The organism is uncultured Aquimarina sp. (genome assembly GCF_947492115.1).
In the GTDB taxonomy this organism is placed as follows: domain Bacteria; phylum Bacteroidota; class Bacteroidia; order Flavobacteriales; family Flavobacteriaceae; genus Aquimarina.
Genome location: NZ_CANLMM010000001.1, coordinates 403701 through 461371, shown reverse-complemented (window position 1 = coordinate 461371; position 57671 = coordinate 403701). Strand labels below are relative to the sequence as shown.

Below are 57671 nucleotides of genomic sequence, written 5' to 3'. Positions count from 1 at the left end.
TACAAAATTTCATAAAAGATATCAGTAGCAATGGTGGATTTTACTAATATCGAATACTTAAAATCAGGTAATAAATACCAACAAGACACCTATAACGTACTTCGGAATTTGGAAATTTTTAAACAGCTAAAATCTTACGATCCTATTCTAACAGGTACCATTCCTATTGATATTTATACTGATAATAGTGATTTAGATATTATTTGTGAATGTCGTGATCATGAAGAATTTACAAATACAGTATTTACATTATTCTCTGACCAAGAGGATTTTCGAATAGCCACAAATAATCATCGTATTTCTCCATACACGGTAGCCAATTTTAGCTATTCCTCGTTTTCTATTGAAATTTTTGGACAAAATATTCCTACTCAAGAACAAAAGGCATATAAGCATATGATGATAGAGTATGAAATTTTGAAGAAAATGAGCCCTACTTTTAAGGAGAATATTAGAATGCTAAAGAGAAAAGGAATAAAAACAGAACCAGCCTTTGCAGAATTATTGCGGATATCTGGAGATCCTTATGAAGAACTATTAAATTTTAGAATATAAGTTATAAAGAGATATCATGGTACATTACGCATTATTCATCAAAAAACTTTCATATTCGAATGTTCTCAAAAAAGCAAGAACTATAATACTATTATTTCTAGTTTTTACAATGGCTTGGAGCTGTAAAGGTGAGAATACAAATACATTATCTCATACAGATCATAAAACGAATATCTTAAAAGAAGAGCAAGCCATCTTAAATACTTTAAATAATGAAACCAAAGCTGCATTTCGTAGAGACTATAAAGCTTGGCAAGACTACTGGATTCAGGATTCTTCAATAACAAAAGTATATCTTGATTTTACAACAAAAAAATTCTCAGAATCAGTAGGCTGGGAAGAAATTAGTCGATTTGTAAAAACATTTATGGATGAACATCCGGAACCAGAACCTATTCCAAAACTATTAGACAAAATTAATGTTCGACTTTATGGTGATGGTGCTTGGGTCACCTATGAACAGCAAGATTCTCTACGCGGATTGAAACGAGAAACAAGATTAATGGAAAAAGTTGATGGTCACTGGAAAATCGCAGGAATGCAAACTACCATATACGGGTTACCAATATCTAACGAATAACAGTACTTATAGAAAATATAATTTACAAAACATACATCAAATAAAATAATATATGCTTTACACGATCATCGGAGCAGGAATTGGAGGGTTAACCACTGCATTAGCTTTTGAAAGAAATGGTATTGATTTTCAAATTTTTGAGCAAACACCTGAATTATTAGAGGTTGGTGCAGGAATTTGGTTAGCTCCGAATGCCCTACAAGTGTTAGATCACTTGGATGTATTAGAAGAGGTACAGCAAAAAGGAAATACTATTGATCGAATTACTTTAGGAAAAGCTGATTTAACATCGCTTTCAGATAATTATCAAAACAACATAAAAGATATTTTTGGATATACTACGGTTGCAATTCATAGAGCAAAGCTTCAAAAATTATTATTTGATAAGATTCCAGAAAACAAAATACACCTTGGCAAAGGTTTTCATAGTTATGAAGAACTTTCTAATGGTAAAATAAAAGTGTTGTTTGAAGACGGGTCAAGTATAGAAACAGACTATTTAATTGGTGGTGATGGTATACATTCTAAAGTAAGAAAGCAACTTTTCCCTGGTAGCAAAACTAGATATTCTGGACAAACTTGCTGGCGCGGAATTGCAGATATATCGTTGGATGAAGAATTTCATCATCGAGGAATAGAACTTTGGGGAAACCAAATACGTTTTGGAATTTCTAGAATATCAGAAAACAAAGTATATTGGTTTGCCGTAGCAATAGATAAACAAAATGAAAAAGACAAAGCTGATACCAAGAAGAAGCTTCTCTCAATGTTTAATGACTTCCATCCTATCGTAAGCAACTTAATCTCCGCTACTTCACAAAAGAATATAATTCGTAATGATATAAGCGATATAAAACCTTTAGAAATTTGGCATAAAAACAATATCCTTTTGATAGGAGATGCTGGTCATGCGACCACACCAAATATGGGACAAGGAGGTGCTCAGGCTATTGAAGATGCTTATTACCTAAGTGAACTCATCAGTAAAAATACGAATAAGAACATTTTCGAAATATTTGAACAAAAACGAAGAAAAAAAGTAAATCAAATTGTAAAACAATCTTGGAATACTGGGAGAATAGCACATTGGAGATATGGAAAAGGGCTTAGAAATTTCTTTTTAAAGAATGCTCCCAAAAAAATGATCGAAAAACAAATGTTAGAAATGTATCAAATCGATAAAACCGTATCAATTCCCTAATAGGTTTCGTATAAATTAGTAACTAACACTCCTTTATTTGTACCTAATGGAATCGTGAGCAAATTTGTTACTTTTTTTGCTTTAAAATTAAAAGGAGGCGCTAACACATCCACACCACTCTTCTTTTTTAAACGGATACCTTGACCAGATATAATATCTATATTAGGTTCAAAACTTTCGTTTGGAAGGTGTTCTGTAATAATTACGTATCGATATGCAGATAGTTTTGCAAGTGTGCTTTCAATTTCGGCATTAGATATATGTTGAAATACCTGACGAATTATTGCGCAATCTGCTACAGGTAACTCATCCTTTGCGATGTCTAAACAATAAAAAGTTACGTGATCATGTTTAAACTTTTCTTTATTTCGAAGGATTAAACTATCTACAATATCCACAGCAAAATATTCTTTTGCATACTGCACCAGTTCTTTACCAACATTAAAATCTCCACAACCCAAATCACAAACGGTAATTGGACTTTCGAAAGATTCTAAAAACTGAGATAGCTTCTCTACATATGGCTTCTTGATATTTGGATGATGAGATCCCTCGCCAGAATAGAAATCAGAACCGTCCGAACCCCACAAATTCATATCATAAATTTGTTCCATCGCTTCCTTTGTAGGCCAAGGTTTCTTTACTTTCTTAGTGTGATCTCTCTTTATATTCAATAGCTAATAAGTTTTCAGATTCAAACCTACAAAATAAATGATTTAAAAAATTTTAAATTTCAGAAAGTAATTTAATCTGTACTTTTAACAAACAATAAACACGTTTGCATCTTGGATTCATCAGTTTCAAAATTTATTCATAAACTTGGAGATTTTACCAAAGAAGAATCTTTTTTAATAGCACAAGAAGTACTCCATAAAACATATAAAAAGAATGACTTCCTATTAAGAGTTGGAGAAACTTGTTCTTCATTATGTTATATTATTTCTGGTAGTTTCTATCACTTTAAAATGGATACTGATCTCAATGAAAATGCGATAGATTTAGGCGTGGAAAATGATTGGATTCTCAACCATAAAAGTTTTACTTCTAGAAAGCCATCTGAATATGATATCAAAGCCTACGAGGATAGTGAAATCTTGGAACTTACGATAGATTCGATTCATAAACTCATTGGAATTTCCCAATCATTCCTAAAAATGGGCGTCGTACTACAAGAAGCTACAGCACGAATGTCTCTGTTGAATAATAATACTCCTAATCAAAAATATAAATACCTTCTTGAAAATAAGCCTCACATTATCCAAAAATTTCCTCAAAAAATTATAGCTTCTTATCTAAATATTACTCCCGAAACGTTAAGTCGAGTGCGAAAAAGGTTAAAGTAATTTCTTGATTTGGATCAAGTGATCCATGAATGAAACCTAAGATCTTTGATGTTTTAATATAATCTAAAACATATGAAACATCACATGTATAAAAGTACGGGTTCTGCCCTGATTTTAGGAGCCTTATTGATTATAGTAACTATGGTATTGCATCCTTCTGGAGGTACTATAGAATATATCCTTAAAATTTCAAGATCTATTCAAAACACTCATGCATTAGCAATTTTTAGTTTACCCATATTACTATTTGGATTTTATGGACTTACTAACGCGCTTATGGATACATACAGGTTGTCAATTCTAGCTTTAATAGTAATTACTTTTGGACTTATTGCAGCAATGTTTGCAGCGCTTTTTAATGGACTTACACTGCCCTACTTTCTGAACAAATATGCTGATAACCTGGATCAGAATATAGAAACCTTAAATATGATTAAAAACTATGGATTTGCTATTAATATTCCTCTGGATTACATCTTTATTGTAGCATGTTGTTTTGCAATTTTCCTTTATTCCATTGCCAATATTTTAGAGCAAAAACATCCAAAATGGATCAGTTATTTAGGGATTTTTATTATCATTTTCTCTGTCACAGGTGGACTTACAGATTTTGTGTTTACAAGTTTAGTAGGTTTTAGAATATTTACTTTTAGTATAGCTGCTTGGGTATTATCAAATGGAATTTTATTAGTAAAGTATTCTTCGAGAAAATGAAAGTTTTAATATTTGGAGCTTCAGGTGCAGGAAAAACAACATTGGCAGAAAAAATAGCTGAACATACAGATTTTGTTCATTTAGATTCTGATGACTTCTATTGGAAAAAAACAACACCTCCTTTCCAGAAAAAAATACCATTACCAGAAAGAAATGAAAATCTGAAAGCTGCTTTTGATCTTCATGAAAATGTAATTATCAGTGGTTCCTTAGTGAGTTGGGGAAAACAATGGGAATCACTATTTGATCTCGTAGTTTTTATATATCTAAACAATGAAGAACGAATGAACAGATTGATCCAAAGAGAACAAGAAAGATATGGAACGCTGTTGTTACACGATAAAAGCACTAAAGAACATTCAAAAGCATTTTTATCTTGGGCCAATCAATATGAGAATCCTGATTTTGACGGTAGAACGCTCAAAGTCCATCTCCAATGGATAGAGAGATTAAATTGTAAGGTTATAAAAATACGCGGAGAAACTCCATTAAAAGAAAAAATAAAAACGATCACCTCAGAAATTAATAAGGAATATTTTTAAGTACAATAATCTTTTATACAGTTGATGATTACGAAAGAGATTCTCTATATTTTAAAGCTGTAGTATTGGTGATTTTTTTAAAAGAAGCATTAAATGATGAGATACTGTTAAAACCACTTTCATAGGCAATTGCGGCAATTTTAAAATTTTTGTACGCTGGCATACCCAATAATTTCTTTGCTTCCTCTACTCGATATCTAGCGATAAATTGAGAATAATTCTCATTTTTATGTTGATTAATAATCTGTGATAATTGTTTAGATGTTATTCCGATTTTATCACTAAGCTTAGTTAAGGTAATTTCTGGATCCAAATACAATTTCTCTTCCTTCATTAGATATATAAGCTTATCGAGATAGATTGTTGCATTTTGATCAGAAATGGAAGAACCCGTATATTTTTTTGGTTCTATTTTAAATAGAGATACATTTTTTAATCCCCATATCGCTAGGGTGATTATTACTATTGAAAATAAAAATGCTGTACTTAAATAAGGTACCCATCGAAAAAAAACTCCAATTTGTACAAGTGACATTAGCATCGTAAGTAATGTCAAAAAGAACAGCCAAGTATATGTCTTTTTTTCTTTAACAATCAACCGTTCTTTACTTCTTAACAACCAATACAAAGTATAAACTCCATATCCTAAAATATGTAGTAATAATCCAATAAAGATCATTCTGGAAAGCTGAGAACCATCATTAGGAATTAGCCAACAAAATCCTACAAAAAATAACAGCGGAACATAATGTACTTGTGATATTTTATGTTCCCCATTTTTATTCTTTGCACTTAGGTTTTTAACATATAGCCATAAAGAAGGGCCTATAGCTAACAACATACCCAAAAAAACATTTCTAATAATAGGATCGATAGGGAAATAGTTATAAAATAAGGATTTTCCTATCCTTAAACTAAATGCCAAAAGATATATAGCTAAAAAAATATTTGCACTTTTTTGCTGTTCTTTACTGCTGATCATAAAGGCACCAAAAAACAGCGCTATTATTAGGCCAACACTACCTAATAATAATTCGATATGTTTAAAAATCTCAGGATTCATATAAAAGCAAAGAAAATAATTTTCCTATTGCTTTACTACTAATAATACGATAAAGAATTAAATAAATTTAGACTTTTATAGAAACTAATCATTAACACCTATAAACACGGGATTCAAAATATATACCATAGTAACAAAGACATTATAACTCCAGTTATAGCAATCAGTGTTGTCATTACGGTCCACGAACGAAATGTTTGTTTTTCGGTCATTCCAAGATATTGACCCACTAACCAAAAGCCACTATCATTTACATGTGATAACATAGTTGCTCCCGATGCTATAGAAATTACAAATAATGCTATCTGTGCAGCACTAAAATTACCAGCCATAATGATTGGAGAAGTAATTCCAGCTGCAGCGATCATTGCTGTAGTTGCGGAACCTTGCAAAACTCTTATTAATGCTGCTACAATAAAAGCAAATAATAACGGATGAATATATGAGCTCTGTAATGATGAAGCTAACAATTCTCCAGCCTTTGTATCTACCAATATTTGTTTAAATGCGCCTCCAGCACCTGTAAGCAGTATGATAGCACCTGCAGGTTTAAAAGACTTCATAGAAATTTTTAATAAATCATCTCTAGTAACACCTCGTTTAATCCCTAAGAAATACCAAGCAATTAAATTTGCCATAATTAGTGCTGTAAAAGGATGTCCTAATAATGTTATCGTATATAGTATTGCTTTCGGGAACTGACTTTGATCAAACCAATCTCCCAACAAGACTGTTTTTAGTACAATAAATACTATCGGGAACATAATAATTCCAATAATACCAATTGGATTTGGAGGATTATCAATAGTAGTGTTAGTAACCTCTGTATTTGGAATATCTAGTTTAATTTTTTTTGAAAGATATTTACCTAACATGGGACCACTAATAATAGCAGCAGGAATTCCTGTTAAAAATCCAAAAACGATAACCCAACCTAAATTAGCGCCTAATATATCAGCAACTGCTACTGGTCCTGGTGTTGGGGGAATAAAACTATGAGTAATTGCTAAACCAGCTAATAGAGGAATTGCATATAACAATAATGATTTTTTGGTTTTTCTTGCAATTGCATACACAATAGGTATAAGGATAATAAAAGCTACATCAAAAAATACGGGGATTGCAATAATAAATCCCGTAATCATCAAAGCCCATGAAGCATTTTTTTCTCCAGCTAATTTTAGTATATAATTTGCTAATCCTTGTGCGCCACCCGAATGTTCAAGTAAACCTCCAAACAATGCACCTAATCCTACTACGGTAGCCACAAACCCCAGCGTACCTCCCATTCCGTTTTTTATACTATTGAGAACATCTTCTGCTGGTAATCCCGCTAAAATTCCAACAATAATACAAACAATAAGCAAAGCAATAAATGCTTGCATACGAAGTTTTAAGATCATAAAAAGTAAAGCAGCAATTCCAATTCCTACTGCTATTAATAATTGATAGTCCATAGGTTAGCTTTTCCAGTTAGTATGAAAATATTGATCCAGAGGTTTATCAACTCTTTGATAGGTATGCGCCCCAAAATAATCTCGTTGCGCTTGTATAATATTCGCTGATGATTGAGCGGATGTATAGCTATAAAAATAATTAATCGCTGATGACAATACAGGAAGTGGATATCCAGATTTTAAACCAGCACTTACTACTTCAGAAAGAGCGGTTACATTAGATTTTAAAGTTTGAACAATGGACGGAAAAAGCAGTAAAGAAGATTGATCATTTAAAAGAAATAATTCTGAAATCTTTTCCATTAAGGTACTTCGTATAATACATCCATTGGTCCATATTCTGGCTATTTCCGAAAGATTTAATTCCCATTGATACGTAGCAGAAGCTTCCTGCATCAATTCAAAACCAATATGATGATTAATAATACTTGTAGCGATAAAAGCCTTTTCTAAATTATTGATAAAAGTTTTCTCATCTAAGTCGCATTGACTTTTATCTAATTTATAAATTTCTGAGGCTTCTACTCTTTTAGATTTGATTCCAGAAACATTACGAGCCATTACAGATTCTGAGATCGTTGGTAAAGAAACTCCCAGTTCTAAAGCTGCAACTGTGGACCATCCGCCAGTTCCTTTTTGCCCTGCTTTATCCAGAATCTTATCTATTAAAAAATCCTCATTTTCTTTTTTTAATAAAAGATCTGCCGTTATTTCGAGTAAATAGCTCTGCGCACCATTTTGAATCCAATTCTTAAATATATTGGAGATTTCAATAGGAGTTTTAGAAAGATAAAATCTTAATAAATGATAAGTCTCCGCTAAAAGTTGCATTTCGGCATACTCAATACCATTATGCACCATCTTTACAAAATGTCCAGATCCATCTGGTCCTATATACGTACAACAACTGCGATCGCTTTTATCTTTTGCAGCAATAGCTTCTAAAAACTTGCCAGATCTTTCATAGGCCACTTTAGCGCCTCCAGGCATGATAGAAGGTCCTTTTAACGCACCTTCTTCGCCTCCAGATATTCCAGTACCTAAGAAATGAATGTTACTTTGAATCAATTTTTCACTTCTTTCTAAGGTAGCCTTATAATGAGAATTTCCTCCATCTATGATACAGTCACCATTTGATAATAATGGAATTAATGCTTCTATTACTAAATCAATGGGTTTACCAGCATTGACCATTACCATGATCGTTCTAGGTTTTTCTATTGAGTTTACGAATTTTTCTAAATCATCAAAACCTAAAACGGTATCACTTTCGGATTGGTCTTCTACAAACCTCTTTGCTACATCTACTTCGATCCCGTCGACATGTCTATTATAAACAGAGATTCTAAAATTATTAGATAAAAGATTTTTAGCCAGGCTATTACCCATAACTCCCAACCCTATCAATCCTATTTCTGATTTTCTTGTATTCAACTTGGATTTAATTTCATTTATGATTTGATCAACACTTTTATCAATATTAATGGCAATGCCTCCTTTTGGCTTTTCCAGAGTTTCGAACTGCGAAATCAACATTTCTTTCTTGAAAAAGTGATTCTTTCTTGCCCCCAATCTATTCGTAATTAGCTCAAAACTTCCATCTAAAAAAATCCATTTTATATAATTTGGATCTACACCTTGCAAGGTACTTCTATAGGATTCTTTTAGAGCAGAACACGCCAATACGGCTCCTTCCTTTGTATTCCATTCAGAAATTGCATCTGCTAATTTTTGCAGCCAAGGCGCTCTATCTGTATCATTCAACGGGAAACCATCAGACATTTTTCGAATATTCTCCTTGGGATGAAAATCATCTGCATCATAAAACGGAATCCCTAAGTTTTCTGCTAAAGCTTTTCCAACTGTAGTTTTACCACTTCCGGAAACTCCAAATACAATATAGACTATAGCATTCTGCATAAAAGATAATTATTCTATGGTAAATTCTAAAACATTACTTTCATCTGAAGCATCCTTTGCTACCCAAAGTTTGAAATCACCAGGTTCCGTAATCCATGTTTTGTCAGGCCCATAAAAAGCTAGATCATCGGTAGAAAATGTAAAAGATACTTCTTTGGATTCTCCTGAGCCCAATGCTATTTTCTGAAACCTAAGTAGTTCTTTTACAGGTCTTGTGATACTACCTACCATATCACGGAAATATAGTTGTACAGTTTCTTTGGTGATTCTGTTTCCTTCGTTCTTTACGGTTACTTTTACCGTGATTGTATCTCCTATTTTTGGAGTATTATTAGAAATAGAAATATCAGAATAGGTAAAAAGATTATAACTCAATCCATATCCAAAAGGATATTCTGGTAAAAATCCAGCATCCAAATAATGAGAGGTATTTCCTAATGAGCTTTGCCAAGCACCGATAGGAATAGAATCCATTTGTACAAACTCATCGGGTATTACAGGTCTTCCTGTATTTTTATGATTGTAATGAATCGGTATTTGCCCTACTTCTTTTGGCCAGGTAACAGGTAATTTCCCTGAAGGAGAGACTACTCCTGTTATAATATTTTTTAAAGCTGGTCCTCCCATTGTTCCTGGGTGCCATGCCATAAGAATCGCATCTACTTTGTCTTTTACATTTTCTAAGGTTATTGGTCTTCCTGCCATTAATATTAATACAATTGGCTTTCCTGTTTTATGTAGCTCATGTATTAATGCTTCTTGTGCTCCTGGCAGATTGATTTTTGCTCTACTATGTGCTTCCCCAGATAGAATAGCTTCTTCTCCCGCGAAAAACAAGATCACATCAGATGATTTTGCTATAGAAACTGCCTTTTGAAAATTTTTGGTGGATCTATCTCTACTATACGATAATCCATTAGTATACGCTATTGTGTATTGATTATCATTTTCAAAAGCGTTTAAAGGAGTAATAGTATGCTCTTTTTCTCCGTCAAATGTCCATGTCCCCAACTGTTCATGAGGAGCATCCGCCAAAGGACCTATAATTGCAATTTTTTGTTTAGAACTTATGGGTAATACCTGATTATTGTTCTTTAACAATACAGTACTTTCTTCTGCTGCTTTTTGTGCAGATTCTAAATGCTTTTTAGCATATAAAACCGTATCATTTGGATCAAAATATGGATTATCAAACAATCCTAATCTAAATTTAATTCGAAGAATGTTTTTTACAATTACATCTAATTCTTTTTCAGAAAATTTCCCTTCATGTATTAACTCCTTAAGATGATCTTGATAAGCAGTACTGGTCATCTCCATATCTAGCATTGCATTTATTGCTTTTTCTGCTGCTTCTTTCTGATCTTTGGCAAATCCATGATTCACCATTTCTTTAATAGAGTTCCAATCACTTACTACAAAACCGTCGAATCCCCATTGTTCTCTTAAAATATCTTTTAAGACATAAGAATTTGCGGAAGCTGGGATTCCGTTGAGATCATTGAAGCTTGTCATAAAAGTGGCAGAACCAGCATCTACTGCAGATTTAAAAGGTTTTAAATAAACATTATGCAACAAATTATCATTGATATTGGCTGTATTATAGTCTCTTCCTCCTTCTGCAGCTCCATATCCAATAAAATGTTTGGCACAAGCTGCCATACTTGTCAGAGATGATAAATCATCTCCTTGAAACCCTTTTATATAAGCTTTTGCCATTTCACTTGTTAAATATGGATCTTCTCCGGCAGACTCTGCTATTCTACCCCATCTCGGATCTCTTGAAATATCTAACATAGGTGCAAAAGTCCATCTTATGCCATAAGTGCTAGCTTCCATGGCGGCAATTCTTGAACCTTCCTGAACCAGATTAGGATTAAACGAAGCCGCCTGCCCTAGCGGAACGGGGAAAATTGTTTTGAAACCATGAATTACATCTCGTGCAAAAATTAATGGTATCTTACTAGGGCTTTCTTCTACGGCTATTCGTTGTAATTCTTTTGCATCTTCTTTATTCATGATATTCAGAAAAGAACCTATTTGTCCTTTTCGAACGGCATCTTTTAAATCCTTTGGTAATTCTTTAACTCTACTGGATTTCCCTCTTTGCGCAGTTTGACCTATTTTCTCTCCCAGTGACATTTTAGATACAATACTGTCTATTTTAGCCTCAATCGGATCCTCTGTTTCACTATTTCCCTCTGTATTAGATACTTCAGAATTACAAGATGACAGCAAAAAGATCATGCTAAAAATCATCACTCGATAAACATAAATTTTCCTTGAAAAAATGAGCATAATGTACTTGTATTAGTGTAAAGAAATCTAAATCATTTCAGTAAGAATACTGTTAAGATTTGGTTGACGAATTTATAGATACTTTGTGATAAGAAAAAAGCAAAACAAACCAATTGATCCAATGTTAAGAAAGTATATAGAAGTATTATCCGCAATGAAATAGTGTCTTTTTTAATGAATTGATCAAAAAAGTATCGATTCATTATGTTTTTAGTTGTTTACAACTTTTTGATAATAATATCTGTTTAATGTTTTAGTAATAATGACTTAAAATGTTCAAGAACAGATAACAATATGCTCATAATCGGTTAATTATTTTTTAACCATTTCATAGTTTATTTGTAGTAGTAAGTCATTTTTATGAAAAAACGTACTGTAGACCTCGTTGTTATCTCTGACGTTCATCTAGGAACTTTTGGATGTCAGGCAAAAGAATTACTGAACTACCTAAATAGTATTAAACCTAAGGTATTAATTCTTAATGGAGACATTGTAGATATTTGGCAATTTAGAAAACGATACTTCCCGAAACCTCATCTAAAAATTTTAAAGAAAATTATCACCCTAGCTTCTAAAGGCACAGAAGTAGTATACATTACTGGCAACCATGATGAAATGTTGCGAAAATTTAGTGATACTACTATGGGTAACTTTAAATTGGTAGACAAATTAGTATTGGAACTAGATGGTAAGAAAGCTTGGTTTTTTCATGGAGACATTTTTGATGCTTCTATTCAAAATGCAAAATGGTTAGCAAAATTAGGAGGATGGGGATATGATATGCTAATATTATTAAACCAATGTATCAATTGGTTTTTGATACGCCTGGGAAAAGAAAAATTTTCTCTTTCCAAAAAAATAAAAAACAGCGTAAAAAAAGCGGTCAAGTATATCAATGATTTTGAAGAAGTAGCAGCAGAATTGGCTATCCAAAATAAATATTCATATGTAGTTTGTGGGCATATTCATCAACCTCAAATGAGAACCTATAAAGATAAGAACGGATCATGCCTATATTTAAATTCTGGAGATTGGATAGAAAATCTTACCTCACTTGAATACCACGATAAAGAATGGAAACTTGTTCATTACCAACAACTACAATTAGAGACCTATATCGAAGAATCAAATGAAGAGATTGATAATGTAGCAATTGATCTGGAAGGATTACAACCTTCATTTTTCTTGAATTCATTCCTTGAAAAAAAGTACTAACCATAATTATAGAATTTACACAATTTCTTAATTACATACTAAACTTAAAACTTATGAAAACTCTTAAAACCGCACTGCTATATTCAGTGCTAACTCTTTTTGTATCCTGTCACTACTTAGATGATTATTCTGGTGGTCCTATTTCTGTTCCTCCTCAATTAGTCTTGGAAGAAAATATACAATATGAATTGCCATTCGAAGTATTAACGACCACTCAAGAAGATGTAGAAATTAGGAATGGAGGTTATGGTTCTGCTGCAACGGCACATCCCAGAAGAAAGGGAGAATTTTATGCTATTACCGATAGAGGACCAAATACTGATTTTCTTGATGGAAAAAAGTTTCCAGTTTCAGACTACACTCCAAGAATTGGATTATTTTCTGTCACGAATGATGGTGAAATCGTTTTAAAAAAAGAAATTCTTCTAAAAGATCCTAATGGCAACCCAATTTCTGGAATTCCGAATCCTGAAGGTAAAGGTGCTACCGGTGAAATCCCTTATGACATTGATGGAAATCAATTACCTTTTGATGATTTTGGTTTAGATGCTGAAGGTTTAGTAGCACTACATGATGGCAGTTTTTGGGTATCTGATGAATATGGCCCTCATATCGTTCATTATTCTGCTAATGGAGTTGAATTAGAACGTATTTCTCCATACGGTATAAATGAAGGTAACGGCGGTAGAAAAATACCTGCTGTATTTGCAAAACGTAGACCTAATAGAGGAATGGAAGGATTAGGAATCACTCCTGATCAAAGAACATTAGCAGGGATTATGCAATCTACTATGTATAATCCAGAACGTATACAAACAGATCTTACTAGAATTTTACTATTTGATTTACGGACCGGAAAAACCAAACAATATTTATATAGACAAGAGAATACGAATTTATCAAATTCAGAAATCGTTGGATTATCGTCTACAGAATTTCTTGTTATCGAAAGAGATGGTAAATTTTCTGGTGAAGGACCTGTACAAAAACATTTGTATAAAATCGATATTTCTGGTGCTACAGATGTAAGTTCGGCAAATGATGAAGATGAATTTGGTTTATTACTTAATGGGAAAACACTAGAAGAATCTACCTGGTCCGAAATCGAGAATGCTGGAATTGTTCCTGTAACCAAAACATTGGTTGCTGATTTGGTTCAAAAGACTGGATATCCACATGATAAATTAGAAGGGATTTGGCTTATTGATAACCATACATTAGGCTGCATAAATGATGATGATTTTGCAGTTACAGATGAAGATGATAATGGTATCATAGAACAAAAAATCCTTCCTGGAGAAACTCCAACTATAGATGCCAGTTCTCTATACATGATTAAACTTGATACTCCTCTAAACAATTAATAAATTAAACCAACTATTTATATCAGAATTAAGTTTTTTATAGACTTAATTACAACCAATAAAGCGGAATTGAAATAATAAGTTTTCAATTCCGCTTTTCCTACTAATTAGTCTAAAAAATGATATTGTTCTTACGAATTAAGAACTAGTATCACCCGTGAAACTCCCATACAATTATTTCACTTTTTTTGCTGGCATTTTTCTACCTCCTTGATTCAAGGTTAAACTTTCTACTTTTCCTTCTTTATCTTTATTAAATGTAATTTCTGCTGGTACAACTTTTAGAAAAAATTTAGTTTCTGATTCTGCAAAAATTTCAAATGTAGGTTGTCCTGTTGCGGTAGCGAATATTGAATTTCCTTCTACCGTAATATCAATCAAGAAATTAGGTTGTAATTCATAGGTGCCGATATATGTTTTTAAAACATCTAAACCTACAGAAATTTCTTTTCTTCCCGCAGGAGGAGCTTTATCGATACCTTTACCTAATGCACTCTCATCTGATGTTTTAAAAATAGCTTGTCTTTTACCATCTTTAGTCATCGAAAAATTATAAGAAATGGTACCATCATCGAAAATAAAAGATCCGTCCTTCATTGGATAAATTTGAAATTCTTGTGTTGGTCCTCCTTCTCTAAGGCTAAATAGCTTACCATCTTTTAACTGAATATGACGTATAACACCTCCATCAAACTCATAAGCACCTACCCACTTTTTCAACTCTGTTTCCGGTAATGAAATAGCATCTTTTTTATCAGGTATAGGTTTTCCTATTACCGTAGCTGCAACTTTGGTAGTAATCTCTCCTACATTTTTGCAGTTACAATTGGTAAGCCCTATAACATATACATTTTCTCCTTCTAAAAAGATCCCATTTGTCGTATAACCAAAAATACCTCCACTATGCGCATATCCTTTAGCTCCTTGTATATTTGTTTTTCCCCAACCATATCCGTAATTAATATCATCTCCATTATTAAGTTTAGAACCATAAATCGCTTTTTCCAAACTCGTTCTTTTGATCAATGTATTAGCACTGATAGCATTTTGCCATTTTAATAGATCATCTACTGTGGACATTAAAGATCCAGCAGCATATGGTAAAGTTAAACTAAGATAATCTGCATTTAAATAAGAACCCTTGTCTTGTTTGTACCCTGAAGCTCTATTTTTTATTACTTGACTCATTTTACCGTAGTAAGAATCTTTCATACCAACTTTATCAAAAATGTTTTTCTCTATAAAATTTTCATAGGTATCTTTTGTAATTACCTCTATGATGTGTCCTAATAAAATATATCCAGAATTATTGTATCTAAACTCTTCTCCTGGATTAAAATCCATAGGTTCATTTTTAAACACATCGATCAATTCTGTTGGTGTCATATCTTGTCTGGTCAATTCCATAAAATTCGCCATTCCAGTATAACTTTTAATTCCTGAAGTATGATTTAATAGATGATGAATGGTTATTTTTTTTCCTTTGGTTGGATAATCAGGTATGTACTTTGTAATCTCATCTTCGATTTTTAGTTTCCCTTGCTCCTCTAGCATCAGAATAGCAACGGCAGTAAACTGCTTTGTAATAGAACCTATTTCGAATACATTTTCGGGTTCTAAGGGAACATCTAATTCTAGATTTGCTTTTCCAAAAGCTTTACGATATATAACTTTCCCATCTTTGGCTGCCAAAATAGAGATACCTGGTTCCTCTGCAGAATACATAGAAGAAACGATATCATCTAACTGCTTTTCTAAGTTCTGAGCATTAATGGAATATGTAAGTAGTAGACATAATCCCAAAGTTGATAGAATTTTAATTTTTCTGAATGATTTCATGTGATTGATATTTTGATTGATTATGGTTGTTTTAATATTGTTATATATATGACGCTTAAATAAATAATTAGTTACCGAAATATTTAAAAAAAAATCAACCCTAAAAGCAAGATGCCTTTAAGGTTGATCAAACTAACTAACCAGAATTAAACGATATTTTACAATTCTATTTCTACTTCAACTTTACAATCTTCGAATTCTACACATCCTCCCCACTTCTCACATGAAAATCCAAATAAACTTTCTCCTTCTTGTTTAGAAGTCGCACGACATTTTACTTTTATCTTGATCTTTAACTTTCTTGTTTCTAATAAACCATCTAATCTATCTCCATACTTAAATTGATCATTTATAGCCAATTTAGCTTCTAAAATATCCGTTTGATCAGAAACCAACTGTGCTGTATAAATACCATCTCCTTTCTCTGCGTCGAAGCCTTCTCCATCATCTACAAAACTTTTTCCATCAACATCATAAGAATCTAAAGCTTTGTAATCACTATCAAAACGTACCACTTCCACTGTTTCGATTTTTCTTTCTGCCAAAATAGAATCCGTGTTTATTAAGAATGCTACTGATTCTTCTAATAATTGTCTTTGCTCTCTTAATTCTTGTGCTTCTAATACAGCTGGATCAATAACTTCTTCATCCTTAGTACAACCAATAATTACAGTTATACTTAGAAATACTAACAAATTGTTTAAAATTAAATTTTTCGTTGTTTTAAGTTTTTAGGTTTTATACCTCTATATCAACAACAAAAAATATTGTTACCCTTTAAACACAAAAAAGTTTTTGTACTGTGCATTCAATAGCACATGTACAAAAACTTTTAACTAATTAAATTAGGATAAGAAGCTTATCCATTTATAAAGATCTTACTCCTCTTCTTCTCCAATAAAACCTGGAGCTGCAGGAACACTATCATCAATTTCTACTTCTTCTACCATTTGAATAGAATCTCTAAGTGCTTTAAATCTTTCTAATTGCTCTTCTTCTCCTGTAAAATATGGAAACACATCCATAATCGGAGATTCAGCAATTGCAGGAATTGTATAATCTCCCATTGTACCTTTCATAACACTATTGGTATTATCAAACGCTTCCTTTACATCATTGGCTTGTACTAATAAGTACATATTTGTTTTTCTTTCTTTACCACTTTCTTCGTCATAAGCAATCAAAGAAACTTTAGATTTAAACCAACGATCCGAATTTTCAAAAGGGTGTATTTCTGCAAAATTCGCAACCTTAATATTGGTGATAATGAATTCTTCACTTACATAGGCCGACATCTCTTCATTAATTCTTGTTTCTGCCTCAGTGTAGGATACCGCATCCACCAAATAAGGTTCTGTAGTAACCTTCTGTACACCAGAATCATTTATCTTTCTATACTTTACTTTACATTCATACCAAGTAGCACTCATATATTTCGTTTTTTTAGGATGCCAAATATATATCTTAAAAAAAGTTCTTTATATGATTTTTAGGATTAGATATTCACAATTTTAAAACATCCTGTCTATAAGTATTTTACAAGATAAATTTTAAACCAGTGCATTTCTTAAAATACTAATAGGATGTTTGGCTACTCGCTCTGTTCCGTCCTTGATTTGATGTCTACAACTCGTTCCAACCGCTGCAATTACAGTAGTTTCAGGAGCTTTTCGAATGGCGGGAAATAAGGTTTGTTCTCCAATCTGCATACTTACATCATAATGTTCTTTCTCATATCCAAATGATCCTGCCATACCACAACAACCTGACGGTATGATCGTTACTTTAAAATTTTTAGGAAGATTTAAGTATACAAACGTTGTTTGAATATTAGATAATGCTTTCTGATGACAATGACCATGAAGTTTTATTGTTTTTTCCTCTCTACTAAATTGATCTGAAGTTATATTTCCTAACTCAATTTCAGATTTCAGAAATTCATCAATTAGAAATACTTGTTTAGAAAGCTGTTTTGCCTCTTCCTTTTTATCTGCCAATTTTAAATATTCATCTCTAAAGGTTAATATAGCAGAAGGCTCTAATCCAATCAAAGGTGATTTTTCGGAAATTATGTTGCTAAAAATATCGATGTTTTCATTAGCCAGTTCCTTTGTCTGTTCTAACAATCCTTTAGAAATAAATGTTCTTCCACTTTCCTTATGATCAGTAATCAATACTTCGTATCCCAGACTGGTTAGTAATTCTATAGCATCAATTCCTATATCAGTATCTAAATGATTTGTAAATTCATCTAAAAAAAAGTAAACTGTTTTGATAGGGTTTTGAGGTTGCAAGGTGGCTAAATTCTCCTGACACCACTTTTTCAAAGATTTACGACTTAACTGCGGTAGTTCTCTTTTTTTGGCAACTCCTAGAGTCGATTTAAGAATTCCAGAAGTTAGTTTGTTCTTAAAAAAGAAATTTGTGACTCCAGGCGCAATTCTTCCCAAATCATTTAATCGGTTATTATATGCGAACAATTTTGTTCGTAAAGAAACACCGTTAGCCTTTTGATACTGATACTCAAACTCTGCTTTTAACGAAGCTACATCCACATTAGAAGGACATTCTGAAGAACATCCTTTACAGCTAATACATAAATCAAAGACTTCTTTCAACTCTTTTGTATCAAACTTATTAGCTTTTTTATTATTAGTTAATACCTCTCTTAATGCATTGGCTCTTCCTCGTGTAGTATCCTTTTCATTTTTGGTAGCTCTATAACTAGGACACATAGTACCACCTGCTTCTACGGATTTTCTACAGTCACCGCTTCCATTACATTTTTCTGCAGCACGAAGGATTCCTAAAGAATCCGTAAAATCCAATAAGGTATCTATTTCTGGTTCCTTTCTATCAATCTCATATCGCAACTGTTCATCCATAGGAAAAGCGTCCACAATTTTTCCTGGATTAAAAATATGATTAGGATCAAATACTTTCTTAATTCTCTTTAGTATTTCATAATTTTCTTTCCCTATCATAAAAGGAATATATCCAGCTCTAACGATTCCATCCCCATGTTCTCCACTCATAGATCCTTTATACTTTTTTACCAAGGTTGCTACATCATCTGTAATCTTTTTAAAAAGCACAACATCTGTCTTCTTTTTAAGATCTAAAATTGGTCGCAAATGCAGTTCTCCTGCTCCTGCATGTGCATAGTATACAGCTTGTTGATCATATTTCTTCATTAACTCTGTAAACTCCGCAATATAATTAGCTAAATCAGGTAAGGCAACAGCTGTATCTTCTATACAAGCAACTGCTTTTTTATCACCAACAATGTTTCCTAATAATCCCAATCCTGCTTTTCTTAATTCTAAAGCCTGATATATTTCATTTCCAGATAAAATGGGATTCGCATAGGATAATTTAGAAGCTTTAATGGTTTCTAGAAGTGCTGATTTTTGCTTTTCTAGGATATCTAAATCATTTGCTCTTAATTCCAAAAGTAAAATAGCTTCGGGATCATCTTCTATAAAGAATCGGTTTTTAAGCTGCTCTACATTATTCTTTGTACAATCCAAAATGGTTTTATCCATCATTTCGCAGGTAAATAATGGATGTTCCATTACCGGAGCTACTGCTAATAAACAGTCTTCTATCGAATGAAAGTGCGAAGCAATCATTAAAGATTCCTTCGGCGGTAATACATCTAATTGTAGGGTAATCTGTGTAGTAAAAGCTAATGTTCCCTCACTACCAGCCAACAAATCGCACATATTAAAATCCTTAAGACCTTCGGAAAAAACATTGGTTTTAATCAATTCATCAATTGCATACCCAGTATTACGCCTATGAATATCAGATTTTGGAAAATTTTCCTCTATATGTTTCTGCACCTCAGATGATGACAATTCTTTATATAATTCTTTATAAATAGTACCTTCTAAGGTGTTTTCTTTAGTTTTATGAAGAAACTCCTCTTTGGAGATATCGGAGAAAGTAACCTCGCTCCCATCGGATAATAATGTTTGCAGTTCTAATACCTTATCTCTCGTTACCCCATACTGAATAGAAGTAGTTCCGCTACTATTATTTCCAACCATCCCACCAATCATACAACGATTAGAAGTTGATGTATTTGGCCCAAAAAACAAACCATAAGGTTGTAAAAATCGATTGAGGTCATCTCTAATGACCCCTGGTTGTACAGTAACTGTCTTCTTTACTTCATCTACTGCTATTATTTCTGTAAAATACTTGGAAACGTCTACTACGATTCCGTCTCCCACACATTGACCTGCCAAAGAGGTTCCTGCAGTTCTTGGAATTAAACCACAGTTATTTTTATTGGCAAAAGCTATAATCTTTTTTAAATCACTTATGTTTTTTGGAAAAGCAACTGCGGTTGGAATTCTCCTGTATACAGAAGCATCTGTGGCATATAATGATTTCGTAAGCGTATCAAATGCTAAGTCTCCCTCTAATTGAGTTTTTAAGACATTTAGATCTTTTTCTGGTATCATATACTTTGTCCCTTTACTAATGAATCTAGTGTGATTTGTCTTTTAAAATTTGTATCAAAACAAATAAAACTATCGGTGCCTGCTACCCCATCGATTTGATGTACTTGCTCATACAAGATATTTCTAAGATGATGATTATCAAAAGCAAAGATCAAAATAAAAAGAGCATAATTACCAGAAACATAATTACATTCTAATATCTCCGGAATTTTAGCAAGATCATCCACTACGGATTTGGCATATCTAGCTTCTTTGAGTCGAATACCTACATATGACTTTGTTTTATAGCCAATTCGTTTTTCATCAATAACAAATTCAGCTTTATCAATAACCCCATTTTCTTTTAATTTTCTAATTCTTTGATGCACTAGAGAATTAGAAATTTTTAATTCTTCAGCAATTTGTGAAAATGGTTTCCTCGCATCTTTACGTATTTGCAATAAAATCTGCTGATCTATGTAATCAAAATGACTCATAAACAATTGAATTTTAAAAGATCTATACTTAAACAAAGAATCCTCTCTGCGAGCAAAATCAATTTGACATAAAAAAAATCAATAAACAGTTAAATAAGTTTATATCATCAATAATACTAGTCAAATGTAGTATTTTTACATCAAAAACAAACAGATAAAAATGAATTCTACACTTTTTTTCTCAGCACTATGGAAACAGTATGCTGATAAAACACCTTCTGCTCATAAAGTTAAATCATTATTAGAAAAAGAAAATGAAACTGTATATAATGATCATATTGCTATTAGAACTTTTGATGACCCCAGAACAAACATAGAGGTAATTGCCAAACCTTTTTTATCAATGGGATATACAGAAATGGGAGAGTATCATTTTGAAGCTAAAAAGCTTTATGCAAAACATTATGAAAACCTAGAAGATCCAGACGCTCCAAAGATTTTTATAAGTCAATTACTAACCGCTCATTTTTCTGAAGAACTACAATCGAACATAAAAAAGATTTTAGATGCTTGTGAGCAAACTGTTTTTGATAAAGACGATCTTATATTAAAAGGACGAGTTTGGGAAACACCTTCTTACGAAATATATCAATCTTTACAAGAAGAATCTGAATATGCCGCTTGGATGTATGTTAATGGATTTTGCTCTAACCATTTCACGGTAGATGTAAATAAGCTTAAAAACTTTGAAAATCTTCATCTTTTAAATGATTTTTTGAAAGACAATGGTTTTGCAATGAATACATCTGGTGGTGAAATCAAAGGTACTCCTGAACAGTTTTTAGAACAATCTAGTATTCTAGCGGATAAAATCGAAATGGAGTTTGTAGAAGGAATCAGAGAAATAACCTCTTGTTATTATGAGTTCGCATTTAGATATACACAAGATAATGGAAAATTATTTACTGGTTTTATTGCCAATTCTGCAGATAAAATATTTGAAAGTACTGATATGAAACTTCAAAAAGCATAATAAAATCAGGTATTTACGTTTGTACCCATATGAAATTAACAAAATCTTAGGTAATGTTGCTACATTAAAAATTGGCATCTAGCGTTATACTTAGGAAAATTAACAAAAAACAAATTCATAATGACGAAGCGTATATTAATCACATTCATTGTTGTAGTGGCTTCTATCTTATCAGCAAAAGCACAGGACATTCCAGAACATGCAATTGGTTTACGATTAAGCGAGAGTGATGGTTTTTGGGCTGAAGCCTCCTATCAAGCACGATTAAGTTCAGATACCAGAATCGAATTAGATCTTGGTGTACAAGGAAGAAATCGATACAATGCCTTAAAACTTACAGGAATGTATCATTGGGTATTTAACATCGATGGAGGTTTAAATTGGTATGTAGGTCCAGGAATCGGTGGTGGTCTTGTAGATTTTGATAATGATTTGGATAACCGAGATGATCTGGAACCTTTTGGTTTTGTTACCGGTGATGTTGGAATTGAATATCATTTTGATTTCCCGTTACAAATTTCACTTGATTTCAGACCTGAGATTTATTTCGATGATTATAATGATGATGATATCATATTTAATTTAGGACTGAGTGCACGGTATAAGTTCTAGAAAATAATACACTTAGAAAATGAATAACCCTTGGGCAATTATACCCAAGGGTTATTTTTTTATTTTAAAATGTTAACCTTTTAATTCTTAAGGATACAAAAGATAAATTTCAAAAAAACCTTATAATCATGAAAAAATTATTTTTTGTTGCATTCTTAATCCTAACTACCTTTTCTTCACACGCACAGGATATCCCGAAAAATGCTATCGGTATTCGATTATCAGAAGGTGTAGTTGGCGATGAAGGATTCGGTCCTGAAATCACTTATCAAAGACAATTATTTGGCGAGCACAATAGAATCGACTTAAATCTAAGCTGGAGAACAAATTCTTTTATCAATACCTACAGAGGAGGTGGATATTTTCACTGGAGTTATAATATCTGGGATAACCTAAACTGGTTTGCAGGTCCTGGAATTGGAGGCGGATATATAGACTTCAAAACTAGTTTTTTTGGTATAGGAATATCCAGTAATAGAGATAGTGAATTCTTTCCATATGTAGGTGCCGATTTTGGAGTAGATTATCGTTTCGATTTTCCTTTGCAAGTAGCTTTTAGTATACGTCCAACTTATGATATTCATAATATCGAAAATGCTGCAGGAGTAAATGACGTAGATAACTTTGGAGTAAATATTGGTATTGCCGCTCGATATACTTTTTAATAATAAAAGATCAATTGATTTGATTTTTGTTTAGTTGTAAAGCACTGTTGTCATGGACAACGGTGCTTTGTTATACAGTTGCTAACGCATTCTCATATAACTCCACATATATAGGAACGATATTATCAATATCAAACTTTAGCGCCTGCTGGAATGCACCTTCTTTAAACTTTACTAAAGTATCGTCATCTTTAAGAATACGAATAGCATTGGTAGACATTTCTTGTATATTACCCACATCACTTAAATAACCAGATACCCCATCTTTATTTACCTCGGGAATTCCACCAGCATTACTAGATATAACTGGCACTTTATTAACCATTGCTTCTAAAGCGGCTAATCCAAAGCTTTCTCTTTCTGAAGGAAGTAAAAACAAATCCGAAAAACACAAAATTTTATCTATCTCATTACTATTCCCTAAAAAGATAACTTTGTCCTTAATACCAAGATCCTTGCACTTCTTTTCAGCAGATTCACGTTCGGGACCGTCTCCTACCATTAATAATTTAGCAGGAATTTCTTTCTGAACATTATAGAATATATCTACAATATCCATTATTCTTTTAACGGGTCTAAAATTACTGATATGTGTTACTATTCTTTCTTCAGGTGTTGCCATTAATTCTCTTTGGCATTCGGTAAAATCAGCTTTACGAATGCTTGCATCGATAAAGTTAGGAACTACCTCAATCTTTTTCTTAATGTCAAAGAGTCTTAGAGTATCTTCTTTCAAACTAGCTGAAACAGAAGTTACTATATCACTATTATTAATACTAAAAGTTACCGCTGGTTTGTAAAAAGGATGATTCCCCACAAGTGTGATATCAGTACCATGAAGGGTAGTTACCATAGGAATATGTATTCCTTCTTCTTCTAAAATCTCTTTAGCCATGTAGCCTGCATACGCATGTGGAATTGCATAGTGTACATGTAATAATTCTATATTGTACTTTTTAACTGTATTAACCAGTTTACTGGAAAGTGCTAATTCATAAGGTTGATAATGAAAGAGCGGATATTCTGGAACAGTTACCTCATGAAAATGAATATTGGGATTTAATAATTCCAATCTAACTGGCTGCTTATAGGTAACAAAGTGTACTTGATGGTTTAACTTTGCAAGTGCAATTCCTAATTCAGTGGCAACTACTCCACTACCACCAAATGTTGGGTAACAAACAATAGCAATATTCATCTATGTATTCTATTTTTAAAGTAGGTTAGATGGAATTCGCCAATGATTGTAGAATCGAATTAGTGATCTATATTTATGGCGCATTTCACAAATACAATTTTCTTTACGTTGCACAATGTACAAGAAAATTAGTATTGCTTATTGTTAAAAGAGTTGTAAAATCTTATTCGATACGATTTAATATTAATTCTTCTGAACTTATTTTATTGACTTTAAACTTCTTCTCTTGATCAGTCTTATAATCAAAGACAATCAATAATTGCGTATCAGAATCATACTTCCAAACATCTTGATTTCTGAAGTCATTAGAAAAATACAGTCTGTTATCATTTCCGCATCGTCTTGGAAGGTTTTTTGAAGTAAAAATCTTAATTCTTCCTTTACCAGTGTATTTACCTATGAAAAAACTAACACCATGTCCTTTATAATTAATAATCTTATTTAACTTATTTAGATAAATATCTGGAAAATGTTCATTTGATTTTTTCATACTCCAATCACCCAAAAAATCATTAGTTGTTATTGGATTTTGTTGGGCTAAAGCGCTATTCGAAATATATAGAAAAAGTACTATGAAGAGTTTTTTTAGCATAATATAATCTGTTTATCAATAATCACCAAACAGTATGCCCAAATAAAGAATAAAAAAGCAGATCATAAGCCGGATTCTGTAACTCACCTAAATGAGATCCTTATCATTTATCTAGTTCTAAAATTACTTTTAGAATCCAACCGCCTACCCTCCAACATTGGGCGTGCAACCCTTAAGCGCTGGTATACATGGCGTTGCACCGCATAGAGTTTACCTGATTTCACTACAGCATTACCTGTACATTCTTTCTGCTGCACTTGTCCTCGTCTCTCGACGGACGGGCGTTACCCGCTATGCTGCACTATGGTGTCCGGACTTTCCTCCTTGTTCCAAACTAAGTTCGGCACACGGCGATAAGGTGATCTGCTTGCCGCAAATATACTATAAAATATGGCTTTTTAAAGTTCATACTCACCTATTAATAAACCCCTAATATCCAGCAAATAAAAAAGATTAATTTTCTTAAAATTCTCATAAAACAATGATTTTCCTTATATTTATTTACTTGTTATTTAAACCTTTATGACTCTCCCAAGTCTAAGAACATAAACTAACCTGTCTTATGAAAGTGAACTTGCTTTTTATATTAGCCTACGCTATATTTTTATTTTCCTGCAGTAGCGATAACAACACCTCCCAAAGTGAGGAGAATGAGGAACCAAACAAGCCCAATATACTTTTAATTATTGCAGATGATATGGGACTTGACGCTACTCCAGGTTACTCCATTGGAGACATAAAACCTACTACTCCTAATCTTCAAAACATGATCGATAATGGTATTCGATTTACCAATTTTTGGTCATATCCAGTATGTACACCGACTAGAGCTAGTATACTTACAGGAAAATATGGATTTAGAACTGGTGTTTTGAAAGTGGATGATGATTTATCTCCTTCTGAAACCTCCCTTCATCAGTATTTAACTAATCAATCTACTGGATATAATAGTGGTATCGTAGGAAAATGGCATCTTGGTACTGGAGCATCAGAACCTGGTAATTTTGGAATTTCATATTACGCTGGATTATTATCTGGAGGAGTTAGAAGTTATGAAGATTGGAGTCTAAATGAAAATGGAGTAAATACAACCTCCACAGAATATGTTACTACCAAGCTAACAGATCTTGCTATAAATTGGATTAATGATCAAGAATCTCCTTGGTTCTTGTGGTTAGCATATAATGCACCACATACTCCTTTTCACCTTCCTCCATCGGACTTGCACTCTCAAGGTGATCTTCCTAATGATGAAGCAACTATTGATGCCAACCCTTTGCCATATTACCTAGCTTCAATTGAGGCTATAGATGCCGAAATTGGAAGGCTACTCAACTCTCTATCAGAAACAGAAAGAGATAATACTATAATTATTTTTATTGGAGATAATGGATCTCCTAGTAAAGTAGCACAAGAATATAATAGAAGAAGAGTAAAAGGTTCATTATATCAAGGAGGTATTAATGTTCCAATGATTATTTCAGGAAAAAATGTAACTAGAACAAATTCGATAGATGAATCACTTTTGGGTACAACAGATTTATTTGCAACTATAGCTAATCTCGCAGGAGTAAATAGTTCTTCTATCCATGACAGTAAAAGCTTTTCTTCACTATTAACTACCCCTTCAACTAATTCAATTCGAGAGTATGTGTATTCTGAAGTAGGCAATGATACCAATGATGATGAATACACCATAAGAAATGCCTCTCACAAGTACATCCTATTTGCAGATGGTAGTGAAGCTTTATACCATTTAAAAAACGATGCTTTGGAAAACACTAATTTATTAAATGACAACCAGCTACCACTTTCGACAGAAGACGAAGCACAATTAAATTTATTAAAAGAAGCAATTATAAACATAAAACAATAAAATAACACCCTATGAAAAATAACATACCCTTTTTCTTCCTTATCGTTCTCCTACTGTTCTTAAGCTGTTCATCTGACGATAGTAATAATACAAATAATGATAACACAGATAATCCTCCTGTAAACTCAAGTGCTGATATATCTTCTATCGTATCAATGTTTGATAATATAGATGGAGTATCCTATGTCATCGAAGACGATTTTATAGAATTTACCACTAATGGTTTACCCAATCATACGAGCCCATATTGGGGTGAAAGTCATCCTATGTACGAAGCGTATAATGGAACAAACCCTGATTTTAATTTAAATCCGAACTTGATAAGTTCTCAAAATATTGTGTTCAGAATACCCAGAAGACCCGAAGAAGCAGAAGTAAAAGAAGCTACAAGATTGGGACCGATAGGAATTTCTGTTAATGGAGTTGTTTTTTTCAATCAATATGCGGGACCAGATAATCAACCTTTAACAGATGAGATCAATTCCTTTGATCAATTCGCAGGTCACCCAACTGGAGGCAGCCTTTATCATTATCATATTGAACCTTTATTTTTAACCAATACCTTAGGAAGATCATCTTTTTTAGGATTATTAGCGGACGGATTCCCTGTATATGGACCAGAGGAAAATAACGTGATGGTTACTAGTGATGATTTAGATGAATATCACGGACATACACATACTACCACAGATTTTCCAGACGGAATATATCATTATCATATTACCTTAGATGACCCATATATTAATGGAAATGGATATTTTGGAACTCCTGGAAATATTAGTCAGTAGATGAATAAATTCCTTTTTTGTTTAGTATTATTTATATCATTTGGCTGTAGTAAGGAGATGAAATCTGATCTCGATGTAATCTATAATTCTAGAGATTTTTTATTACAAAATGGTGTTTTACAATATAAGGGCACTCCTTTTTCAGGAATTATAACTTCATCGGATTCTGTCTATAAAATCACAACTAAGATTTCTTATTTAGCAGGTAAAAAACATGGAGAAGAAATAAAAACATATGACAATACTACACTAGCAGAAAAGAGATTTTATCAGCATGGAAAGAAAACGGATACTCATAAAGGATGGTGGAAAAACGGTCAATTAAAATTTCAATATGAATTTAACAATCAAGGTGAATATCATGGTAAAGTAACTGAATGGTATCAAAACGGCCAGCAGTCTAAAGTATTTCACTTTATAAATGGTAAAGAAGATGGTTCCCAGAAAATGTGGTCATCCAATGGAAAAATCAGAGCAAACTACGTTGCCAAAAATGGAGAGCGTTATGGACTTATAGGATTAAAAAAATGTTATACCGTTAGTACCAATGATGAAACCTACAAATAAGTTATTTTTTACCATTATTTTAGTTGTTTTAACGGTATTTTCCTGTAATACAGATAGTGAAAAACAAAGCCTCCCTTTTTTTAATTCCGCTGTATTTACTCCAGAGTGGATTGCTGTTGGATCACCTGAATATACTAGAATTCATAAAATTGCTCCTTTTAAACTGACAAATCAGGATGGAGATATAATTACCAACGAAACCTATAATGGAAAGATATATGTTGCAGATTTCTTTTTTGCTACTTGTCCTGGAATATGCCCCAAATTAGAAAAGAACATGTCAGTGTTACAAGAGAAATATTTGCATGACGATTCCATTAAATTATTATCTCATACAGTGATGCCCACAAGAGATTCTGTCGAAGTTCTGAAAGATTATGCTATTAAAAATGATATTGTATCTGGTAAATGGAATTTAGTTACTGGAGATAAAGAAATGATTTATGATTTAGCTAGAACCTCCTATTTCGCAGACGAAGATTTTGTAAAAACCAAGGACGAAAACGCATTCATTCATACTGAGAACTTTATTTTGGTAGATCCAAAAGGAAGAATAAGAGGTGTTTATAATGGAACGATCTCCTTAGAAATAAAAAGACTAATAAGACATATCGAAATGCTTAAAAAGGAAAGCGATCTATAGATATTTTAAGAATGATAAAACTCATTTGGATGTTACAAACTCGACGTTGTTAATAACTACCGAGTAAAAAAAAGTATCTTCAATATCCTATTTCCAATCTATTTTTAACTTTGTAGCGATGGAACATTTTATAGTATCAGCTCGTAAATACAGACCCCAAACGTTTAAGGATGTTGTGGGTCAACAAGCTATTACCAATACCTTGCTGAATGCTATAGAAAATAATCATCTTGCACAAGCTTTATTGTTTACAGGACCTAGAGGTGTTGGTAAAACTTCATGTGCCAGAATATTAGCGAAAACTATCAATCAACAGGGACATGAAAACCCTGATGAAGATTTCGCTTTTAATATTTTTGAGCTAGATGCTGCATCCAATAACTCAGTGGATGATATTCGTAATCTCATCGATCAAGTTAGAATACCTCCTCAGGTAGGAACTTATAAAGTTTATATTATCGATGAGGTTCATATGCTTTCTCAGGCTGCTTTTAATGCTTTTCTTAAGACGTTAGAAGAACCTCCTAAGCATGCTATTTTTATATTAGCTACCACCGAAAAGCATAAAATCATTCCTACCATCCTTTCCAGGTGTCAAATTTTTGATTTTAAAAGAATTACGGTTACTGATGCAAAGCTACATTTGATGCAGGTTGCGGAACAAGAAGGTATTGTAGCCGATGAAGATGCATTGCAAATTATAGCGCAAAAAGCAGATGGTGCTATGCGAGATGCACTATCTATATTTGATCGAGTTGTTAGTTTTAGTGGTAAAAACCTAACTCGCCAAGCGGTTACTGAGAACCTGAATGTTTTAGATTATGAAACATATTTTAGAACTACAGATCTAATTTTAGAAAATAATATTCCACAGTTATTACTAGAATTTAATGAAATTCTATCCAAAGGTTTTGATGGACATCATTTTATTGCGGGACTAGCTTCGCACTTTAGAGATCTCTTAGTTTGTAAAAATCAAGCAACTATTAATTTGTTAGAAGTTGGAGAGCAAACCAAGGCTAAATATCTAGAGCAATCACAGAAGTCTCCTCACCCATTTCTTATTAGAGGGATTGAACTGGCAAATGATTGTGATCTGAAATATAAAACGAGTCGAAATCAACGATTACTCGTTGAACTTTGCCTAATGCAACTTGCCTCTGTACTTACTAAAGACGGAGAAAAAAAAAATGACCAACCTTACATAATCCCTCCTAGTTATTTTAAGGAAAAAGGCATTCAACCTGTAAAAATCTCACAGGAACAAAAACAAAAAGCAGATGATAAGCAATCTTTAACTAATGTAGATCATACTCCTGCTCCAACAATTACAAAGGAAGTAGCCGAAATACCTATTGCTAATACTTCAAATAACACTACAACGGACAATGCGGTTGCAGAACCAAAAGAAGTTACTAGTCATACTACATCCCAAAGTAAACCTCTAGTAAAACCAAGACAAAGAGGAACTTCTGGTTTATCTCTAAGCAGTATAAAGAAGAAAAAGGAACACGAAGAGAAAAAAGTAGATACCATTGTTGATCCTAAAAATCTACCTAGCGACGATTTTACAGAAGCTCAAATGCAAAAATGTTGGGAAGAATACGGTAAAATGCAAGATAAAAAAGGAGAGCGTATCATTGGATCTATGTTTGCGATGAATATACCCACATTGAATGACGGTAAGATTTATTTAGAACTACCAAACCATTCCATGAAAGCCGATATGGAAAGTGCGCTACCTGGATTGTTTCAGTTTCTATATAAAAAACTAAATAATTATAGTATTGCTCTTGATATCCATGTAAACGAAGAAGCTTCAAAAAAATATGCTTTCACTCCACAGGATAAATATGCCAAACTTCGAGAAAAGAATCCTCTTATCGATAAATTAAGATCTGATTTTGATTTAGATATCTAAAATATCCCTTTTCAAATTTATATTCGTAATTAAAAAATTGGGTATCTTTAATACACTAACCTAAATAATTTTAATTATGAAAAAACATCTTTTATTCCTTTTGGTAATTCCATTCTTTATGGTGGCCTGCACTGACAAAAAAGCTCAGGAAGAAGAAGCAAAAAAAACAGAAGAATTAAATAATGAAATTGAAGCTGTAGCTACTGAAATTGATAAAGATTTTGAATCTTTAGAAAAAGAAGCAGAAGAATTAGAAAATGCTTTAAACGAATTAGATAACCTATAAAAAAACACAATGAAATTTTCAAAATATATATTTATCGCATTATTAGTTGGATGCATCGGAATTACCAATGCTCAAAAAGCTGAAAAACCTGCTAAAGACCTGAAAGAAAAGAAAATGCAGAAGAAAGAGGAAATGAAAGAAAAGCGCAAAGAGATGAAGGAGAAACGGAAGGAGATGAAAGAAGAAATGAAGGAGAAAAAGCAAGAAATTAAAGAGGCTAAAAAAGAACTGAAAGAAGGTAGAAAAGAAATTTTAGGCGAGCATCGCGAAAAAATGAAGGGAATGACAGCTGAAGAAAAAAAAGCATATTTAGCAGAACACCCTGAGCTTAAAGAAAAAATGGATGCTTATAAAGAAGCGACTAAAGAACAAAGAAAAGAATTAAAAGAGAAACGTGCTTCGTTTAAGAATGAAAAAGCCAATGCGGTACAAACAAGAATTGAAAACAAGAAAGATCGTTTATCTAATCTTGAAGATCGCAAAGTAAAAGGTGTGGATAAAATTCAAAAAACAAAAGATCGTTTGCTTGCTAAAAAAGAAGCGGGAGAGATTACAGAAGAAGAATATACTGCTAAAATGGAAAAAGTAGCAAAAGCCGAAGAACGATTAAAAAAGTATGAAGAGAAAATGGAAAAAGTTAAATCTGGTATCACAAAAGGAGAAGAAAAACTTGTAAAGCTTACTTCAGAAAAAGAAAAGAATTAATACTTTTTAAAACAATCAAAAGCCTGAATGAATAATATTCAGGCTTTTAATTACTTCTCTATTTTAAAGCAGTATCTTGGTCCTCTAGAAAGAATTGTACAGTTAAAAAGAAATAACATGCTTGGATTAAAGCTTCCTACAGATCCACGATGGGTAAATATCGTGGAAAAGAATATTGAAGAAATACTCACTGATCACGCTTATTGTGAGCAAAAAGCAACATCTACTGCAATATCTCTTATCGTTAGTTTTCCTGAATATACAGAACTAGTTCAGGAAATGACTAAATTGGTAAAAGAAGAAATTAGCCATTTTAAAATGGTTCATGATAAAATTATTGCTAGAGGATGGACTTTAGGTAGAGATAGAAAAGATGATTATGTAATACAGTTGGTTACTTTTTTTCCAAAAGGAGGCAGCAGAACCACTCAATTAGTACACCGATTGCTATATGCAGCGCTTATAGAAGCAAGAAGTTGTGAACGCTTTAAACTCTTATCCGAAGAATTAGAAGATCAAGAACTCGCAAAGTTTTATAGAGATCTTATGGTAAGTGAAGCAAATCACTATACTATGTTTCTAAATTTTGCTCGACAATATGGTGATCGTAAGGAAGTGGATCAAAAATGGCAGGATTTATTAGAATTCGAAGCAGAGATCATGCAATCTTTAAGCAAAAAAGAAACTATTCACGGATAAAGATAATTTACTTAAATACACAGAAATAACAATATTTCTGTGTATTTAATTCAACCCTTATTATTATAAAGGAATAAAAGCGGATACCTTATAGAACTCATCTGATGTTCCTGCATCTGTATTTAATGTTGCTCCCGCAGATATCCTAAAAGCAATTCCTTTATCGAATTTCAGTTTAATAGAACCTCCTAACCATTGATAAACCAACAAAGGATCTCCATCTTCTTGTCTTGTGATACCGAACGACTCGTAGAAAGCTCCCAAAACAACTCGCTTACTTACATTAATTCCTGGTGCCATCCAATTCAATAAATAATCTTTGGTGATGATGTCATCATCTTCGCGAATAGATTTATAATAAGCTATATACCCCTCGAAATCCAGAAACCTTTTTTGGTAATTCACATAGATACTTGGCACAACACCTTCTGCAATCTTAGTTCCTGTACTATTAGAAGAGAACTTTCCGCTAGTAATTCCGAAAGAAGGATTAATATATAATGATTTATCAAATAGTTTGAAACCCAATCCTACAGATGTTTCTAACAATAAATCACTTCCTGATTCTAAGTTCCCAAACGCAGGATTTGTCCAAAAAATAGTGTAAAATGTAATATCATAATTTTTACTAGTTTCAAAATTCCCGAAGAAAATTGGATAAAATCCAGCAACACTATTATGAATAATTTTTGTTGCGAAAGTTGTTTTATTTTCACTCTCTAATTCTTGAGCTTGTAATATATGAGTAGCAAATAGCAGTACTAAAAACTTTAGTATAAGGTTTTTCATGATTAATGTGTATTTTGATTATAAAAATTGATTAATTAGAACAGCGATTTCTTCATGCTGTTCTTCTAAGTGTAGATGATGTCCTCCTGGCAACCAATGCAACTGTTTCTTTTTGAATCTTTGAAGTCTTTTATGAAACAATCCTTCGGCGAAGAGTCCTTGTTCTCCCAGTAATATTAATACTTCGGAGCTAATTTTGTCAATAAACAGCTGTGCTTGATGCTCTGTCATTTTATAGATTTCCGGTAAGGCTATACGAGCATCATATCGCCACCGATATCCATTAGATATTTTTTGCAAGGAGCGTTCTATCAAAGAAGCAGAAGATCGATATGAGATATTTCCAAAATTACTCTTCATCCTATCTTTAATAGCTTCTTCTTTTGTAGCAAATTGTGGAACATCAATTGAAGAAAACCCATACAATTTGGTTTTCTTAGCCATCTTTCGTTGTTTAATAGATTTTCTAAAATTGTCTACTACATTACTATCTTCCAAAACAAATGGGGCTCCAAGACCATCAACAAATATTAGTTTATCTACAAGCTCAGGCATCGCTCCAGCCATAATACTAGCGATACCTGTACCCATGGAATGAGCAAGAATTGAAATCTTTTTCAGTCCTAAAATATCGATGACACCAAGTAAGTCTTTTGCATAATCCCACAAGAAATATGAGCTATTTTCAGGTCTATGATCTGATAAGCCATGTCCAGCAATGTCAATGGCAATAAAATATTTATCCTTTGAAATTAATGGCGCGATACTATCAAAAGTATTCGCATTATCTAACCAACCATGAATTCCTAAAATCGGAGGGTTATTAGAATTACCCCAAGCTTTAGCTTTTAGCGCTAACCCTCCTAAGTCAAATGTTAATTCCATAATTAAATCACCGAAGAATTAATATGCTCTTCTTTTAAAAGCTGCAATGCTCTATTTTTTAATTCGATTACATTGAATTTGCCATTTGGTGTTTTAGGTATCGATTTAATAATTTTGAGATACTCTGGAACCTTATAAATCTCTAGGTCTTCTTTACATTGAATTAAGATATCATTTTCAGAAACAGGAGAACTTTCTTCCAACACGACAAAAGCAAAAAGTGCTTCTCCATAATCTTCATGAGGAACTCCAGTTACTACAGCCGAATGAACAGCTGAGATTGTATTTAGATAATCTTCAACTTCTTTTGGACTCACTTTAATCCCTCTAGAGTTGATCATGTGATCCATTCTGCCCTTAAAATAGAGGTATCCGTTCTCATCAATACAACAATAATCTCCAGTGTATAATATTCTTTCGCCAGGATATATTCCTGGTTTTAGTTTTTCTGATGTTTTCTCTGGTTTTTTCCAATAACCTTGCATTACGGTTGCTCCTCTTATTACCAATTGCCCTACGGTATTTGGTGTAAGAATTCTATTCCCTTTTTCATCTACAACCCATAACTCAGTATTAGGAATTGCAATTCCTACACTATTTGGTTTTGTATCAATCTCTTTAGGAGGCAAATACGTGCATCTTTTGCACTCGGTAAGTCCATACATAGAGAATATATCTGCCTTGATAAATAGTTTTTTGATCATCTGAATATTACTAGGCAACAACGCTGCTCCTGTATTTGTTACTGTTCTAACACTCGAAAGATCAAAGTTGTATTTCTTACTTTGTTCGTGTAATAGCATAATCATAGTAGGAACTGCAGGCAAAATAGTAGCCTTTTCTTTTTCTATAGTTTTTAATAAAAATATAGGCCAAGAAGATTCTTTCTCTAAAAGCAAGGTTGCTCCTTTAGAAATACACATGATCATCTGATATAGACCGTAATCAAAAGATAATGGTAGTGCACATAACACTTTGTCATGTTTTTGATAATTAAGATAACTATTTAAAGAATTTGTAGCGGCGATCATATTTTCATGTGATAGCATTACACCTTTAGGTTCTCCTGTAGAACCAGAAGTATATATAATGGCCGCTAGATCGATACTTATTAAACCTGAAGGCTTTAATGTCGAATGATGACTCTTTAACGTATCGGAATAATCCACGAACAAATCTTCTTTGAGTTGATCATCTCTATCCGCTACGATAACTTTTGTAAGTTTAGATTTCGCTATGATATTTTTGTGCAATAAAATGGTGTCTTTTGCTGAAATAAAAACTATAGCACCAGAATTATCAAGAATATATTCTAACTTGTTTGATTTCAATTCTGTTCCGACTGGAATAACAATAGCTCCAACTTTAAGAACTGCCCAGAATGAAATAACCGCTTCGATCGTATTTCCTAACTGTAGTACGATTCTATCTCCCCTTTTTACCCCAACACTTTGAAGATAAATTGCTAATGAATCTGATTGATGTTCTACATCAGAAAAAGTATATATGTTTTTCCCGACAACTACAGCTGCCTTGTTAGGAAACAGACGTACTGATTCTTCCAAGAAATTTTGCATTTTTGGTATCATTGTTTTGTAAGATTTGTGATGTTATATAAAGAAAGAAGATTAATCAAGGCTTCTAATATCTAATCATACTAAAAGCCTTAATTGTTCTTTATATATAAATAATTAATAATATAAGATAGTCTATGAAAAGGCGTTAATTGTATCTTCTTTTAAATAGCAGACACAGGTATTTTCATTTCATTCAATACATATTCAAATATTGATTTTAGCGTATTAAAATGCTTGGCTTCTATGGTATCTGCATTCACTTCAAACCCCTGAATATTATCTTCTAAAAAAGTCAGAAAAAACATAGATGACAATGAGTCTATACCTAGATCATTTTTAAGATGAGCATCCATAACAATTTGATCTTTTGTAATATTAGGTATACTATCTATAAGTCCATTTTTTATAGTATCTAAAATTATGTCTGTATTCATTTTTAGCTAGTTTAAAATTAATTCATCGTGATGCTGAACATCCACCATTATTTGTTTACTCATAATATCCGAAGTAGTATCGCTTTCTCTAATCAAATATGATTTATCTTGATACATGAGTACTTCTGAGGGAAAACCATGACTATGAAAAAGTCCTGGAGAAGAACTTGGGCCATATGCCCCAGAAAATGCTACCAAAAGAACATCTGAAACTTTTGCCTCTTTTAATTCCATATTTCTACCAATGATATCATCTGGGCTACACAAAGGTCCTGATACTTGATATACCTTATTTGTACTGTCCTTTGACGCTGAAATATTTTGCATTGGAAAATTTCTTTTCACGACACGTCCGGAACCTGCTGCTGCAGAATGGCAGTTCGTACCACCATCCGTAACTAAAAATGTTTTTCCATGATTTACTTTTATATTATTTACAGTAACAGCCAGATAGCCCGCTGTTCCCGCTATAAATCTTCCAGATTCCATAATAATGCGTGTATCTGGATATTTTTGATTGAATTTAGAAAATAACGGAACCATTAATGCCTTAAATTCTTCTATATCTAGTTCCTTCTGGTTATTAAAATACGGAACACCCATTCCTCCACCCACGTCAACCATAGTAAATTTGCAGTTATACATCTGCACAATTTTATCATATAATCCTAGGATGTATTTTGTGTTTTCGTATACTGAAGAAGCTTCTAAAATATTAGTTCCATTATACACGTGAATTCCTTTCAAATTTACATTTGGAGTGTTCAAATACTCTCGAAAGTTTTGTATGGCATGTTGTTCTTCAATTCCGAAGTGTGTAGGTCTTCCTCCCATTTTCCATGGTGATCCTTCGGCAGAAAAGTCTGGATTTATCCGAATAGCTACATTAGCTACTACTCCTAAATCTTTTGCAAAATTTGAAACCCTTTCCAATTCGATTTCAGATTCTACAACAATAGCAAATATATTTAATGATATTGCTCTTTTAAGCTCATAGTCTTTCTTACAAGGGCCTAAATAGATAATATCTTCTGGCGTAACACCTGCTTTTAGTGCTATTTCCATTTCGGTAATCGAGCACACCTCAGTACATGCTCCGTTATTTCTTAATAATCGAACAAGTGAAACATTCGGATTTACTTTTAATGCATAAAATACATCTACAAAGTTTGGTAACGCATTTATGAGATTTTTATAATTTTTCACTAATTGATCTCCATCATAAATATAAGATGGAGTACCATATTCTTTGGCAATAGATGTTATTGCTGAATTATTTATTTTCATGTGTGTGTGTTTATTGCTAGAATAGAAAATTCTTCTACTTTAATGAGCCCTATCGTTTTTAAGCGATTCTATTCTAAACAATTAAAGTTATGCAAGACTCTAGTAGAAATCGTATTAGTCTAGTCCTGCTCTAGTATTAGTTTGATATTATGAATTACAATTACTTCTATACAAAGCTTTGTAATTACAAATAGATTTAAGAAAATGACTATTTATCGGAATTAAACATATCATATTCTATAAGCCATTCTCCTTTTTCTTTTTTCCATAGAATTACATAAGACCCTTCGAATATGGGTTTATTTTCTGTATCTACATATCCTAACATATGACATCGTTGAAAAGCAACATCCATTCCTCCGAAAAACTGTAACTCATCCTGAAAAAATTCTACTTTATCTACAGATTTAACGCTTGTTGCAAATTCTTTTTCTATTTGTGATCTTCCAATTCTTGGTTTTACTCCTGGTTTCATAAATACAGCTCCAGAAGTAGTGTATTCTTCAGAGATACCTTTTGGATCTTTATTTCTCCACTTTGTTTCGAATCGTCGATCTGCGATATCAATAAGTTTTGCTTCTTTTAAAAGGTCCTTTTTGGTTACTGTTTCATCTCCAAAATAGCTTACTACAGATTCTTTGTATTCGATCTTAACTACTTCAGATATATCATTTTTTGCAAATGAATAGATTACTGTAGTCAATACTCCAAGTAGCATGAGAATAAATCCCCGTTTTAAATGAATTGAGTTCATGATTTTAAATGGTTTTAAGAGTTATTAATTGTGTTTTTATACAACTCGAAATTAGTATAGGGTCTGCTACTTTGGTATAAATTTTCTAACACTAATTCTACTTTATTTTAATTATGAATCCCTTAGAACGACATATTAACCTCAAAAGAAATATGTATTAATCACAATTAAATTCATTTTACGGTGTTAATATGACATAATTTTAACATTTGTTTAATTAAATAACCAACTTAATTCAATGTCACTTACATCATTAAACGCTTTGATCCCAAAGGATCAAAAACAATCTAATCATTATTGCAAGAAAGAAATCATTGTTCAGGGAACCTGTTTCTACAAAAAAATATTCCATGTAAAAAATGGGATTGTAAAAATCAGCAGCATCACTAAAAATGGAGAAGAAACTATCCCTTTATTACTAACTTCTGGTCAATATTTTGGTGCTAAACCTATGATTGATAGCTTTCCTTTTTATTATATCTGTGAAGCACAAAAGAACAATACAGAAATACAAGAGTTTGATATTATGATTTTACAAAATCTATTACATGATAAAATATCAGAGAATATTGGTTTTTTGAAAATCTTAGGAGATCAATACATAGAACTAGAAAGAAGAATTAAAACGCTGTATCTAAGAAATACGGAACAAAGAATTCTTAATGTATTGATGGAGTTTAAAGATAAGTTTGATCATAAATTAGATCATCAGGAGAATATTATTATTAATATGCCTTTAAATCAAGAAGAAATGTCTAATTACTTAAGAGTAACACGAGTAACCATTAATAAAATCATGAATAAACTAAAAAGTAAACTACTCATTAAATCGGATCAAAATACATTAACGCTGACCAAAAAATTCTTTGAGTATTACGGAACATTTTAATATTAATAAAAAAGCTCACCATGTAATTGGTGAGCTTCAAAATATTTTATTGGAAAGAGCTTATTTTATAACCTGTAACCTACTGATAATTGAATATTGCGACTCGTACCGTCTATATTTAGTCCAGCATCTTCGTCAAAAACATTTGCCAATCCTAAAGCATACCTAAGATCAACAAAAAAATTATCCGTGATATTAGCACCAACACCAATCACTCCAGCAAAATCAAAGGTGCCAAAATCTGTAGTGTCTGCTTGGTTATCTTCCCACTCCCATATTTTAATACCAGCTTGTGGTCCCAATTGAACATTAAAAACATCTGTTATGTTGTATTTTAATAAAATAGGTAGTTGTAAATAATTTACTCTAAGATCTCTATCTTTATTACCTTGTCCAGAATATTGAAGCTCTGGTTGTATTCTTAATTTGTTGGTTAACCTATAATCTGCAAGAAAACCAACTACTACTCCGATTCTACTTTGATCCAAATCACCAGTAATATTATCAGAACTTATAGAACTTAGATTAGCTCCAATTCTAATTCCATACTTCGATTCTTGGGCATTTATCGTAATACAAGTAATTAATAATACAAAAATTAAAAGTATTTTTTTATTCATAGCATAAGTATTTATTAATATTTGGTATATGTACAATTTATAACAAAAAAAGCAATTTTTAAATTAATGATGTTTTTTAATATAAAAAATAAGGCATAAAAATAGATAAAATACCAATAAACTTGTTGTTCTACACTTTATTTACCCTCTAATTTTTCACTATAAAGATATTTAATAATACCGTCAGAAAGCCCAATTTTAGGCACATATATTTCTTGAGCACCACTCCATTTCATTGCGGACAAATAAATTCTAGTTGCCGGAAGAATCACATCCGCTCTATCTTGATTAAGATTCAATTGCCAGATTCTTTCTTCATAAGACAATGACTTTAATAAATCATAATATGAACTTAAATACAAAAAGGAAAGGGGTTTTCCATTACTTTTTCCACTATTCTTAAAAATATTATTAATATTTCCTCCAGAACCTATAAGGGATAGCCGAGTGTATCCAGCAGTGATCTTTTTAATCCAATTCTCAACTTCGCTCCAAGTATCCTCAGAAACTACATTATTAAGTAATCTAACAGTTCCTAATTTAAAAGACCTGGAATCAATAGTCTTACCATTATGGTATAATGTAAATTCTGTACTTCCTCCTCCTACATCTACATAAAGATAGGTTGCATCAGAATTTACTAAATCATGGAGATCCGTCATAGCAATTATCGCAGCTTCATTAGAGCCATCGATAATATCAATATGGATTCCTGTATTTTCCTTAATAAGATCTACGACTTCTTTACCATTATTAGCTTCTCGCATGGCTGAAGTAGCACAAGCCTTATAACGCACAACTTTATGAGTTTTCATTAAAAGCTGATACGCTTGCATAGCATCTAACATCCTTCCAATATTTTCTTCCGAAATTTTTCCATTTAAAAAAACATCAGCTCCTAATCGAATAGGAACTCTTACAAGGCTAGTTTTTTTAAATCGTGTCTTTTTTCCTTCTTCTTCGTGGACACTACTAATCAACAATCTCACCGCATTAGAACCAATATCAATGGCTCCATATTTTTCTATAGTCAACAAAATATTTAATTTCCTAATTTTTTTAAATAATAGTCATAAGTGGCAATTTGGGATCTTACCTTTTCTTTATCATTTCGAATATACCTATTATCTTGATTTTCTGAAAGCTTTCTCCCTTTTACATTATCACTCCAACAGATATCAAAGGTATCAATTAATTCTTCTTTGATATCTTTATCATAAATAGGACAACTTATTTCGACCCTTCTGTCTAAGTTTCTTCTCATCCAATCTGCAGAAGAAATATATACCTTAGAATCTCCTCCATTTTCAAAAATCAATAGTCTAGGATGTTCTAGGAATTTATCCACAACACTGATAGCTTCGATATTTTCGCTCATTCCTTCGATTCCAGGTATCAAGCAACAAATACCTCTTACAATCAAATTGATTTTTACACCAGCTCTACTCGCTTCATAAAGTTTATCGATCATTCTATAATCGCTAAGACTATTCAATTTCAATCTAATTCCTGAAGGTTTACCTGCTTTACTGTTCTTAATCTCATTATCGATTAATTTCGTTAAAGCACTTCGTGTATAGTGCGGAGACACTAATAAATGTTTATATCTACTTACCTTATAATTAATATCAAAGAACTTAAATACCTTATTGGTTTCTTTCAGGATTGCCTCATTGGTAGTAAATAAGGTATAATCTGTATATATTTTTGCTGTGGACTCATTAAAGTTACCAGTACTTATAAAGCCATATCTTTTTAACTTTCCTTCTTCTTCTCTTTCTATTACACATGCTTTACAATGTACTTTTAGACCAGAAACTCCAAAAATTAGATTAACACCTTCTCGCTGCATTTGTTCTGCATATCTAATATTAGCTTGCTCATCAAATCGTGCTTGCAATTCTATTTGTACCGTTACATTTTTACCATTTTTTGCTGCATTGATGAGAGAACTGGCAATATGAGAAATCCTTGCCAATCTATAAATCGTGATTTTAATAGTCTTTACCTTTGGATCAATTGCGGCTTCGCGCAAAAACTTTACGGTATATGAAAAAGTATGATACGGTGTATACTGTAAAAAGTCCTTTTTTGCAATTTTATCGAGTAAGCTTCCCTGTAGACTTAGTCCAGGAATTGTAAGTGGTACCAATTTCTGATAGACAAGACTTTTCTTTCCTAAATCTGGAAAATTCATATAATCCCGACGGTTATGATATCTACCGCCAGGTATAATGCTATCGGTATTATCCACACCCATCTTTTCCATTAAGAAGTTGAGTGTATCCTTATCTATTGTTTTATCGTATACAAATCTTACAGGTTCTCCATCTCTTCTCGATTTTACACTACTCGAAATTTTCTCAATAAAACTCTTACTAAAATCATTATCAAAATCTAACTGCGCGTCTCTTGTAATTTTAATCATATGAGCAGAAGCACTGATATAATTAAAAATACTAAAGTTAATTTGCATACAATACCGTATCAAATCATCCAGAATTATGATATATTTTTTACCATCTTTTTCTGGAAGCACTACGAAACGGTCCATATTTTTAGGAATCTCTATAAGTGCATAGATTTTCTCTTTGGTTTTTTGTTGTAAGATTTTAGATATGGTACCTTCTTTCGGCACTGTATCCTTCAAAACCAATTTTACTGCTAAGTAAGCCACACTATCCTTAAGATGAGGAAACTTATCTAAATCATTTAAAATATAAGTTACTAAAGCAGGACTTACCTTGTCTACAAAATACCTACGTATAAAATTATCTTGCTCTGGAGTAACTTGATTTTCATTTATGATAAAGATGTTATGATCTTTTAATCTTTCACTAATCGTATTAATCGTTTTTAAACTTTCTGACTGCTGCTTAATTACTATTTTAGTTATTTGTTCTAAAAGTTCACTGGCAGTCATTCCTTTTAATACATTTTTACCATCAGTACCAGAGAGATCAATTCTTTTGATAGCAGCATATCTTACTTTGAAGAATTCATCCAAGTTATTTGAGAATATTCCGATAAAACGAAGTCTTTCTAACAATGGAACACTATCATCCGATGCTTCCTGTAATACTCTTGCATTAAATTGTAACCAGCTTAATTCTCTATTTATATATCTATTTACTTGATTTTCCTCCATTTATCGTAAATCTTTGGGAAATAAGGTTAGTATGTTTTTTCCTACGCTAATATCCGCCCAATTATCGATATCAAATTGAATACCCACCACACCTGCAGTCGGCAAATTATCTATCATTTGATCTCCATAAAGATTAGCAATTGAAGTAAAGGCATGATTATGACCAAAAATTACCAATGTATCAATGTGGTTCTCACAATTTTTTATCACTTCTATAACCTGATGGCCATTAAAGTCATAAAGCTTGGGTTCTAAATTAAAAATATCCTCATCAATATCTAGGTGGCCAAGAATAATCTCGGCTGTTGTTCTTGCTCTTACGGCATCACTGCTAATTACCCTGTCAATAGGTTTTATAATGCTTTTGAGCTGTTTACCTATTGATTCAGCATCTTTTAAACCTCTTTTATTCAATGGTCTTTTATGATCTTCCAAATCAAATTCCCAAGAAGATTTTGCATGTCTAATAATGTATAACGTTTTCATGATTGAATCAAAAAATTATATCCGCCTAAATTTACATATACGCAAGTTTAAGAATAAGCATTTACAATTCTACATATATTATCATAAAAATATTTTTTGTTAAAAAAAGTGGTAAACAAATTATAGGAAAAACTCGATTTATTCTGCTACTCTAAAATGATCTATTTGCGAAAAACTCCCTTAAAACAATGAAAATGAGCAGACTAATAAGCTGCATTTAATCGATAAAACCACATTTTATATCGAAAAGATCAGTTTTTACTTACATAATAAGTTGTTAAAATTTAACTTTACCTACGGTTTCCCCTTATAATGAAGATGTTTACCCTTAGTAATTAAACACAATTTAGTATCAAGTTTTAAGTTAAATATAACAGGGATTAAAAAAGGAAAAGTGGAAAAAATTGGACTTTCAAAAATACTAGACTTAAAATTACAATGCGCTTTTGCTGCTTTTGTAATATTAAACTGTTCAACAATTTTTGGGCAGGTAGAAGTTCCTTTAGAAAAAAGAACGGAATTTACTATTAAAGGAGATTTCAAATTCGTATCCAACACCATACTTGGTAAAGTTAGTAATGATGACGGAACGGATCCTTTCAACCCAAATAAGAGCTATAATAATGGTGGTCTGAACAATCAGTTCAGAATGGGATTTATTGATATTGATAATGACGATACTACCTTTAATTCTAGTAGTGCTGATCTAGATATTCCTTCTGGCTGTGCTTCTATTAAACACGTAGGTTTATATTGGACTGCATCTTACGCTGATAAAGAAAGAGCACATGATATTACTTCCATTAAAATAAAATACCCTGGAAGCAATGAATATACTAATTTGACTGGGGCTCAAATCATTCATGATTATTATAATGATGACAAGTCATTATTTAAACAATACTCTTGCTACAAGGATATAACTGATCAAGTAACAAGTTTACAAGATCCAATGGGTACTTATACTGTTGCTAATATTCCTGCGACTACATCAGAAGTAAATGATGATGAGACCTTAGGTAATGGCCTTGCTGGTGGTTGGACTATGGTTGTTATTTACGAAGATAACTCCAAGCCGAGAAAACGTTTTTACGTATATGATGGTTTTGTAAATATTGATTCTAAAGCAAAACCAGTAGAATTTTCATTCGATAATTTCCAAACTATTCCAGAAGGAGCTGTTCATGGTAAGATAGGAGTTATCTCTTATGAAGGTGATAAAGGCATCAGAGGTGATCGTTTTCAGGTTTTATCTAATGAAACTAATAAGTATAAAGGAATTACGGATAATACCAATCCTATGAACAATTTCTTTAATGCTAATATTACTGAGAATGGTCGAAATATTACATCCAGAGTTCCTGCTAGTCAAAATACTCTAGGATATGATGCTGACCTTTTTGAAATTAAAAATCCAAGAAACAGTATTATTGGTAATAATCAAACTAAATCGAGTTTCAGATTACTTACTGATAATGATGGGTATTCCGTTATGGCAGTTGCTTTTAGCGTAGAAATCTACGAACCTGCTATTCAGATCGTTAAAAGATCTAGATATACGGATGGTAGTTTTGTATTTCCTAATGATGTAATTGCACCTGATCAAGAAATTGTTTATAGTTTAACTATTCATAACGATGGAAACGATGACGCTAAGAACACGATTATAAAGGATATTCTTCCTGAGCACGTTGTCTTTTCTAAAGAATCTGTAGTTCTTCCTTCTAAAAGAATTAAAGTTTCTTATGATGAGCCTACACGGACACTAAGCTTTTCTGTACCTAATAAAATGGTAAAAATGGATAGCGAACCTTTTGAAATCAGATATGCAATACAGGTAAATAGTACTTGTGAGCTTTTGAATGAAACTGGAGAAGTTCTTGTGCAAGATCAACCAGTAATAGCTGAGTTCAATGGGTCTCTTAATGAAACTAAAAAATATACTAAAGGATATAACCACATTAATAAATGTAATCTTCCTGACTATTACCAAATAAAACTAGCAGTGGATATGAGCGGACTAAATTGTCCTAACTTTAACGCTAATTTTGCTGCAAGAACGAAGAATCTAGAGAAAAATATTGTAGAAGTTAATACTGCAAACAAATCTGAAAATACCGAAAGTACGGGTCTAAATGATAACGATATCGTAAACTCTAATCAAGATCCTTCATCTGAATTGACTTCGGATATGAAGCTTGATAAAACAATTAATGATCTTATTAAACTAAATGAAATTTATTTCGAGTTTGACAAATGGGATATTACAGAAAAGGCAGAAGTAGAGCTAAATAAGGTGGTAAAATTAATGAAAGAGGATTATCCCAGTATGATCATTAAAATTGAAACTCATTCTGATAGTAGAGGAAATCACGATTATAACTTAGATTTATCTCAGAAAAGAGCAGAATCCATTTATAAATACCTAGTTGATCAGGAAATTTCCAAAAACAGAATACTTTCTTATCAAGGTTTTGGTGAGACAAGACCTGTAAACGACTGTCTTGATGGACAAGATTGTGAAGAAGAAGAGTATCGTAAAAACAGAAGATCGAATTTTGTTATTATGGACTAACACCCTAACAAAATTACGCTGCAACAAAATACCGTTTTTCTTGATTATTTATGTTTTAAGGAGATAATCTTTCGATTTTCCACTCGTCATTGTTATCCTCAGATTCAAAACGTATTCTATCATGTAAACGATTTGGTCTACCCTGCCAGAACTCAAAAGAAAATGGTTTGATACAGTAACCACCCCAAAAGTCTGGTTTTGGGATGATTGTGTCTTTATATTTTTCTTCTAAAGCTGCTAGCGTTTTTTCCAAAACTTCTCTATTTGAAATCACATCGCTTTGTGCAGAAGCCCAAGCTCCAAGTTGGCTGCCGCGAGGCCTAGATTGAAAATATTCATTGCTTTTCTCATTCGATATTTTAGCAACTTCTCCTTTAATTATAACCTGTCTTTCCAGATTAGGCCAAAAAAATGAGATACAAACCTTATTATTAGCTGCAATAGCTTTTCCTTTTTCGGATTCATAGTTTGTATAAAACACAAAACCTTTTTCATCATAGTGCTTTAACAAAACTATTCTTGCTTTCGGAAAACCGTCTAATCCATTGGTGGTAATGGTCATTGCATTAGCTTCTTCTACTCCTCCAGCCTCTTCAACTTCTTTAAACCAAGTAGAAAACAATACAAAGGGAGACTTCTCTAGTGTGTCTTCCTCTAAAGTTTTCTTATCGTATGATTTTCTATAATCTGTAAGATCTCTATTCATTTAACAGTATTCGCAATAATTAATACTGTAAAAGTAAAACAATTTGATTTTAAAAATGCATGAGAAATTTATAAATAAACACTAAATAATTAGTTACCTTTTTAACAATGTTGTGTGATATAAAGAATTTATTCCATCTATTTGATAGCGCACTATATATAATCCATTAGCAAGATTTGAAATGTTTATAGATGTTACATTATTTTCTAATTTTTCCACCATTTGCCCAGTATTGGTATAAATAGACGCAGATGTTATTTTTACATTATTAGGTAATTCAAATGTAATAATATCTCTCGCAGGGTTTGGATACAAGAAAATTCCATCATTAGGCTGACTAGTCACTTCATCTATAGAAAGCGTTTGATCATTCATTAAAGCCTGTAAACTTTTAAATAAATTCAATCTTCCACCAGTCGTTGTAATATCCTGTATTGAAGTATTTGGATCTACATTATCCAAAATATAACCTCTTACCCTTCTAGCTGCTTCTTCAGGATCAGAAATAGCTAATTCTGCAAAAGAAGTATTTGGTGCAGAATATAGTAAAGCTATAGCACCTGTTACGTGTGGAGTTGCACCAGAAGTACCTCCAAATCCTCCATAACCACTTCCAGAAGTGATCGTAAACGCGTTTTCTCCATGAGCACCTAAATCGATCGTAGTTTTACCATAACCTGCAAACTGTACTTTCTCATCATTCTGATTCATATTAGTTACAGTTATTAAAAAATCACTTGGACAAGCTGTTGGCAAATCTCCTACTACATCAATATCTTGATCATCATTAATAGTTGCGCCGGCATTTAATATCCCATTTTCACCTAGTGTATCATATAATTCACACCACAGTGGAGCATCTGCTGGTTGGCCAAAGTCCACTCCCCAAGATGCATTAGTAGCTACAACAAAAGCACCTTTGGCTCCATTAGTTTCATTGTATAATTTTCTGTTATCCAATGCATAAGAGTATGCTCTAATCACCTCTTCTTCTACTCCTGTTCCTCCATCAATAGCCATTACCTTTACATCCCAATTCACACCAGCTACTCCAATACCATTATTCCCTTTTGCACCAATTATACCACTGACTGGAGTTCCATGTCCTAAATCTCCAACATTATCGTCATTAGTTGCTGTATTCCATCCTTTTACATCATCAATATATCCATTACCATCATCATCAATACCATTGTCTGCAATTTCCTGTGTATTCATCCAAATATTATCTTTCATATCTGGATGATCAAACTGAATTCCATCATCAATGACTGCTACTACAATTTCATGTCCATTAGCAGTAGTTCCACCAGTAGTTATATCCCAAGCTTCTTCTGCATCTATATCCTTATCGTTTGCTTGAAAATATTGCCATTGCCTATCAAATTCAGCATCATTAGGAGTAGTAGCTCTTTTAGTAATAATATGATTGACCTGAACTATTTGAGTGTTTCTATTTTTTGAAACATTATTTAAAATAGTTTTCATAGGTGTTTTATTTTCATCAAAACTAAACTTCCAAATGTTTAATGATTTAGACACCAAAACAGGATTACTCAACTGACTACTAGACCTTTTAAAATCCTGAACAAACTTTTTACCAGAGTATTCTTCGTTTAACTTAACAAGAATTTCTCCTGGAACGTATTTAGCTGTTTGCGCTTTAATCGTAAAGGTTGAATAAAAAAATAGGCAACAAATTAAGATGATATTGGTTTTCATAAATTAGATTTTTTTGAGATTTGTTCATACGATCACACAAAACTGCAGATCTATTACTGAAACAAACTCATTTATAAAAACCCTAATTTTTATTTAATATTTAAAAACTTTTCCGTCATCTCCTATCTCAACATTTTCAAAAACGGTTTGGGCTTCCTCCTTGAAAAGCTCAATATTGCCATATCTAGTAGAATAATGTCCTAAAATCAAGTTTTTAACGTTTGCTTTTTTAGCGATGGTAGCAGCTTCTATTGCCGTACTATGACCTGTTTTATCACATAAATGTTTATGGCTTTCCAAAAATGTAGATTCATGATATAAGGTAGTTACATCCTGAATTATAGGTATTTTTTCTTCATCATATTTTGTATCACTGCAAAATGCATAACTCTTTGCAGGAGCAGGATCATCTGTTAATTCAGAGTTTGGAATTATACGACCATCATCTAATATTACATCTTTCCCTTTTTTGATGGATTTATAATACACCTTGTCAATATCATAATTGAGCACCTTACTCATGAGCAATTTTCGATCCCCTAATTTTTCCTGAAACAAAAAACCATTACAATAAATGCGATGTTGTAAAGGTATCGTACTTACAATCACTTTATCGTCTTCGAATACAATTTGAGAATCTTCGCTAGTTAGTTCATGAAAATGCAAGGGATAATCTGTCCAAGAATTTGAAAGTTTTAGTTGTAGTGTAATCGCTTCTTTTATTCCTTCAGGGCCATATATATGAAGAGGGTTTTCTCTATTCAACATTCTAAAGGTAGATACTAAACCAACTAATCCATAAAAATGATCTCCATGAAGGTGAGAAATAAAAATATGATTAATCCTAGAAAACTTTATCTTATTCCGTCTTAATTCTACTTGCGTGCCTTCTCCACAATCAATAAGAAAAATGTGATTATTAATTTCTAATACCTGAGATGTAGGATTCGTAAATGTTCTTGGAGTAGCCGAATAACAGCCTAAAATGGTAACTTTCAATTTATTTTATATCTTAATTTTTAAAAAGTTGAAGATAACTTAATCTTATAGATATATCAATATTAACGCCCAAAAGAATCAAATGTAGTAAGCAATTCCATATATCTGTTCGCGGACATTTTTCGGTATCCTGTTGCACCGAGCACCTGGCCTTCTTGATCAATAACAAGAATAACAGGAAATACCATTTTTTTATTATACTGGTTTGCCAAAGAAAAGTTTTTTTCCTGTTGTTCTTCTGATAGACGATTTTTTTTTCGTTTTGGAAAATCTGCTTTTACCCAAACAAATTTTTCGTCGGCAAACTTTTTAAAATCAGTATTCGAAAAAACTTTTCGCTCTAATTTAATACAAGGTGGACACCAATCAGAACCAGTAAAAAGTAAAACAATATTTTGATTTTTTTCTTTTGCTAATGCTTTAGCTTCTTCAAAATCATATTTCCAGTCTTGTGCAATTACAGTTGTCGAAAGCAACAAAGTAAACACAAGAATAAATGGGGCTATTTTATTCATGATAAATAAGACGTTAGAAATTAACTTTGATTACAAAAAATATCAAAGATTTTTAAAAATCCAGATCACGCTCGATTTCTTCCATTTCAATTAGGTCCAAAGCTTCTATCAAAGTTGGAACAATAGTAATCTCTTTTGGCGATTCATCGTAAGATACCTGATCTGTTACTATAACAAATGAACGTTTATTTGCTTTGTGCTTATTTGAGACCCTAAGAAACTCATTTATATCATCAACTGATAGGTTTTTTAATGAGAATAAGTTGGCAACAATATTATCATTTTTCATTGATTCGTATTTAGTCTCAATGGCTTTCACGAAATCAACAACTGTTGCTTTTTCTTGTGTAATAATGGTTGTAGAACCTTCTTTATTGAATATCATACTATTATTGTTTTATTTTTGAAGCTAAAAGATAAATAACCGCCATTCTCACTGCTACTCCGTTCTGAACCTGATCTAGTATAATGGCTTGTTTAGAATCAGCAACATCACTCGTGATCTCTACACCACGATTGATAGGTCCCGGATGCATAATTACAATCTCCTTGTCGAGGTTATCCAACAACCTCTTATTTACTCCAAACTGTTGAGTATATTCTCTTGTGGAAGGGAAATAGCTAATTTCCATTCGTTCATTCTGAACACGTAGCATATTTGCTACATCACACCATTCTAAAGCCTTTATAAGATCCGTTTCTACCGTAACACCGAGTTTTTCTATATGTTTTGGTATTAACGTTTTAGGACCACATACTTTTACCTCTGCTCCTTGAAGCTTAAGCGCAAAAATATTAGACAATGCTACTCTAGAATGTAAAATATCTCCAACTATAACAATTTTTTTTCCTTTTACTTCTCCTAACTTTTCGCGGATGGAATAGGAATCCAATAATGCTTGAGTAGGATGCTCATGAGCTCCATCTCCTGCATTTACAATACTTGCATTCACATGCTTAGACAGAAAAACACCAGCACCTGGATTAGGATGTCTCATCACTACCATATCCACCTTCATAGACAGAATATTATTAACTGTATCTATGAGTGTTTCTCCTTTTTTAACGGAGGAAGATGCCGCAGAAAAATTAATAACATCTGCAGATAATCTTTTTTCAGCTAGTTCAAATGATAATCTAGTTCTTGTACTATTTTCAAAAAAAAGATTAGCGATAGTTATATCTCTAAGCGAAGGAACTTTTTTAATAGGTCTATTGATGACCTCTTTAAAATGATCCGCTGTTTCAAAAATGAGGTTAATATCTTCATTGGTAAGATATTTAATTCCTAGTAAGTGATTTACACTTAATTCGCTCATTCTGTATTTAAATTTAATTTTTATCTACTTACAAGATAAACTGCATCTTCTCCTTCATTTTCTATCCAGTTTACCTTTACTTTTTCCTGATTAATCGAATCTACCTGTCTGCCTCTATAATTTGGTTGTATGGGTAAATGTCTGCTAAAACGTCTATCGATTAATGTTAATAATTCTATTTCTAATGGTCTACCAAATGATTGAACAGCTGTTAATGCAGCTCTTATACTTCTTCCTGTGTATAATACATCATCAATGAAAACAACTCTTTTGTCTTCAACTACAAAATTAATATCTGTTTTATTAGCTTCTAAAGGTTTTTCTCCTCGTCTAAAATCATCTCTATAAAAAGTTATATCTAGATACCCTAAATTCAAATTATGGAGTTGATATTCTTCAACAAGAATTTTCTGTAACCTCTTTGCTAAGTAAGTACCTCTCGGTTGTATTCCTATTAAGACTGTATTGTCGAAATCTGTATGATTTTCTATCAATTGACAAGCCAAACGGTGCAGAATAATATCTATCTCTTTTGCACTAAGTAGTAATTTTTGACTCATAATTTCCAAATAGACATTTGGAATACAAATGTAATCAAATTTTAGGATTATTCAATCTTAGATTTCGGATAAAAATAAGCTCTTGTATTTCAAAAACTAATGTTACTTATAAAAGAATTTTATTGTCAAAATGGAATAAAAATCTGTCATTCTTTTATTTCTATCCAAGATCCTCCTAAAGGTTTAGGTTTAAATGGTGCCGCTGTAGGAGTAGGATAAAAATTCTTATATGGATCGTCATAATCATAAATTTGTCCAGATTCTTTATCAATTTTATAGGTAATAGCATATTGATCACCAATTTGTATCCTATAATGATCCTTATGTTCTCTAATAGTAATATGCCTTTGTGTTTCAGGATCTAGATAATATTGAGGATCATTTCTATTATTAAGCTGAAAAACTTTAGAGACCATCTTTTTTTTAGTTTCTGTATGTTGATATAAAAAAACTTTACTAAAATGGTCTACAGATTGTTCCTTCTTTTGATTGTATACAATACTTCCGCTGGAACCAGAGACATGATCCATAGAAACATATATGGTTTTTTCTAAATGATACTTTGTATTCATTGGAAAATAACGAATCGGAGAATGCTCTTGAATATCAACTTTTACCGTCAAATCATTATACCATACAGAAATAGTAACTTTATCATTTTTTAAAACTGATTCTGGATCATCTGTTATATCGGTTAAAGCGATGTATACTATTTTTTCTCTCCCCAGCTGCCTGGTTTGACTTACAATCTTCTTAAATTCCCGTAACTCTTCTTCTGTATGCATATGCTGACAATGTAATGAATGTATAAACAAGTTACTTATTACTAATAAAAACAAACCTCTCATTACTACTATAATCTTATAACATCTAAATTCTATAAATTATTAGATTTCTACTACACCGATATCAGTGAATACGTAGCACCTACTTTCAGTGTAAAAAAAAGACCGCTCTTTCGGAGCGGTCTTTTAATTTATAAAGAATAAAGAGATTAGTTACCTCCTTTTTCCATTTTAGCTTTAAGATCTGCTAATGCATCGATATCACCAAGAGTGGTTTTCTCTGAATTACTAGCGGCAGCTTTCTTAGCAGCTTGCTTAACGATCTTAGCTTCTTCTTCTTTAAATAAAGCTGTATGAGAAGCTACCACTCTTTTGAATTCTTTATTGAATTCAATGATTTGGAATTCTGCTTCTTCACCTTTAGCTAACTTCTTACCATCTTCTTTCTCTAAGTGACGAGACGGTACGAATGCAACGATATCCTCATTAAACTCGATAGTAGCTCCTTTGTCTACAATCTCCGTAATGGCATGTGTATGCTTAGTTCCCACTGCGAACTCTGTTTCATACTTATCCCAAGGATTATCTTCAGTTTGTTTGTGTCCAAGACTTAATTTACGTCCTTCTACATCTAATTCAAGAACAATAACATCCAACTTATCACCTACATTAGTGAAATCTGATGGGTGCTTGATTTTCTTCGTCCAAGAAAGGTCAGAGATATAAATTAATCCATCAATACCTTCTTCTAATTCTACGAATACTCCAAAGTTCGTAAAGTTACGAACAATACCAGTATGCTTAGAACCTACAGGGTATTTAGATGTAATATCAGTCCATGGATCTGGAGTTAATTGCTTAACACCTAGAGACATTTTACGCTCTTCTCTATCTAAAGTTAAGATTACAGCTTCTACTTCATCACCAACTTTTACGAAATCCTGTGCTGATCTTAAGTGAGTAGACCAAGACATTTCAGAAACGTGGATTAATCCTTCTACTCCTTCTTCAACTTCGATAAACGCACCGTAATCAGCGATTACAACTACTTTACCTTTAACCTTATCTCCAACTTTCAACTCATTATCAAGAGCTTCCCAAGGATGCGCTTTCAATTGCTTAAGACCTAATTGGATACGAGTCTTAGCCTCGTCAAAGTCTAAGATTACAACATTTAATTTCTGATCAAGTTCAACGATCTCATTTGGATGATTGATTCTAGACCAAGAAAGATCAGTAATGTGGATAAGTCCGTCAACTCCTCCAAGATCAACGAATACACCGTAAGAAGTAACATTCTTAACAGTACCTTCTAATACTTGACCTTTTTCTAACTGACCAATAATTTCTTTCTTCTGCTCTTCGATATCTGCTTCGATAAGCGCTTTGTGAGATACTACAACGTTTTTGAACTCGTGGTTGATTTTAACAACTTTAAATTCCATTGTTTTACCTACATATGCATCATAATCACGGATTGGTTTTACATCAATCTGAGAACCTGGTAAGAACGCCTCGATTCCGAATACGTCTACGATCATTCCTCCTTTAGTTCTACACTTAACAAATCCATTTACGATTTCACCAGTATCATGAGCGTTATTTACTCTATCCCAAGCCTTAATTACTCTAGCTTTACGGTGAGATAAAATTAACTGACCTGTAGCGTCTTCACGTACATCAATTAAAACCTCTACCTTATCACCTACTTTAAGATCTGGGTTGTAACGAAATTCATTTAATGAAATTACACCTTCACTCTTTGCATTGATATCAATGATAGCATCACGATCTGTAATATTAATTACTGTTCCTTCTACTACCTCATCATTTAAGGTGTCTACAAAATTTTCTGCAACTAGCTTTTCAAACTCTTCTAATTTAGAATCTGCGATTGGGTCGATACCTTCCTCGTAATTGTGCCAGTTAAAATCTTTTAAAAATTGCTCAGGATTTTCTTGTTGAGGAGAAGCCGCAGGAGCTGCCTTTGGAGCCTCTACTTCCTGAACATCTGTGTTTTTTGTTTCTTCAGACATTGAAGATAAAATTTGTATCCTGTATTTGTTTGAGAATCAATACGAAAACTTATACAGAAGCGTTAAATTAAATTATATTTATCCTTTTTTTATTCTCTTAATCGCCAAAAAGGGCTGCAAAAATACAATTTAATTTATTAGAAAACAAAGTATTAAGATAAAGATCTAAAAACAAATTTTGAAAATTATAAGCTTGAGATTTATAGCTCTAGCCCATCATAAATTTAAAGTTGCGAATAATTTCTCCATTTTCTCAGTTTCTGCAGGTGCAGGAGCATTACGATCTACTATTTTACCATCTGGATCAATAAGAATAAAACGAGGAATGCTATATGAATAAGTATCTGTTACTAAAAAATATTCTCTCATAAAATCGGATTTAGTAACATTTCCTGCATACAATTGTATGGAATTCTCTAAGTTTTTCTTTTTGATCAAATTTTTCCATTTCGACTTATTCTTTGGTTCATCAATAGAAATTCCGACAAACTTAATTTTTTTATTCTTATACTTACTTTTAAATTCATCTATATAAGGAAATTGATGTATACATGGTTTACACCATGTGGCCCAAATGTCAATATAAATGTAGTTCCCTTTAAAATCAGATAGCGAAACCATTTTTCCATTATAGTGTTCATATTCAAATGAAGGAGAAGGCTTTCCTTTTTCTAATTGTTTTAATCTTTCATATTTATTTTGGTATATTTTTTTGTGATTGGGATTAGAAGAAGTCATTAAAAGTGGAAAAATATTTTCAATTGTCTCATTAGTTTCTCCAGGATAAAGAAGTAAACCACTATGATAATACATAAAATCATCTTTTATTAGTCCATCTGGTATCTCCTTTAAAACCTCTGAAAATGATTTAAACCCAACATTTTCAAAAATCTCCTTACTATAATAATTACGTTTTATTTGCTCTAATTTTCTATTATAGTGCTCTTTAACTAAAGATTTGTAACTACCAATAGTTTCATACCTAGATGCGTCAGATAAATCTGAAACATCTAAACCTTCAAAATAATTTTTAGGTAATGAATCATTAAGAACAAAACGAACGTATTTATATAACTCAGTCAAATAATTCCATTGATTACTTCTTAGTTCCTTTTCTTTAAACTCTGGAGTTATTGTAGTAGTCGTATCCAAAATATTTTGGATAGCATTTTTCAGAACCAGACTTTGCTCTTTTACTTGTACTGGTTTATTATAATATTGAAAAAAATTAATACTATCCTTTAAAGATTGAATTACACGATTTTTAGTGACCAAAAAGTTATTTTCATTGGCTCCTTCTCCTTCATAGTAAAACGTTTTCATTTTATTTTCATGATCCGCATTTAAATGCAGCTTATTTCCTTTTTCAAGATATAATTCTACCGTTTTTCTTCCTAAATTGAAATGAAAATAATTAACGGTATCGATTGGGATTGTATCAGAAAAAGAACCATCTGACGCAATTGGAATACTTTTTTTTAGATGATCTCCTACTACAATAAGAGTATCTATTTTTTTTGAATGCTTTATCTGTCCAGAGAAAACAGCATAATCAATAGGGCTTTCTTTTTGACAGCTAATACAACTGATACAAAGAAGGAGAATTCCATAGAATTTATTCATAGTTTGAGTTTTGTGGTTAAAGCACAAACTTACAACTAAGTTTTTAGTTAAAAATAGAATTACCAAAACATGCTAATATTTAATAATCTCGAATTCACTTCTTCGGTTGATCTGATGATCTTCCTCCGAACAATTCTTTGCATTACAATCAATTAAAGGAATAGACTCTCCAAAACCTTCAAACTTCATTCTTCTCGCATTTACATAACCAACTAAGGCAAGATAATTACGTGTTGATTCTGCTCTCTTTTCGGAAAGTACCTGATTATATGAATCTGTACCCCTACTATCTGTATGTGAAGAAATTTTAATATAAACACTTTTATATTTCTCTAACTTTAAGGCAAACTCATCTAGTACCTTTTTAGAATCCGCTCTTATATTCCACTTGTCATAATCAAAATAAATAGGCGGAAGATCGAAATATAGTTTCCCATTTTTTTCTATCACTGGAGGGCCTACCTTATCATTTAACAAGGTGTTACGTAATTTTTCTCCTGTTAAGTTTTCCTTGTTGGCAACTATGTCTTTGTTAGGAGCAGTTGTATTATTTTCATCATTACCATTTTCCTCTGCTACAGAAACTATTTCTTTATCCAGATAAATCACATAAACTTCATTCTCTTTTTCCTTTACTATAATTGATTTTGTTTTGCTATTGTAGCCTTTTGCAGTAGCTGTGAAATCATATCTACCAGGAAATAAGGATATGGTAAAAAATTCTTGTTTGTCTAGCTTACCTTCATGCAATTGATTTTCTAAATTCGAAACAGATATATCCGCATCGGGTATATAGGAATCTGAAGCAAAATCTTTAACCGTGAATCTAGCTTTATATTCCTTAAGAAATATTTCTCCTATCTGAGAAAAGGAATAGATATCATCATCTGTTTTATTTTTTCTATTTGAAGCAAAAAAACCATCTGTTTCATTATAATACGTAAGAGAAAAATCATCGTACCTAGAATTAATAGGCGCTCCAAGGTTAACAGGTTTTATGAAAACATTATTTTTTCTTTCTGATACAAAGAGATCCATCATCCCTAAACCTAAATGACCATTAGAAGAAAAAAACAAATGGCCATCTTTCGATATAAACGGAAACTGTTCTCTATTATCCGTATTGATAGTGGCACCAAGATTTACAGGCTCATCATACGTACCATCTTGATTAACAAGCACTCTATAGATATCAAAATCACCATATCCACCAGGCATGTTAGACGAAAAATATAATATCTTACCATCTGAGGAAAGTGATGGATGTTCTACAGAATAGTTTGTATTATTAAAAGGAAGCTTTTCTGGAGTTTGCCAAATACCATCTATCTTGGTTGATTTATATAAGAATATTGAGTTATTTCCTATACTATCGTATTTCTTTTTGCCTTTTTCAGA

The 57671-nt window shown here is 32.3% G+C and carries 54 protein-coding genes and 1 other RNA gene (1 of these 55 only partly in view); 21 read left to right on the top strand and 34 right to left on the bottom strand.

Annotation, left to right across the window (positions count from 1 at the left end):
• Nucleotides 1-30 precede the first annotated feature (30 nt).
• Genes Q1A73_RS02095 through Q1A73_RS02085 form a run of 3 tightly spaced genes read left to right on the top strand, consistent with a single transcriptional unit; the run spans nucleotide 31 to nucleotide 2336 of the window.
• Entirely contained in the window at nucleotides 31-555 is a 525-nt protein-coding gene (locus Q1A73_RS02095; RefSeq protein WP_299601021.1) for a DUF4269 domain-containing protein, read from the top strand.
• A 16-nt stretch (nucleotides 556-571) separates the two neighbouring features.
• Complete coding sequence (locus tag Q1A73_RS02090; protein ID WP_299601019.1) at nucleotides 572-1135, top strand: nuclear transport factor 2 family protein; 564 nt, start codon at nucleotides 572-574, stop codon at nucleotides 1133-1135.
• A 52-nt stretch (nucleotides 1136-1187) separates the two neighbouring features.
• Nucleotides 1188-2336: an FAD-dependent monooxygenase gene (locus tag Q1A73_RS02085; protein ID WP_299601017.1), complete on the top strand. Its 1149-nt coding sequence runs from the start codon at nucleotides 1188-1190 to the stop codon at nucleotides 2334-2336.
• On the opposite strand, the gene Q1A73_RS02080 is transcribed toward Q1A73_RS02085, so the two are convergent.
• Complete coding sequence (locus Q1A73_RS02080) at nucleotides 2333-3010, bottom strand: class I SAM-dependent methyltransferase (RefSeq protein WP_299601015.1); 678 nt, start codon at nucleotides 3008-3010, stop codon at nucleotides 2333-2335. The two genes, Q1A73_RS02085 and Q1A73_RS02080, sit on opposite strands and share 4 nt — an antisense overlap.
• A 111-nt stretch (nucleotides 3011-3121) precedes the next feature.
• Here Q1A73_RS02080 and Q1A73_RS02075 point away from each other — a divergent pair, with 111 nt between their 5' ends.
• From Q1A73_RS02075 to Q1A73_RS02065, 3 genes are all read left to right on the top strand, one after another.
• Entirely contained in the window at nucleotides 3122-3679 is a 558-nt protein-coding gene (locus Q1A73_RS02075) for a Crp/Fnr family transcriptional regulator (protein ID WP_299601013.1), read from the top strand.
• A 72-nt stretch (nucleotides 3680-3751) separates the two neighbouring features.
• Nucleotides 3752-4393, top strand: a complete 642-nt coding sequence (locus tag Q1A73_RS02070; RefSeq protein ID WP_299601010.1) for a hypothetical protein — start codon at nucleotides 3752-3754, stop codon at nucleotides 4391-4393.
• Nucleotides 4390-4935, top strand: a complete 546-nt coding sequence (locus Q1A73_RS02065; RefSeq protein WP_299601009.1) for an AAA family ATPase — start codon at nucleotides 4390-4392, stop codon at nucleotides 4933-4935. The genes Q1A73_RS02070 and Q1A73_RS02065 overlap by 4 nt, the downstream gene beginning before the upstream one ends.
• 28 nt (nucleotides 4936-4963) lie before the next feature.
• On the opposite strand, the gene Q1A73_RS02060 is transcribed toward Q1A73_RS02065, so the two are convergent.
• The 4 genes from Q1A73_RS02060 to bglX form a co-directional block, all read right to left on the bottom strand.
• The gene (locus Q1A73_RS02060) at nucleotides 4964-5998 is read right to left on the bottom strand and encodes a helix-turn-helix domain-containing protein (protein WP_299601007.1); all 1035 of its coding nucleotides are present in this window, start codon (nucleotides 5996-5998) and stop codon (nucleotides 4964-4966) included.
• 113 nt (nucleotides 5999-6111) lie between these two features.
• On the bottom strand, nucleotides 6112-7455 hold the full coding sequence (locus Q1A73_RS02055; RefSeq protein WP_299601005.1) for a gluconate:H+ symporter: 1344 nt from the start codon (nucleotides 7453-7455) through the stop codon (nucleotides 6112-6114).
• Between the two features lie 3 nt (nucleotides 7456-7458).
• Complete coding sequence (gndA, locus tag Q1A73_RS02050; protein ID WP_299601002.1) at nucleotides 7459-9375, bottom strand: NADP-dependent phosphogluconate dehydrogenase; 1917 nt, start codon at nucleotides 9373-9375, stop codon at nucleotides 7459-7461.
• A 9-nt stretch (nucleotides 9376-9384) separates the two neighbouring features.
• Nucleotides 9385-11673, bottom strand: a complete 2289-nt coding sequence (gene bglX / locus Q1A73_RS02045) for a beta-glucosidase BglX (RefSeq protein WP_299600999.1) — start codon at nucleotides 11671-11673, stop codon at nucleotides 9385-9387.
• Between the two features lie 360 nt (nucleotides 11674-12033).
• Here bglX and Q1A73_RS02040 point away from each other — a divergent pair, with 360 nt between their 5' ends.
• Both Q1A73_RS02040 and Q1A73_RS02035 read left to right on the top strand, forming a co-directional pair.
• A complete protein-coding gene (locus Q1A73_RS02040) occupies nucleotides 12034-12888 on the top strand; it encodes a UDP-2,3-diacylglucosamine diphosphatase (RefSeq protein ID WP_299600996.1) in 855 nt (284 codons plus the stop codon).
• A 53-nt stretch (nucleotides 12889-12941) separates the two neighbouring features.
• Nucleotides 12942-14252: an esterase-like activity of phytase family protein gene (locus Q1A73_RS02035; RefSeq protein WP_299600993.1), complete on the top strand. Its 1311-nt coding sequence runs from the start codon at nucleotides 12942-12944 to the stop codon at nucleotides 14250-14252.
• 174 nt (nucleotides 14253-14426) lie between these two features.
• Here the strand turns inward: Q1A73_RS02035 and Q1A73_RS02030 are convergent, their stop codons facing one another.
• From Q1A73_RS02030 to Q1A73_RS02010, 5 genes are all read right to left on the bottom strand, one after another.
• Entirely contained in the window at nucleotides 14427-16091 is a 1665-nt protein-coding gene (locus Q1A73_RS02030) for a serine hydrolase (protein WP_299600990.1), read from the bottom strand.
• A 158-nt stretch (nucleotides 16092-16249) separates the two neighbouring features.
• Nucleotides 16250-16786, bottom strand: a complete 537-nt coding sequence (locus Q1A73_RS02025) for a choice-of-anchor X domain-containing protein (RefSeq protein WP_299600987.1) — start codon at nucleotides 16784-16786, stop codon at nucleotides 16250-16252.
• Nucleotides 16787-16969: 183 nt separating this feature from the next.
• The gene (locus Q1A73_RS02020) at nucleotides 16970-17521 is read right to left on the bottom strand and encodes a DUF4494 domain-containing protein (protein WP_299600984.1); all 552 of its coding nucleotides are present in this window, start codon (nucleotides 17519-17521) and stop codon (nucleotides 16970-16972) included.
• Nucleotides 17522-17641: 120 nt separating this feature from the next.
• Nucleotides 17642-20563, bottom strand: coding sequence for an FAD-binding and (Fe-S)-binding domain-containing protein (locus tag Q1A73_RS02015; protein ID WP_299600981.1), 2922 nt, complete (start codon nucleotides 20561-20563; stop codon nucleotides 17642-17644).
• Nucleotides 20560-21039, bottom strand: coding sequence for an Lrp/AsnC family transcriptional regulator (locus Q1A73_RS02010; protein WP_299600979.1), 480 nt, complete (start codon nucleotides 21037-21039; stop codon nucleotides 20560-20562). Before Q1A73_RS02010 ends, Q1A73_RS02015 begins: the two co-directional genes overlap by 4 nt.
• A gap of 160 nt (nucleotides 21040-21199) precedes the next feature.
• Between Q1A73_RS02010 and Q1A73_RS02005 the strand changes: the two genes are divergently transcribed.
• The 3 genes from Q1A73_RS02005 (at nucleotide 21200) to Q1A73_RS01995 (ending at nucleotide 23289) form a co-directional block, all read left to right on the top strand.
• Nucleotides 21200-22012 (top strand): DUF1338 domain-containing protein, encoded by an 813-nt coding sequence (locus tag Q1A73_RS02005; RefSeq protein ID WP_299600976.1) that lies wholly within the window; start codon nucleotides 21200-21202, stop codon nucleotides 22010-22012.
• A gap of 120 nt (nucleotides 22013-22132) precedes the next feature.
• The gene (locus Q1A73_RS02000; protein WP_299600973.1) at nucleotides 22133-22624 is read left to right on the top strand and encodes a hypothetical protein; all 492 of its coding nucleotides are present in this window, start codon (nucleotides 22133-22135) and stop codon (nucleotides 22622-22624) included.
• Nucleotides 22625-22752: 128 nt separating this feature from the next.
• Nucleotides 22753-23289, top strand: a complete 537-nt coding sequence (locus Q1A73_RS01995) for a hypothetical protein (RefSeq protein ID WP_299600969.1) — start codon at nucleotides 22753-22755, stop codon at nucleotides 23287-23289.
• 70 nt (nucleotides 23290-23359) lie between these two features.
• Here the strand turns inward: Q1A73_RS01995 and bshA are convergent, their stop codons facing one another.
• The 3 genes from bshA to rnpB all read right to left on the bottom strand — a co-directional run bounded on the left by bshA (nucleotide 23360) and on the right by rnpB (nucleotide 25449).
• A complete protein-coding gene (gene bshA / locus Q1A73_RS01990; protein ID WP_299600966.1) occupies nucleotides 23360-24487 on the bottom strand; it encodes an N-acetyl-alpha-D-glucosaminyl L-malate synthase BshA in 1128 nt (375 codons plus the stop codon).
• A gap of 163 nt (nucleotides 24488-24650) precedes the next feature.
• Nucleotides 24651-25079 carry a hypothetical protein gene (locus Q1A73_RS01985; protein WP_299600963.1) on the bottom strand — a complete coding sequence of 143 codons (429 nt, stop codon included), beginning with the start codon at nucleotides 25077-25079 and terminating at the stop codon, nucleotides 24651-24653.
• Nucleotides 25080-25129: 50 nt separating this feature from the next.
• Nucleotides 25130-25449: RNase P RNA component class A (rnpB, locus tag Q1A73_RS01980), an RNA gene on the bottom strand.
• 192 nt (nucleotides 25450-25641) lie between these two features.
• Here rnpB and Q1A73_RS01975 point away from each other — a divergent pair.
• The 8 genes from Q1A73_RS01975 to Q1A73_RS01940 all read left to right on the top strand — a co-directional run bounded on the left by Q1A73_RS01975 (nucleotide 25642) and on the right by Q1A73_RS01940 (nucleotide 32564).
• Nucleotides 25642-26955, top strand: coding sequence for a sulfatase-like hydrolase/transferase (locus Q1A73_RS01975; protein WP_299600960.1), 1314 nt, complete (start codon nucleotides 25642-25644; stop codon nucleotides 26953-26955).
• An 11-nt stretch (nucleotides 26956-26966) separates the two neighbouring features.
• Complete coding sequence (locus Q1A73_RS01970) at nucleotides 26967-27743, top strand: YHYH protein (RefSeq protein WP_299600957.1); 777 nt, start codon at nucleotides 26967-26969, stop codon at nucleotides 27741-27743.
• Between the two features lie 57 nt (nucleotides 27744-27800).
• Nucleotides 27801-28310 (top strand): hypothetical protein, encoded by a 510-nt coding sequence (locus tag Q1A73_RS01965; protein WP_299600954.1) that lies wholly within the window; start codon nucleotides 27801-27803, stop codon nucleotides 28308-28310.
• A complete protein-coding gene (locus Q1A73_RS01960; protein ID WP_299600952.1) occupies nucleotides 28291-28953 on the top strand; it encodes an SCO family protein in 663 nt (220 codons plus the stop codon). Before Q1A73_RS01965 ends, Q1A73_RS01960 begins: the two co-directional genes overlap by 20 nt.
• 118 nt (nucleotides 28954-29071) lie before the next feature.
• The gene (locus Q1A73_RS01955; RefSeq protein WP_299600949.1) at nucleotides 29072-30874 is read left to right on the top strand and encodes a DNA polymerase III subunit gamma/tau; all 1803 of its coding nucleotides are present in this window, start codon (nucleotides 29072-29074) and stop codon (nucleotides 30872-30874) included.
• Between the two features lie 76 nt (nucleotides 30875-30950).
• A complete protein-coding gene (locus Q1A73_RS01950; RefSeq protein WP_299600947.1) occupies nucleotides 30951-31160 on the top strand; it encodes a hypothetical protein in 210 nt (69 codons plus the stop codon).
• A gap of 9 nt (nucleotides 31161-31169) precedes the next feature.
• Nucleotides 31170-31865, top strand: a complete 696-nt coding sequence (locus Q1A73_RS01945) for a hypothetical protein (RefSeq protein WP_299600945.1) — start codon at nucleotides 31170-31172, stop codon at nucleotides 31863-31865.
• A gap of 117 nt (nucleotides 31866-31982) precedes the next feature.
• The gene (locus tag Q1A73_RS01940) at nucleotides 31983-32564 is read left to right on the top strand and encodes a tRNA-(ms[2]io[6]A)-hydroxylase (protein WP_299602585.1); all 582 of its coding nucleotides are present in this window, start codon (nucleotides 31983-31985) and stop codon (nucleotides 32562-32564) included.
• 63 nt (nucleotides 32565-32627) lie between these two features.
• Here the strand turns inward: Q1A73_RS01940 and Q1A73_RS01935 are convergent, their stop codons facing one another.
• The 6 genes from Q1A73_RS01935 to Q1A73_RS01910 form a co-directional block, all read right to left on the bottom strand.
• Nucleotides 32628-33353 (bottom strand): DUF6733 family protein, encoded by a 726-nt coding sequence (locus Q1A73_RS01935; RefSeq protein WP_299600942.1) that lies wholly within the window; start codon nucleotides 33351-33353, stop codon nucleotides 32628-32630.
• Between the two features lie 18 nt (nucleotides 33354-33371).
• Nucleotides 33372-34238, bottom strand: a complete 867-nt coding sequence (locus tag Q1A73_RS01930; protein ID WP_299600939.1) for an alpha/beta hydrolase — start codon at nucleotides 34236-34238, stop codon at nucleotides 33372-33374.
• 2 nt (nucleotides 34239-34240) lie between these two features.
• A complete protein-coding gene (locus tag Q1A73_RS01925) occupies nucleotides 34241-35815 on the bottom strand; it encodes a class I adenylate-forming enzyme family protein (protein ID WP_299600936.1) in 1575 nt (524 codons plus the stop codon).
• A 161-nt stretch (nucleotides 35816-35976) separates the two neighbouring features.
• On the bottom strand, nucleotides 35977-36249 hold the full coding sequence (locus Q1A73_RS01920) for a hypothetical protein (RefSeq protein ID WP_299600933.1): 273 nt from the start codon (nucleotides 36247-36249) through the stop codon (nucleotides 35977-35979).
• Nucleotides 36250-36255: 6 nt separating this feature from the next.
• Nucleotides 36256-37566, bottom strand: coding sequence for a diaminopimelate decarboxylase (gene lysA / locus Q1A73_RS01915; RefSeq protein ID WP_299602582.1), 1311 nt, complete (start codon nucleotides 37564-37566; stop codon nucleotides 36256-36258).
• 178 nt (nucleotides 37567-37744) lie between these two features.
• The gene (locus Q1A73_RS01910; protein ID WP_299600930.1) at nucleotides 37745-38290 is read right to left on the bottom strand and encodes a nuclear transport factor 2 family protein; all 546 of its coding nucleotides are present in this window, start codon (nucleotides 38288-38290) and stop codon (nucleotides 37745-37747) included.
• A gap of 238 nt (nucleotides 38291-38528) precedes the next feature.
• Here Q1A73_RS01910 and Q1A73_RS01905 point away from each other — a divergent pair, with 238 nt between their 5' ends.
• Nucleotides 38529-39179 carry a Crp/Fnr family transcriptional regulator gene (locus Q1A73_RS01905; protein WP_299600927.1) on the top strand — a complete coding sequence of 217 codons (651 nt, stop codon included), beginning with the start codon at nucleotides 38529-38531 and terminating at the stop codon, nucleotides 39177-39179.
• A 65-nt stretch (nucleotides 39180-39244) separates the two neighbouring features.
• Here Q1A73_RS01905 and Q1A73_RS01900 read toward each other — a convergent pair whose 3' ends face one another.
• From Q1A73_RS01900 to Q1A73_RS01885, 4 genes are all read right to left on the bottom strand, one after another.
• Nucleotides 39245-39799, bottom strand: coding sequence for a porin family protein (locus Q1A73_RS01900; protein WP_299600924.1), 555 nt, complete (start codon nucleotides 39797-39799; stop codon nucleotides 39245-39247).
• A 137-nt stretch (nucleotides 39800-39936) separates the two neighbouring features.
• Complete coding sequence (locus tag Q1A73_RS01895; RefSeq protein WP_299600921.1) at nucleotides 39937-40836, bottom strand: exopolyphosphatase; 900 nt, start codon at nucleotides 40834-40836, stop codon at nucleotides 39937-39939.
• Between the two features lie 5 nt (nucleotides 40837-40841).
• Complete coding sequence (gene ppk1 / locus Q1A73_RS01890; RefSeq protein ID WP_299600918.1) at nucleotides 40842-42947, bottom strand: polyphosphate kinase 1; 2106 nt, start codon at nucleotides 42945-42947, stop codon at nucleotides 40842-40844.
• Nucleotides 42948-43433, bottom strand: coding sequence for a histidine phosphatase family protein (locus Q1A73_RS01885; RefSeq protein ID WP_299600916.1), 486 nt, complete (start codon nucleotides 43431-43433; stop codon nucleotides 42948-42950).
• A gap of 394 nt (nucleotides 43434-43827) precedes the next feature.
• Here Q1A73_RS01885 and Q1A73_RS01880 point away from each other — a divergent pair, with 394 nt between their 5' ends.
• The gene (locus Q1A73_RS01880) at nucleotides 43828-46008 is read left to right on the top strand and encodes an OmpA family protein (protein WP_299600913.1); all 2181 of its coding nucleotides are present in this window, start codon (nucleotides 43828-43830) and stop codon (nucleotides 46006-46008) included.
• Nucleotides 46009-46063: 55 nt separating this feature from the next.
• Here the strand turns inward: Q1A73_RS01880 and pdxH are convergent, their stop codons facing one another.
• From pdxH to Q1A73_RS01825, 11 genes are all read right to left on the bottom strand, one after another.
• Nucleotides 46064-46714 (bottom strand): pyridoxamine 5'-phosphate oxidase, encoded by a 651-nt coding sequence (gene pdxH, locus Q1A73_RS01875; RefSeq protein ID WP_299600911.1) that lies wholly within the window; start codon nucleotides 46712-46714, stop codon nucleotides 46064-46066.
• A 93-nt stretch (nucleotides 46715-46807) separates the two neighbouring features.
• Nucleotides 46808-48436, bottom strand: a complete 1629-nt coding sequence (locus Q1A73_RS01870) for a S8/S53 family peptidase (protein ID WP_299600908.1) — start codon at nucleotides 48434-48436, stop codon at nucleotides 46808-46810.
• 93 nt (nucleotides 48437-48529) lie between these two features.
• Nucleotides 48530-49435: a ribonuclease Z gene (locus Q1A73_RS01865; RefSeq protein WP_299600905.1), complete on the bottom strand. Its 906-nt coding sequence runs from the start codon at nucleotides 49433-49435 to the stop codon at nucleotides 48530-48532.
• A 62-nt stretch (nucleotides 49436-49497) separates the two neighbouring features.
• On the bottom strand, nucleotides 49498-49950 hold the full coding sequence (locus Q1A73_RS01860; protein WP_299600902.1) for a thioredoxin family protein: 453 nt from the start codon (nucleotides 49948-49950) through the stop codon (nucleotides 49498-49500).
• Between the two features lie 52 nt (nucleotides 49951-50002).
• Nucleotides 50003-50335: a ribonuclease Z gene (locus Q1A73_RS01855; RefSeq protein ID WP_299600899.1), complete on the bottom strand. Its 333-nt coding sequence runs from the start codon at nucleotides 50333-50335 to the stop codon at nucleotides 50003-50005.
• Nucleotides 50336-50339: 4 nt separating this feature from the next.
• Nucleotides 50340-51269, bottom strand: coding sequence for an aspartate carbamoyltransferase catalytic subunit (locus Q1A73_RS01850; protein WP_299600896.1), 930 nt, complete (start codon nucleotides 51267-51269; stop codon nucleotides 50340-50342).
• A 20-nt stretch (nucleotides 51270-51289) separates the two neighbouring features.
• On the bottom strand, nucleotides 51290-51829 hold the full coding sequence (gene pyrR, locus Q1A73_RS01845) for a bifunctional pyr operon transcriptional regulator/uracil phosphoribosyltransferase PyrR (RefSeq protein ID WP_299600894.1): 540 nt from the start codon (nucleotides 51827-51829) through the stop codon (nucleotides 51290-51292).
• A 146-nt stretch (nucleotides 51830-51975) separates the two neighbouring features.
• On the bottom strand, nucleotides 51976-52614 hold the full coding sequence (locus Q1A73_RS01840) for a hypothetical protein (RefSeq protein WP_299600892.1): 639 nt from the start codon (nucleotides 52612-52614) through the stop codon (nucleotides 51976-51978).
• Between the two features lie 209 nt (nucleotides 52615-52823).
• Complete coding sequence (gene rpsA / locus Q1A73_RS01835) at nucleotides 52824-54650, bottom strand: 30S ribosomal protein S1 (protein ID WP_299600890.1); 1827 nt, start codon at nucleotides 54648-54650, stop codon at nucleotides 52824-52826.
• Between the two features lie 216 nt (nucleotides 54651-54866).
• Complete coding sequence (locus Q1A73_RS01830) at nucleotides 54867-56273, bottom strand: TlpA disulfide reductase family protein (RefSeq protein WP_299600888.1); 1407 nt, start codon at nucleotides 56271-56273, stop codon at nucleotides 54867-54869.
• A 72-nt stretch (nucleotides 56274-56345) separates the two neighbouring features.
• On the bottom strand, nucleotides 56346-57671 hold the 3' portion of the coding sequence (locus Q1A73_RS01825; protein WP_299600886.1) for an OmpA family protein. It continues 720 nt past the right edge of the window; only the last 1326 of its 2046 coding nucleotides appear in the window; the start codon falls outside the window, past its right edge; the stop codon is at nucleotides 56346-56348.

Coding starts and splice junctions, on each gene's coding strand:
- Q1A73_RS01965 (WP_299600954.1), top strand. CDS start 27,801: ATGAAATCTGATCTCGATGTAATCTATAATTCTAGAGATTTTTTATTA.
- pdxH (WP_299600911.1), bottom strand. CDS start 46,714: ATGAATAGAGATCTTACAGATTATAGAAAATCATACGATAAGAAAACT.
- Q1A73_RS01850 (WP_299600896.1), bottom strand. CDS start 51,269: ATGAGCGAATTAAGTGTAAATCACTTACTAGGAATTAAATATCTTACC.
- bglX (WP_299600999.1), bottom strand. CDS start 11,673: ATGCTCATTTTTTCAAGGAAAATTTATGTTTATCGAGTGATGATTTTT.
- Q1A73_RS01945 (WP_299600945.1), top strand. CDS start 31,170: ATGAAATTTTCAAAATATATATTTATCGCATTATTAGTTGGATGCATC.
- Q1A73_RS01995 (WP_299600969.1), top strand. CDS start 22,753: ATGAAAAAATTATTTTTTGTTGCATTCTTAATCCTAACTACCTTTTCT.
- rpsA (WP_299600890.1), bottom strand. CDS start 54,650: ATGTCTGAAGAAACAAAAAACACAGATGTTCAGGAAGTAGAGGCTCCA.
- Q1A73_RS01985 (WP_299600963.1), bottom strand. CDS start 25,079: ATGCTAAAAAAACTCTTCATAGTACTTTTTCTATATATTTCGAATAGC.
- bshA (WP_299600966.1), bottom strand. CDS start 24,487: ATGAATATTGCTATTGTTTGTTACCCAACATTTGGTGGTAGTGGAGTA.
- Q1A73_RS02085 (WP_299601017.1), top strand. CDS start 1,188: ATGCTTTACACGATCATCGGAGCAGGAATTGGAGGGTTAACCACTGCA.
- Q1A73_RS01950 (WP_299600947.1), top strand. CDS start 30,951: ATGAAAAAACATCTTTTATTCCTTTTGGTAATTCCATTCTTTATGGTG.
- Q1A73_RS01920 (WP_299600933.1), bottom strand. CDS start 36,249: ATGAATACAGACATAATTTTAGATACTATAAAAAATGGACTTATAGAT.
- Q1A73_RS02030 (WP_299600990.1), bottom strand. CDS start 16,091: ATGAAATCATTCAGAAAAATTAAAATTCTATCAACTTTGGGATTATGT.
- ppk1 (WP_299600918.1), bottom strand. CDS start 42,947: ATGGAGGAAAATCAAGTAAATAGATATATAAATAGAGAATTAAGCTGG.
- Q1A73_RS02005 (WP_299600976.1), top strand. CDS start 21,200: ATGAATTCTACACTTTTTTTCTCAGCACTATGGAAACAGTATGCTGAT.
- gndA (WP_299601002.1), bottom strand. CDS start 9,375: ATGCAGAATGCTATAGTCTATATTGTATTTGGAGTTTCCGGAAGTGGT.
- Q1A73_RS01905 (WP_299600927.1), top strand. CDS start 38,529: ATGTCACTTACATCATTAAACGCTTTGATCCCAAAGGATCAAAAACAA.
- Q1A73_RS01885 (WP_299600916.1), bottom strand. CDS start 43,433: ATGAAAACGTTATACATTATTAGACATGCAAAATCTTCTTGGGAATTT.
- Q1A73_RS01925 (WP_299600936.1), bottom strand. CDS start 35,815: ATGCAAAATTTCTTGGAAGAATCAGTACGTCTGTTTCCTAACAAGGCA.
- Q1A73_RS02055 (WP_299601005.1), bottom strand. CDS start 7,455: ATGGACTATCAATTATTAATAGCAGTAGGAATTGGAATTGCTGCTTTA.
- Q1A73_RS02090 (WP_299601019.1), top strand. CDS start 572: ATGGTACATTACGCATTATTCATCAAAAAACTTTCATATTCGAATGTT.
- Q1A73_RS02000 (WP_299600973.1), top strand. CDS start 22,133: ATGACGAAGCGTATATTAATCACATTCATTGTTGTAGTGGCTTCTATC.
- Q1A73_RS01955 (WP_299600949.1), top strand. CDS start 29,072: ATGGAACATTTTATAGTATCAGCTCGTAAATACAGACCCCAAACGTTT.
- Q1A73_RS02060 (WP_299601007.1), bottom strand. CDS start 5,998: ATGAATCCTGAGATTTTTAAACATATCGAATTATTATTAGGTAGTGTT.
- Q1A73_RS01900 (WP_299600924.1), bottom strand. CDS start 39,799: ATGAATAAAAAAATACTTTTAATTTTTGTATTATTAATTACTTGTATT.
- Q1A73_RS01870 (WP_299600908.1), bottom strand. CDS start 48,436: ATGAAAACCAATATCATCTTAATTTGTTGCCTATTTTTTTATTCAACC.
- Q1A73_RS02015 (WP_299600981.1), bottom strand. CDS start 20,563: ATGATACCAGAAAAAGATCTAAATGTCTTAAAAACTCAATTAGAGGGA.
- Q1A73_RS02065 (WP_299601009.1), top strand. CDS start 4,390: ATGAAAGTTTTAATATTTGGAGCTTCAGGTGCAGGAAAAACAACATTG.
- pyrR (WP_299600894.1), bottom strand. CDS start 51,829: ATGAGTCAAAAATTACTACTTAGTGCAAAAGAGATAGATATTATTCTG.
- Q1A73_RS01860 (WP_299600902.1), bottom strand. CDS start 49,950: ATGAATAAAATAGCCCCATTTATTCTTGTGTTTACTTTGTTGCTTTCG.
- Q1A73_RS02040 (WP_299600996.1), top strand. CDS start 12,034: ATGAAAAAACGTACTGTAGACCTCGTTGTTATCTCTGACGTTCATCTA.
- Q1A73_RS01910 (WP_299600930.1), bottom strand. CDS start 38,290: ATGAACTCAATTCATTTAAAACGGGGATTTATTCTCATGCTACTTGGA.
- Q1A73_RS01840 (WP_299600892.1), bottom strand. CDS start 52,614: ATGCATACAGAAGAAGAGTTACGGGAATTTAAGAAGATTGTAAGTCAA.
- Q1A73_RS01855 (WP_299600899.1), bottom strand. CDS start 50,335: ATGATATTCAATAAAGAAGGTTCTACAACCATTATTACACAAGAAAAA.
- Q1A73_RS02095 (WP_299601021.1), top strand. CDS start 31: ATGGTGGATTTTACTAATATCGAATACTTAAAATCAGGTAATAAATAC.
- Q1A73_RS02020 (WP_299600984.1), bottom strand. CDS start 17,521: ATGAGTGCTACTTGGTATGAATGTAAAGTAAAGTATAGAAAGATAAAT.
- Q1A73_RS02035 (WP_299600993.1), top strand. CDS start 12,942: ATGAAAACTCTTAAAACCGCACTGCTATATTCAGTGCTAACTCTTTTT.
- Q1A73_RS01975 (WP_299600960.1), top strand. CDS start 25,642: ATGAAAGTGAACTTGCTTTTTATATTAGCCTACGCTATATTTTTATTT.
- Q1A73_RS01935 (WP_299600942.1), bottom strand. CDS start 33,353: ATGAAAAACCTTATACTAAAGTTTTTAGTACTGCTATTTGCTACTCAT.
- Q1A73_RS01960 (WP_299600952.1), top strand. CDS start 28,291: ATGATGAAACCTACAAATAAGTTATTTTTTACCATTATTTTAGTTGTT.
- Q1A73_RS02010 (WP_299600979.1), bottom strand. CDS start 21,039: ATGAGTCATTTTGATTACATAGATCAGCAGATTTTATTGCAAATACGT.
- Q1A73_RS02070 (WP_299601010.1), top strand. CDS start 3,752: ATGAAACATCACATGTATAAAAGTACGGGTTCTGCCCTGATTTTAGGA.
- Q1A73_RS01930 (WP_299600939.1), bottom strand. CDS start 34,238: ATGGAATTAACATTTGACTTAGGAGGGTTAGCGCTAAAAGCTAAAGCT.
- Q1A73_RS01970 (WP_299600957.1), top strand. CDS start 26,967: ATGAAAAATAACATACCCTTTTTCTTCCTTATCGTTCTCCTACTGTTC.
- Q1A73_RS01940 (WP_299602585.1), top strand. CDS start 31,983: ATGCTTGGATTAAAGCTTCCTACAGATCCACGATGGGTAAATATCGTG.
- Q1A73_RS01830 (WP_299600888.1), bottom strand. CDS start 56,273: ATGAATAAATTCTATGGAATTCTCCTTCTTTGTATCAGTTGTATTAGC.